General features: G+C 45.0%; 55 protein-coding genes and 12 tRNA genes (2 of these 67 cut by a window edge). 59 read left to right on the forward strand and 8 right to left on the reverse strand.

Annotated features, from left to right (window positions below):
- From HHK01_RS04080 to HHK01_RS04155, 16 genes are all read left to right on the forward strand, one after another.
- A tRNA-Met gene (locus HHK01_RS04080) sits at window positions 1–55 on the forward strand; it begins 22 nt to the left of the window's first position.
- Window positions 56–58: 3 nt separating this feature from the next.
- Window positions 59–135, forward strand: a tRNA-Asp gene (locus tag HHK01_RS04085).
- A 194-nt stretch (window positions 136–329) separates the two neighbouring features.
- Window positions 330–405, forward strand: a tRNA-Phe gene (locus HHK01_RS04090).
- A gap of 22 nt (window positions 406–427) precedes the next feature.
- Window positions 428–503 (forward strand) — tRNA-Thr (locus HHK01_RS04095).
- 17 nt (window positions 504–520) lie between these two features.
- Window positions 521–604, forward strand: a tRNA-Tyr gene (locus tag HHK01_RS04100).
- 6 nt (window positions 605–610) lie between these two features.
- A tRNA-Trp gene (locus HHK01_RS04105) sits at window positions 611–684 on the forward strand.
- Between the two features lie 12 nt (window positions 685–696).
- Window positions 697–772, forward strand: a tRNA-His gene (locus HHK01_RS04110).
- 46 nt (window positions 773–818) lie between these two features.
- Window positions 819–893 (forward strand) — tRNA-Gln (locus HHK01_RS04115).
- A 4-nt stretch (window positions 894–897) separates the two neighbouring features.
- Window positions 898–972, forward strand: a tRNA-Gly gene (locus tag HHK01_RS04120).
- Between the two features lie 10 nt (window positions 973–982).
- Window positions 983–1,057: transfer RNA gene (locus HHK01_RS04125), tRNA-Cys, on the forward strand.
- A 25-nt stretch (window positions 1,058–1,082) separates the two neighbouring features.
- Window positions 1,083–1,164: transfer RNA gene (locus HHK01_RS04130), tRNA-Leu, on the forward strand.
- A gap of 386 nt (window positions 1,165–1,550) precedes the next feature.
- Window positions 1,551–2,615 carry an amyloid fiber anchoring/assembly protein TapA gene (tapA, locus tag HHK01_RS04135; RefSeq protein WP_228027652.1) on the forward strand — a complete coding sequence of 355 codons (1,065 nt, stop codon included), beginning with the start codon at window positions 1,551–1,553 and terminating at the stop codon, window positions 2,613–2,615.
- A 119-nt stretch (window positions 2,616–2,734) separates the two neighbouring features.
- Window positions 2,735–3,316 (forward strand): signal peptidase I SipW, encoded by a 582-nt coding sequence (gene sipW / locus HHK01_RS04140; RefSeq protein WP_170006539.1) that lies wholly within the window; start codon window positions 2,735–2,737, stop codon window positions 3,314–3,316.
- A 75-nt stretch (window positions 3,317–3,391) separates the two neighbouring features.
- Window positions 3,392–4,099, forward strand: coding sequence for a TasA family protein (locus tag HHK01_RS04145; RefSeq protein WP_170006540.1), 708 nt, complete (start codon window positions 3,392–3,394; stop codon window positions 4,097–4,099).
- A 60-nt stretch (window positions 4,100–4,159) separates the two neighbouring features.
- The gene (locus tag HHK01_RS04150; protein ID WP_170006541.1) at window positions 4,160–4,969 is read left to right on the forward strand and encodes a TasA family protein; all 810 of its coding nucleotides are present in this window, start codon (window positions 4,160–4,162) and stop codon (window positions 4,967–4,969) included.
- 132 nt (window positions 4,970–5,101) lie between these two features.
- Complete coding sequence (locus tag HHK01_RS04155; protein WP_228027653.1) at window positions 5,102–6,112, forward strand: hypothetical protein; 1,011 nt, start codon at window positions 5,102–5,104, stop codon at window positions 6,110–6,112.
- Between the two features lie 165 nt (window positions 6,113–6,277).
- Here the strand turns inward: HHK01_RS04155 and HHK01_RS04160 are convergent, their stop codons facing one another.
- Window positions 6,278–6,607: a helix-turn-helix domain-containing protein gene (locus HHK01_RS04160; protein ID WP_170006543.1), complete on the reverse strand. Its 330-nt coding sequence runs from the start codon at window positions 6,605–6,607 to the stop codon at window positions 6,278–6,280.
- Window positions 6,608–6,789: 182 nt separating this feature from the next.
- Here HHK01_RS04160 and HHK01_RS04165 point away from each other — a divergent pair, with 182 nt between their 5' ends.
- A complete protein-coding gene (locus HHK01_RS04165) occupies window positions 6,790–7,509 on the forward strand; it encodes a sulfite exporter TauE/SafE family protein (protein ID WP_170006544.1) in 720 nt (239 codons plus the stop codon).
- 96 nt (window positions 7,510–7,605) lie between these two features.
- On the opposite strand, the gene HHK01_RS15740 is transcribed toward HHK01_RS04165, so the two are convergent.
- Both HHK01_RS15740 and HHK01_RS04170 read right to left on the reverse strand, forming a co-directional pair.
- Entirely contained in the window at window positions 7,606–7,734 is a 129-nt protein-coding gene (locus HHK01_RS15740; protein WP_265575555.1) for a hypothetical protein, read from the reverse strand.
- On the reverse strand, window positions 7,716–9,836 hold the full coding sequence (locus tag HHK01_RS04170) for a catalase (protein WP_170006545.1): 2,121 nt from the start codon (window positions 9,834–9,836) through the stop codon (window positions 7,716–7,718). Before HHK01_RS04170 ends, HHK01_RS15740 begins: the two co-directional genes overlap by 19 nt.
- A 124-nt stretch (window positions 9,837–9,960) precedes the next feature.
- Here HHK01_RS04170 and HHK01_RS04175 point away from each other — a divergent pair, with 124 nt between their 5' ends.
- Window positions 9,961–10,494: a histidine phosphatase family protein gene (locus HHK01_RS04175; protein ID WP_322619390.1), complete on the forward strand. Its 534-nt coding sequence runs from the start codon at window positions 9,961–9,963 to the stop codon at window positions 10,492–10,494.
- A 47-nt stretch (window positions 10,495–10,541) separates the two neighbouring features.
- Here HHK01_RS04175 and HHK01_RS04180 read toward each other — a convergent pair whose 3' ends face one another.
- Both HHK01_RS04180 and HHK01_RS04185 read right to left on the reverse strand, forming a co-directional pair.
- Window positions 10,542–11,519, reverse strand: a complete 978-nt coding sequence (locus HHK01_RS04180; protein WP_170006547.1) for an NAD(P)H-dependent flavin oxidoreductase — start codon at window positions 11,517–11,519, stop codon at window positions 10,542–10,544.
- Between the two features lie 134 nt (window positions 11,520–11,653).
- Entirely contained in the window at window positions 11,654–12,172 is a 519-nt protein-coding gene (locus HHK01_RS04185) for an acyl-CoA thioesterase (RefSeq protein ID WP_170006548.1), read from the reverse strand.
- A 162-nt stretch (window positions 12,173–12,334) separates the two neighbouring features.
- Here HHK01_RS04185 and HHK01_RS04190 point away from each other — a divergent pair.
- A tRNA-Gly gene (locus HHK01_RS04190) sits at window positions 12,335–12,408 on the forward strand.
- 458 nt (window positions 12,409–12,866) lie between these two features.
- Here the strand turns inward: HHK01_RS04190 and HHK01_RS04195 are convergent.
- Window positions 12,867–13,544 carry a B3/B4 domain-containing protein gene (locus HHK01_RS04195; RefSeq protein ID WP_170006549.1) on the reverse strand — a complete coding sequence of 226 codons (678 nt, stop codon included), beginning with the start codon at window positions 13,542–13,544 and terminating at the stop codon, window positions 12,867–12,869.
- Between the two features lie 77 nt (window positions 13,545–13,621).
- Here HHK01_RS04195 and queG point away from each other — a divergent pair, with 77 nt between their 5' ends.
- From queG to yhbH, 8 genes are all read left to right on the forward strand, one after another.
- A complete protein-coding gene (queG, locus tag HHK01_RS04200) occupies window positions 13,622–14,755 on the forward strand; it encodes a tRNA epoxyqueuosine(34) reductase QueG (protein ID WP_170008648.1) in 1,134 nt (377 codons plus the stop codon).
- A gap of 120 nt (window positions 14,756–14,875) precedes the next feature.
- Window positions 14,876–15,769 (forward strand): amidase domain-containing protein, encoded by an 894-nt coding sequence (locus HHK01_RS04205; RefSeq protein ID WP_170006550.1) that lies wholly within the window; start codon window positions 14,876–14,878, stop codon window positions 15,767–15,769.
- A gap of 19 nt (window positions 15,770–15,788) precedes the next feature.
- Window positions 15,789–16,262 (forward strand): tRNA (uridine(34)/cytosine(34)/5-carboxymethylaminomethyluridine(34)-2'-O)-methyltransferase TrmL, encoded by a 474-nt coding sequence (gene trmL / locus HHK01_RS04210; protein ID WP_170006551.1) that lies wholly within the window; start codon window positions 15,789–15,791, stop codon window positions 16,260–16,262.
- A 150-nt stretch (window positions 16,263–16,412) separates the two neighbouring features.
- A complete protein-coding gene (gene nfsA, locus HHK01_RS04215) occupies window positions 16,413–17,156 on the forward strand; it encodes an oxygen-insensitive NADPH nitroreductase (protein WP_170008649.1) in 744 nt (247 codons plus the stop codon).
- A gap of 359 nt (window positions 17,157–17,515) precedes the next feature.
- Window positions 17,516–19,273, forward strand: coding sequence for a phospho-sugar mutase (locus HHK01_RS04220; RefSeq protein ID WP_407646928.1), 1,758 nt, complete (start codon window positions 17,516–17,518; stop codon window positions 19,271–19,273).
- Window positions 19,274–19,498: 225 nt separating this feature from the next.
- On the forward strand, window positions 19,499–21,394 hold the full coding sequence (locus tag HHK01_RS04225; RefSeq protein ID WP_170006552.1) for a PrkA family serine protein kinase: 1,896 nt from the start codon (window positions 19,499–19,501) through the stop codon (window positions 21,392–21,394).
- Between the two features lie 174 nt (window positions 21,395–21,568).
- On the forward strand, window positions 21,569–22,402 hold the full coding sequence (locus HHK01_RS04230; RefSeq protein WP_170006553.1) for an N-acetylmuramoyl-L-alanine amidase family protein: 834 nt from the start codon (window positions 21,569–21,571) through the stop codon (window positions 22,400–22,402).
- A gap of 400 nt (window positions 22,403–22,802) precedes the next feature.
- The gene (gene yhbH / locus HHK01_RS04235; RefSeq protein ID WP_170006554.1) at window positions 22,803–23,969 is read left to right on the forward strand and encodes a sporulation protein YhbH; all 1,167 of its coding nucleotides are present in this window, start codon (window positions 22,803–22,805) and stop codon (window positions 23,967–23,969) included.
- A gap of 42 nt (window positions 23,970–24,011) precedes the next feature.
- Here yhbH and HHK01_RS04240 read toward each other — a convergent pair whose 3' ends face one another.
- Window positions 24,012–24,842, reverse strand: coding sequence for a hypothetical protein (locus tag HHK01_RS04240; protein ID WP_170006555.1), 831 nt, complete (start codon window positions 24,840–24,842; stop codon window positions 24,012–24,014).
- A 168-nt stretch (window positions 24,843–25,010) separates the two neighbouring features.
- Here HHK01_RS04240 and HHK01_RS04245 point away from each other — a divergent pair, with 168 nt between their 5' ends.
- From HHK01_RS04245 to plsY, 4 genes are all read left to right on the forward strand, one after another.
- The gene (locus tag HHK01_RS04245) at window positions 25,011–25,763 is read left to right on the forward strand and encodes a DeoR/GlpR family DNA-binding transcription regulator (protein ID WP_170006556.1); all 753 of its coding nucleotides are present in this window, start codon (window positions 25,011–25,013) and stop codon (window positions 25,761–25,763) included.
- Window positions 25,760–26,665 (forward strand): 1-phosphofructokinase, encoded by a 906-nt coding sequence (gene pfkB, locus HHK01_RS04250; RefSeq protein ID WP_170006557.1) that lies wholly within the window; start codon window positions 25,760–25,762, stop codon window positions 26,663–26,665. The genes HHK01_RS04245 and pfkB overlap by 4 nt, the downstream gene beginning before the upstream one ends.
- A 13-nt stretch (window positions 26,666–26,678) precedes the next feature.
- Window positions 26,679–28,541, forward strand: a complete 1,863-nt coding sequence (locus tag HHK01_RS04255; protein WP_170006558.1) for a PTS fructose transporter subunit IIABC — start codon at window positions 26,679–26,681, stop codon at window positions 28,539–28,541.
- Between the two features lie 852 nt (window positions 28,542–29,393).
- Window positions 29,394–29,990, forward strand: a complete 597-nt coding sequence (gene plsY / locus HHK01_RS04260; RefSeq protein ID WP_170006559.1) for a glycerol-3-phosphate 1-O-acyltransferase PlsY — start codon at window positions 29,394–29,396, stop codon at window positions 29,988–29,990.
- An 87-nt stretch (window positions 29,991–30,077) separates the two neighbouring features.
- On the opposite strand, the gene HHK01_RS04265 is transcribed toward plsY, so the two are convergent.
- Entirely contained in the window at window positions 30,078–30,794 is a 717-nt protein-coding gene (locus tag HHK01_RS04265; protein ID WP_170008651.1) for a spore coat protein, read from the reverse strand.
- A gap of 368 nt (window positions 30,795–31,162) precedes the next feature.
- Between HHK01_RS04265 and gnd the strand changes: the two genes are divergently transcribed.
- From gnd to HHK01_RS04405, 28 genes are all read left to right on the forward strand, one after another.
- Window positions 31,163–32,068: a phosphogluconate dehydrogenase (NAD(+)-dependent, decarboxylating) gene (gnd, locus tag HHK01_RS04270; RefSeq protein ID WP_170006560.1), complete on the forward strand. Its 906-nt coding sequence runs from the start codon at window positions 31,163–31,165 to the stop codon at window positions 32,066–32,068.
- A 434-nt stretch (window positions 32,069–32,502) separates the two neighbouring features.
- Window positions 32,503–32,826: a CHY zinc finger protein gene (locus HHK01_RS04275; protein ID WP_170006561.1), complete on the forward strand. Its 324-nt coding sequence runs from the start codon at window positions 32,503–32,505 to the stop codon at window positions 32,824–32,826.
- Between the two features lie 83 nt (window positions 32,827–32,909).
- Window positions 32,910–34,544, forward strand: a complete 1,635-nt coding sequence (locus HHK01_RS04280) for a M20/M25/M40 family metallo-hydrolase (RefSeq protein WP_170006562.1) — start codon at window positions 32,910–32,912, stop codon at window positions 34,542–34,544.
- 293 nt (window positions 34,545–34,837) lie between these two features.
- Window positions 34,838–36,136, forward strand: coding sequence for a phenylacetate--CoA ligase family protein (locus tag HHK01_RS04285; protein WP_170006563.1), 1,299 nt, complete (start codon window positions 34,838–34,840; stop codon window positions 36,134–36,136).
- A gap of 56 nt (window positions 36,137–36,192) precedes the next feature.
- On the forward strand, window positions 36,193–37,152 hold the full coding sequence (paaA, locus tag HHK01_RS04290) for a 1,2-phenylacetyl-CoA epoxidase subunit PaaA (protein WP_170006564.1): 960 nt from the start codon (window positions 36,193–36,195) through the stop codon (window positions 37,150–37,152).
- 12 nt (window positions 37,153–37,164) lie between these two features.
- The gene (gene paaB, locus HHK01_RS04295) at window positions 37,165–37,509 is read left to right on the forward strand and encodes a 1,2-phenylacetyl-CoA epoxidase subunit PaaB (protein ID WP_170006565.1); all 345 of its coding nucleotides are present in this window, start codon (window positions 37,165–37,167) and stop codon (window positions 37,507–37,509) included.
- Complete coding sequence (paaC, locus tag HHK01_RS04300) at window positions 37,506–38,333, forward strand: 1,2-phenylacetyl-CoA epoxidase subunit PaaC (RefSeq protein WP_170006566.1); 828 nt, start codon at window positions 37,506–37,508, stop codon at window positions 38,331–38,333. Before paaB ends, paaC begins: the two co-directional genes overlap by 4 nt.
- Before the next feature lie 26 nt (window positions 38,334–38,359).
- The gene (gene paaD / locus HHK01_RS04305) at window positions 38,360–38,836 is read left to right on the forward strand and encodes a 1,2-phenylacetyl-CoA epoxidase subunit PaaD (RefSeq protein WP_228027654.1); all 477 of its coding nucleotides are present in this window, start codon (window positions 38,360–38,362) and stop codon (window positions 38,834–38,836) included.
- 133 nt (window positions 38,837–38,969) lie between these two features.
- Complete coding sequence (locus HHK01_RS04310) at window positions 38,970–39,275, forward strand: EthD family reductase (protein WP_170006567.1); 306 nt, start codon at window positions 38,970–38,972, stop codon at window positions 39,273–39,275.
- Window positions 39,268–40,062, forward strand: a complete 795-nt coding sequence (locus HHK01_RS04315) for an enoyl-CoA hydratase/isomerase family protein (protein WP_170006568.1) — start codon at window positions 39,268–39,270, stop codon at window positions 40,060–40,062. The genes HHK01_RS04310 and HHK01_RS04315 overlap by 8 nt, the downstream gene beginning before the upstream one ends.
- A gap of 4 nt (window positions 40,063–40,066) precedes the next feature.
- The gene (locus HHK01_RS04320) at window positions 40,067–40,852 is read left to right on the forward strand and encodes an enoyl-CoA hydratase-related protein (RefSeq protein WP_170006569.1); all 786 of its coding nucleotides are present in this window, start codon (window positions 40,067–40,069) and stop codon (window positions 40,850–40,852) included.
- Window positions 40,853–40,870: 18 nt separating this feature from the next.
- Window positions 40,871–42,385, forward strand: coding sequence for an aldehyde dehydrogenase family protein (locus tag HHK01_RS04325; RefSeq protein ID WP_170006570.1), 1,515 nt, complete (start codon window positions 40,871–40,873; stop codon window positions 42,383–42,385).
- A gap of 60 nt (window positions 42,386–42,445) precedes the next feature.
- Complete coding sequence (locus HHK01_RS04330; RefSeq protein WP_170006571.1) at window positions 42,446–43,309, forward strand: 3-hydroxyacyl-CoA dehydrogenase; 864 nt, start codon at window positions 42,446–42,448, stop codon at window positions 43,307–43,309.
- On the forward strand, window positions 43,306–44,520 hold the full coding sequence (locus HHK01_RS04335) for a 3-oxoadipyl-CoA thiolase (RefSeq protein WP_170006572.1): 1,215 nt from the start codon (window positions 43,306–43,308) through the stop codon (window positions 44,518–44,520). Before HHK01_RS04330 ends, HHK01_RS04335 begins: the two co-directional genes overlap by 4 nt.
- Window positions 44,521–44,523: 3 nt before the next feature.
- On the forward strand, window positions 44,524–45,300 hold the full coding sequence (locus HHK01_RS04340) for an enoyl-CoA hydratase-related protein (protein ID WP_170006573.1): 777 nt from the start codon (window positions 44,524–44,526) through the stop codon (window positions 45,298–45,300).
- Window positions 45,301–45,348: 48 nt separating this feature from the next.
- Window positions 45,349–46,224, forward strand: a complete 876-nt coding sequence (gene paaX, locus HHK01_RS04345; RefSeq protein WP_170008653.1) for a phenylacetic acid degradation operon negative regulatory protein PaaX — start codon at window positions 45,349–45,351, stop codon at window positions 46,222–46,224.
- A gap of 39 nt (window positions 46,225–46,263) precedes the next feature.
- On the forward strand, window positions 46,264–47,217 hold the full coding sequence (locus HHK01_RS04350) for an NAD(P)H-dependent flavin oxidoreductase (RefSeq protein ID WP_170006574.1): 954 nt from the start codon (window positions 46,264–46,266) through the stop codon (window positions 47,215–47,217).
- Window positions 47,218–47,349: 132 nt separating this feature from the next.
- A complete protein-coding gene (locus HHK01_RS04355) occupies window positions 47,350–48,366 on the forward strand; it encodes an ABC transporter substrate-binding protein (protein WP_170006575.1) in 1,017 nt (338 codons plus the stop codon).
- 31 nt (window positions 48,367–48,397) lie between these two features.
- The gene (locus tag HHK01_RS04360) at window positions 48,398–49,429 is read left to right on the forward strand and encodes an ABC transporter permease (protein WP_170006576.1); all 1,032 of its coding nucleotides are present in this window, start codon (window positions 48,398–48,400) and stop codon (window positions 49,427–49,429) included.
- Window positions 49,392–50,198, forward strand: coding sequence for an ABC transporter ATP-binding protein (locus HHK01_RS04365; RefSeq protein WP_170006577.1), 807 nt, complete (start codon window positions 49,392–49,394; stop codon window positions 50,196–50,198). The genes HHK01_RS04360 and HHK01_RS04365 overlap by 38 nt, the downstream gene beginning before the upstream one ends.
- A 139-nt stretch (window positions 50,199–50,337) precedes the next feature.
- Entirely contained in the window at window positions 50,338–50,739 is a 402-nt protein-coding gene (locus tag HHK01_RS04370; RefSeq protein WP_170006578.1) for a thioesterase family protein, read from the forward strand.
- Between the two features lie 57 nt (window positions 50,740–50,796).
- Complete coding sequence (locus tag HHK01_RS04375) at window positions 50,797–51,900, forward strand: Glu/Leu/Phe/Val dehydrogenase (RefSeq protein WP_170006579.1); 1,104 nt, start codon at window positions 50,797–50,799, stop codon at window positions 51,898–51,900.
- A gap of 34 nt (window positions 51,901–51,934) precedes the next feature.
- Entirely contained in the window at window positions 51,935–53,005 is a 1,071-nt protein-coding gene (gene pdhA, locus HHK01_RS04380) for a pyruvate dehydrogenase (acetyl-transferring) E1 component subunit alpha (RefSeq protein WP_170006580.1), read from the forward strand.
- Window positions 53,002–54,003, forward strand: a complete 1,002-nt coding sequence (locus HHK01_RS04385) for an alpha-ketoacid dehydrogenase subunit beta (RefSeq protein ID WP_170006581.1) — start codon at window positions 53,002–53,004, stop codon at window positions 54,001–54,003. The genes pdhA and HHK01_RS04385 overlap by 4 nt, the downstream gene beginning before the upstream one ends.
- 43 nt (window positions 54,004–54,046) lie before the next feature.
- A complete protein-coding gene (locus tag HHK01_RS04390; RefSeq protein ID WP_170006582.1) occupies window positions 54,047–55,261 on the forward strand; it encodes a dihydrolipoamide acetyltransferase family protein in 1,215 nt (404 codons plus the stop codon).
- Window positions 55,262–56,683 (forward strand): dihydrolipoyl dehydrogenase family protein, encoded by a 1,422-nt coding sequence (locus tag HHK01_RS04395; RefSeq protein ID WP_170006583.1) that lies wholly within the window; start codon window positions 55,262–55,264, stop codon window positions 56,681–56,683.
- 120 nt (window positions 56,684–56,803) lie between these two features.
- The gene (mscL, locus tag HHK01_RS04400; protein WP_170006584.1) at window positions 56,804–57,271 is read left to right on the forward strand and encodes a large-conductance mechanosensitive channel protein MscL; all 468 of its coding nucleotides are present in this window, start codon (window positions 56,804–56,806) and stop codon (window positions 57,269–57,271) included.
- 92 nt (window positions 57,272–57,363) lie between these two features.
- Window positions 57,364–57,671, forward strand: partial view of a catalase gene (locus HHK01_RS04405; protein WP_170006585.1) — the 5' portion only. Its footprint extends 1,162 nt past the window's final position; the window shows 308 of its 1,470 coding nt (coding positions 1–308); its start codon is at window positions 57,364–57,366; its stop codon lies beyond the right edge, outside the window.

Raw genomic sequence — 57,671 nt, forward strand, 5'->3', positions numbered from 1 at the left:
GCTCGTCGGGCTCATAACCCGAAGGTCGTAGGTTCAAATCCTACCCCCGCAACCAAATGGTCCGGTAGTTCAGTTGGTTAGAATGCCTGCCTGTCACGCAGGAGGTCGCGGGTTCGAGTCCCGTCCGGACCGCCATTGTTTAAAAAGATAAAAGTTAGTGAGAGATTGTATAAATGCTTACAATAACTTGTTAATGATAATAGGGTTACGATAAGCAAGAAGATCGAGGAAGCGTCTGAAGGAACACCGGAGCGTATTTTAATACGTGAGGATGTGAGTGAAGAAGCTGACGAAGAGATTCGCCGCTTAGCGGAAGCCGAAAACTATTTGGCTCGGTAGCTCAGTCGGTAGAGCAATGGACTGAAAATCCATGTGTCGGCGGTTCGATTCCGTCCCGAGCCACCATTTTTATCTATTTGTAGTTAATGCCGGTGTAGCTCAACTGGTAGAGCAACTGACTTGTAATCAGTAGGTTGGGGGTTCAAGTCCTCTTGCCGGCACCACGTTCTTTTTTATATGTGGAGGGGTAGCGAAGTGGCTAAACGCGGCGGACTGTAAATCCGCTCCTTCGGGTTCGGCAGTTCGAATCTGCCCCCCTCCACCATTTGATAGGGGCATAGTTTAACGGTAGAACAGAGGTCTCCAAAACCTCCGGTGTGGGTTCGATTCCTACTGCCCCTGCCAAAATTACTCATGGCGGCTGTGGCGAAGTGGTTAACGCATCGGATTGTGGTTCCGACACTCGTGGGTTCGATTCCCATCAGTCGCCCCATGCACACATTTAAGCCGGTTTGCATATTGTATTCCGACCTACATAATGGGCTATAGCCAAGCGGTAAGGCAACGGATTTTGATTCCGTCATGCGTTGGTTCGAATCCAGCTAGCCCAGCCATTTTGCGGAAGTAGTTCAGTGGTAGAACATCACCTTGCCAAGGTGGGGGTCGCGGGTTCGAATCCCGTCTTCCGCTCCAATGCTTATTCGGCGGCATAGCCAAGTGGTAAGGCAAAGGTCTGCAAAACCTTTATTCACCGGTTCAAATCCGGTTGCCGCCTCCATAAAATTAATATTTCATTTTGATGTGCCAGTGTGGCGGAATTGGCAGACGCGCACGACTCAAAATCGTGTTCCCTCGGGAGTGCCGGTTCGACCCCGGCCACTGGTATCACTTTTTATTATTGTCAATTACAGAAGAATTCAGGAATATCAAGGACTTTAACGTCTATCTACAGTTTTGTAGGTAGGCGTTTTTTTGTGTTGTAAATGATGTCAATGATTGAAACTGAAATCCGTAGTGGGGGTTCACCTTGTTGGCGTCGTACACTATATAGAACGATTTTGTTCTGTATAAAATTGTGAAAAAGTAAGTAATCCAGAGATAAATCGAGGAAATGAACGAAAACCATTCTTTATAACGAATAAACGGCTATATTTCGACTTTTTCAATCTGTTCTATATGTCATATACTCAGTTTGTGGATTCGTTAAAACGAACAACGATAAACAAATAAAAGTGCAACAAACTAATGAATTAACTAACTCGTTGTACATAATGTTCACTGTTAAGAACGAGAACGAGTGGAAGGGAGGAGTCATTATTAGATACTTACGAAGTCGTAAATTCAGAAAGAAACAGAAAGGTTTGTTTTTTGGAATACAGGCTCTTTTGATTTGGTACGCTGCAGTGATCTCTTCTATCTCCCTTGTTGGTTATACAGGAGCTGCCTTTAATGACATTGAATCACTCGATAGTTCTTTACATGTGAAATGGGATGTTCCAGACCTTGATCTTCCAGACAATGATGAATGGGATAAAAGTTCATTAGACTTTGACGGTTCTCAAGCGGGTGGCAGTTGTAGCAGGATCTATACAACAATTTTTAATGCTGGTGATAAAGCAAATGCAACCTCAACTTGGAGATTTTATGTATACAACGTTTCTGATATGAATACGCCGATTGACACAGGTATTGTTCCTGTAATCGAGTCAATGAGTTGGGGAGAAATTAGCTCAGATCAAGTTTCCGAAAATGGTACTTACAAATTTACGATTCGAAGACCACTAGGACACCCTGCTAAAAACAAACCTGATGAAAATGGATACACGTACATTGGGTGGAGCGAAGAGATTATTGTAGATGACTGTAATCCAGATAGTGTTGATGATGGTAATTCAGGTGATGATGGAACTGCAGACGGCGAAGAAAATGCAGAAGACAGCGAATCAGGAAATGACAAAGAAAACGACGAAGACAGCGAATCAGGAAATGACAAAGAAAACGAGGAAGACAGCGAATCAAGGAATGACAAAGAAAATGACGAAGACAAAGAATCAGGAAATGACAAAGAAAACGAGGAAGACAGCGAATCAAGGAATGACAAAGAAAACGACGAAGACAAAGAATCAGGAAATGACAAAGAAAACGACGAAGGCAGCAAATCAGGTAATGACAAAGAAAATGCAGAAGACAGCAATTCAGGGAATGACAAGGAAAATGAAGAAGGCAGCGAATCAGGGAATGACAAGGATGATGAGGGAGACAACAATAACGACGACGAGAGAGGTCCTTCTCATGGAAAGCCAGGCCCACCACCTGGAAAAGGTCCTGATAGATAGGGATTAGGTTTAGTCATTTTAATCAAGCGTGATGATAAGTGAATTTGCTAGGGAAATATGTATAGGGCAGATATCAAATGAAGAAGCATCCTTATAGCTTATGAAAGCAGGTGTATAAATTGAAAAAAACTATAAAGATCGCAAGTAATTGCTTGTATGCGGTTGCTATCACTTTGTTACTAGTCATGATCTTCATGGTTTTCTCATCTAGAGCGTCAGGCGGAGAACCTGAACTATTTGGCTATCAATTCAAGGTCGTTTTGTCAGGGTCGATGGAACCGACGTTTAATACTGGCTCTATCATTCTTGTAGAAAAGTTAAACGATACAAAGAATCTTACGGAAAATGACGTAATCAGTTTCAAACAAGGTGAAAATGAGATCGTCACCCACAGAATTATTGAGGTTGTCAACAATGAGGATAGCGTCTACTACCGTACAAAAGGGGACGCTAATGAGGACCCTGATATGAATGCGGTCGTGGCAGAGAATGTTGTAGCAAAGTACTCTGGCATCACCATTCCACTTGTTGGATACTTTCTGAACTTTGCTAGCTCACCATTAGGTACAGGGCTGCTACTTATTATACCAGGCATTCTACTAATCGCTTATTCTGTTATCACCATACGCAAAGCCATTAGAGAGATTGAAGAAAAAACCAACAGCGTTACCAGAACAGATCCGTCAGAAAAATCAGCTTAATTCGGTTGCAACTCTATCAGAGTTCAATATACATACCCTATTTGGGTGGAAAATTAATTGGGGAGGAATTTTACAATGAGTTTGAAAAAGAAAATGAGCTTGGGCATCCTATCAGGTGCACTAGGGGTTTCACTTATCGGAGGAGGAACATGGGCAGCGTTTAATGATGTGGAAACGGTACAAAATACACTGGCTTCTGGGACGTTGGATCTAGTTGTTGGTGAAGATACTACAATGGACTTTCAGGTAAGTAACTTAAAGCCTGGTGACTATTTCACAGAATCATTAGTACTAGAAAATAACGGTTCTTTGGACATCAACCAGATTTTGGTTCACGCTACGAAACAAGAGGGGTGGACTGACAAGGATGAGCTAGGTCTTGCCGGAAAGCTAGGTGTGGAGGCTGCTGGTGAAAACACTGAAGACGATTTCCTTTCACAATTTAAAGTTGTCATCACGAAAAAGGGTGATGACGCGACTCCAGATGTAGACGTTTTTGATGGTTATCTAAATGAGTTGGCTGCTGGTACTGGGGTTGACGAACTCACTAACACAGATGAAAACACGGTTGGTTTAGCAGCAGGTAATTCGTCAATTACTTACGATGTGTACGTTGAGTTTGAAAGTGACAATACTTATTTTTCAAATAGCCGTCTTCAGGTCCAAAACAAATACCAAGGTGAAATGTCTAATCTCGAGTTCGTCTTTGAAGCAACGCAAATGCCTGGTGAGTCAAGAGACAATGACGTAGAAGAAGTAATAGTAGAAGTAGTAGAAGAGTAATTTCCTCAAGCATAAATGCAAGCTTCAAAAATCGATAGATTCTTATTAATAGGAGGAACAATGAAAATGACTTTAAAAAAGAAATTAGCAATGGGTGCACTATCTGCCACACTTGGTATGTCCTTAGTAGGAGCTGGAACATGGGCGGCGTTTAATGATATTGAAGAGGTGAGTGCTAGTGTAGCTGCAGGAACTCTTGATCTTGTAGTGGATGAGTACGATGGGCCGGTTAACTTTAACGTATCCAATCTAAAACCTGGGGATACGATGACGAGATATATCAAGCTTGACAACGCTGGTTCTTTAGCAATCAAAGATGTTCTATTATCTATTGATAGCATAGACTTTACTGATTATCTTCCAGAAGGTGGAGACCCGGATACTTATGGGCAAAACTCTGCAGAAGAATATCTATCTCAGTTTAAAGTAACTCTATTAAAAACTGGAATTGAAGGTGCAAAAGAGGAGATCATCAGTTCAAGCGAAGAGATAACTTTGGCGGATATTTACAAGGCAACAAATCCTAGTATTAAAGACGAAGGTGCGATTACTAAATTATCTGGAGCGGTTGCAGGTTATTGGGTGGAAGGTCGTGTGAATCTTGCCTCTATGGCTCAAAATCAATATACAGGCTTACCTGTAGACCCAGACGACTTTGATGCAGTTGAACTATCCATTGAGTTTGTCGAATACAGCGAAAGAGACGATCGTGGTGTTGAGGAGCAAAATAAATATCAAGGTGACACTGTAGATGTAACCTTCACTCTTGAAGCTCGCCAATGGGATGGTCAAGAAGTAACAGATCGTGATATGGACGAAAGTGGTTATGTTGAAACAAATGAAGAAGCGAACAATGGTGATGGATTCTAAAAGAAAGTCATGAAAAACAAAAGGTGGGTGTTCACCCACCTTTTGTTTAATCAAACTATTTTAAGTGCCGAAACTTAAAATATGTGAGGTTTTGAGATGAGATTATTGAGAATATTATTTATATGTGTTTCTGTGCTATCTCTAATAAGCTTCGTGCCTGCAGCAAAGAGTTATGCAGCCCCAAATCTAGATCTTGATACAATACCAGATAGCTATTTATTCAAGATCTCTAACATGAAGCCAGGTGACTATGCTACTCGGACACTTACCATCTTAAATCCTGGGAAGAGAAGTTTTACGTATCAATCACGGGCGGAATTCACTGGTGGAACTGAGAATGCGGATGAAGATTTAAAAGATGGTGTAGATTTGTACAATGAGTTTTTGCTCAAGGTTTGGTCTTTAGATAAAGATGATAACTCTAAAGCGGAACTGCTATATGGAGGAAAACTAAAAGATTTTGAGGGTCTAGATCCTAGATATTTACCTTCTAATTCTGCCGAAGATCTACGGTTTAGAGTAGATTTTCCTTATGAACTGGGGAACGAGTATCAAGGTCTTGCCTTTAATTTTGAGCTACTATTTGGTGTAGAGGCCCGAGATCCAGACCCTGATCCAGATCCAGAAAACCCAGATGATCCAGAAACAGAGGACCCAGATCCTGAAGACCCGGATGATCCAGAAACAGAGGACCCGGGCCCAGAAAACCCAGATGATCCAGAAACAGAAGACCCAGATGATCCAGAGACAGAGGGGCCAGATCCAGAAGACCCAGGTGATCCAGATCCAGAAGACCCAGAAACAGAGGAGCCAGATCCAGAAAACCCAGATGATCCAGAAACAGAGGAGCCAGGCCCAGAAAACCCAGATGATCCAGAAACAGAGGGACCAGATCCAGAAGACCCAGATTCAACCTCAGATGAAAATGAAGAAGACGAAATCAATCCAGTTCGTCCGATTGATGAGGATGACTTAAATTCTCCTCCAAGTGATGGTCAGATTTTGCCGGATACTTCTACGGATTTGTTCAATTACTTACTCGCCGGTGTTGTATTCACAGCTACGGGACTTACGCTGTTTATGTTCCAGAGAAGAATGAAGCGCGATGTTCGCCTAAAGAGAACTAGACTCATGAGACCTTGATCTGATCGTCCATAATCAATCAAGGTCTTTTTCATTGTAAATTTTGGCATGTAGTAAAATGGTTATGCCGAACTCAGAAGGACTCTTGTAACACAAAAAAGCGTCCTGATGATTTGTGTCACCTACACGCCTTTCCTCCTATTTCGATCCTATTCTAAGGTCCCGTTATTGATTGTTCAATTTCCACCTATTAAATTCAAGGAATTCCTTAAATTGTTCTTTTGAGATTCCGGAGCTCATGGCTTCTCGAACGAGTGTTGTCCATTCCGAATCCAACTCTTTGCCTTCCTCTTCACTCGGTTCATCATGCAGCAAAATGTTGACAGTGACACCTAGCTCGGCAGATATTTTTTCTAAAAATTGAATAGAAGGGTTAGATTGGAGGTTTCGTTCAATCGAGCTCAAGTATGATTTTGCCACTCCAGCACTTTCTGCCAGTTCAGATAATGACATCTCTTTTTGTAGGCGGTATTTTTTTATTCGTTCACCAATCATTTCAAAATATCACCTGCCCTTGTCAACATTATAGCATATAGCGAAAGGTTTGTTCCATATGAAGAACGGAAAGTGAGGTGGAAATATGATTGAATAAGTCATTGCTATAGAAGTTGTAAGTGTTAAGATGGGTATAAATCTAACTGTCTGTTGATTTAATTAAGTATTAAGGTGTGTTTGTGTTGGATACAGTCGTCGTTTTTATCATAATTATTCTTTTCGCCTCCGTCTTACAAACTAGTACCGGATTCGGTTTTTCCATCATGGCTACTCCGTTTCTGCTTCTTTTATTTGAACCAAGAGAAGCGGTGCAAATAAATCTGGTATTGTCACTTGTGATTTCGCTTGCGCTTATTTCAAGAATTAGAAAAGAGATCGATTTTGGAATAATGAAGAGATTTATTATCGGTAGCCTTATTGGAGTACCGGTAGGAATTTTTATCTTTTTGTCTGTGGATGCTGACGTGTTAAAACTGGGTGTCAGTGTGTTGATTTTGTTTTTGACGGTACTGTTAATTCTAAATTTCCGAGTGAAGCAAACTTATTTTGGGGATCGTGTTGTGGGTGTTTTGTCTGGCGTTCTCACTACTAGTATAGGGATGCCCGGGCCACCACTATTGCTTTATTTTGCAGTGACGGATACAAAAAAAGAGGTGTTGAGGGCAACGACGTTAGCTTTCTATCTATTTATTTATGCAGTTAGTCTAGTCACGCAGCTGGTCTTTAGTGGGACAAGCGGTACAGTTTGGGTGTCGAGCGGTCTAGCGTTACCGATTGTTGTGGTTGGTCTGATGTTAGGGCAAAATTTGTATAAGCGGATTAACCAGCGGATGTTTCGTCTGTTTACGTATGTCATCTTACTCTTTACTGGGGTGTATTTATTGATTGAAAGTGTAGGGTAGTTGGTGAAGGAACAAAAAGAGTGTGGAATGAGTTAACATTTTCCACACTCTTCATCCCATCAAACAACTAAAATTTTATCGATCAAATCATATGGGTTATCCATCAAACGACTTGAGTTTGTCCATCAAACCACCGGAGTTCTCCATCAAATCACTGAATTTGTCCATCAAATCATCTAAATTATCCATCAAACCTTTTGGTGGGGTTAAACCTGCCGCTCCCAATGGCGATGCTGTGCGACGGCGTTCGTAAATCCTTCACTAAAGGACTTCATGTCTTTCATGTTACGCATGGTGACTATTCCTTTGTCTGAAAATAATTCTGCCGTATTGTCAGATCCCGCTGTTTTAACGCCTTGAATTTCTGTTGAGGCAAGTAGGTCGATTCCTTCGTTCGTGGCACCGATTGTTTTGGCGTGTTTGAAGGCATCGTTAATGAAGTGTAAGGCGTCTTTTTGCCCCATTAAATTCTCCACGCTTTTTTTGCCTCCGGTGACGTAAACGGCATCGTACATAATAGATCCTGTTGTTAGGAAAGTTTTGGTCACTTCTAGTTGCTGGTCGTCTGCACAGGTGATCATTCCTAAGTTTTTGCTAATGATGTCCGTGTGTATTCCTGCTCTATGTACTCCTTCCATAAACTTGGTCACTTCAGGGTAGTTAAAGCCGTTTTCAGCTAGGATGGCGACTTTTCTCGTTCCGGCGTCTTTGACTGTGCCTACTTGGCTTACGGCCGGTGACGTATCCGTAACACCTGATCCACCTGGAGTTTTAGGTGCGTCTACGCCTACACCTGCAGCAATTTGGATAGCTAGCTGTCCGTCGACGTTGTTGAACATGTCCACTACACGTTGTTTAATTTGTTTATCTTTGACCTTGCCGATTTCAAAATGAAAGGCATCAATAATATGTTGTTTTTCTGGATCAGACATACTGTTCCAGAAGAGAGTGGTTTGTTTGAAATGATCTTTGAAGCTATCGCTACGTTTACGAATTTTTTTGCCTTCCACTTTCTCAACGTGGTGCACGTAACCATTCTCAGCTTCTGATGCGGGTTCCGGCGAATTCCCTTGCATGGTATTCGGTGAATAGCTCACTTTTCCCTGATCGATCGTCATACGGTGGTACCCATCCCGTTGGTTGTTGTTTACAGGAGCGACCGGGCGATTAATCGGTATCTCGTGAAAGTTCGGACCACCTAAACGGATGAGCTGGGTATCTGTATAGGAAAAGAGTCGTCCTTGTAATAAAGGATCGTTACTAAAGTCGATTCCAGCTACTACGTTGCCAGGGTGAAACGCTACTTGTTCCGTTTCCGCAAAAAAGTTATCTTGGTTCTTATTCAAAGTCATTTTACCAATGATTTTGACTGGAACCACTTCCTCAGGCCAAAACTTCGTTGCATCGAGGATATCAAAGTCAAAGCTAAACTCATCCTCTTCCTCTATGAGTTGAATCCCAAGTTCGTATTCAGGGTATTCGCCCATGTTAATAGCATCCCATAAGTCTCGTCGCAAGTAATCGGGATCTTTACCGGCTAACTTTTGAGCCTCGTCCCAAACGAGAGAGTGAACACCGAGTTTAGGTTTCCAGTGGAATCTGACAAAGCGTGCTTTCCCTTGCTCATTGATGAGCCTGAACGTATTGATACTGAAGCCTTCCATCATGCGAAGGCTTCGAGTGATTCCTCTGTCAGAGAGAAGCCATAGGGTATTGTGAGCAGTTTCTGGTGTGCTGACGACAAAGTCCCAAAAAGTATCATGGGCCGAAGAGGCTTGAGGTATTTCATTATCAGGCTCTGGTTTAATCGCGTGGATCAAATCAGGAAATTTCATACCGTCTTGAATGAAGAAGACTGGTGTATTATTCCCGACCAAATCGTAGTTGCCATCCTCTGTATAAAACTTCGTTGCAAAACCTCTTATATCGCGTACAGTGTCTGCTGAACCCCTTGAACCGACCACATTAGAGAAACGAACAAACACAGGTGTCTTCACGGATGGATCTTGTAGAAATTTGGCCTTCGTAAATTCAGCCATGGGCTCGTACACTTGAAAGTAGCCGTGCGCAGCGGAACCTCTAGCGTGGACAACGCGTTCTGGAATACGCTCGTGATCGAAGTGGGTCATCTTTTCACGGAAATGGAAATCTTCCATTAAAGTCGGACCTCGGTCGCCAGCTTTGAGGGAATCGTCAGTATTGGAAACACGTACCCCTTGATCTGTTGTTAGCTTCTCGCCACCGTGGTTCGAGCGGAAATTTTCGAGTTGTTCATCTTTACTGTTCTTTTGTGGAGTAGATTTATTTTGTTGCTTGCCGTTGTCCATTTTTCATCCCTTCCCATCTGTGTGGCGTGTAACTTTTGAGGTGGAATTTACCACACTACTATTATCTCTTCCCCTTTATGTTTTATACTTAAATTTGGAAAGGAGAGGACGGAATTTGGGCCATATGTATCTCGTTAGACATTGTCAGGCGGAGGGTCAAGCGCCTGAGGCAATACTTACTAAAAAGGGTAGAGAACAGGCGGAAGAGCTAGCTGATTATCTCGGTGAACTAAAAATTGAACGAATCATCTCTAGTCCGTATGTGAGAGCCTTGCAATCTATTGAACCTTTGGCAAATAGTGTAGGGATAGGCATAGAAGAAGATGAACGTCTATCTGAAAGGGTACTTGCTCCGGAACCGCATCCAGACTGGCTGATGCTGTTGCAAAAGTCATTTGATGATCTTGACTTTTGTGTGGACGGTGGTGAGTCTAGTAGGGAAGCTATGGAAAGAGCCGTTGCCGTGTTACAGGACGCTAAAGAGTTGAGTAAAGGAAATGTAGTGATGGTGACGCATGGGAATCTATTATCACTATTACTCAAATATTTTAATGAGGATGTTGGATTTAACGAATGGGAGAGGTTGAGCAATCCTGATTTGTATTCTGTCTCTTTCTCGGGTGAAGGTACGTGTAAGGTTGTGCACATTGATTTGTAACAAGAGAGTAGGGGGCTTGCGTTGCGGCCCCCTACTAAATTGGTATTTTAGCTAGTAATCGTTTCTCCGAAAATCTCATCCATCCGTTTGCGACCAACTCTAACCTCACTCGTCATCTCGTCGAATAGCTCTTGAACGGTAGGCACATGGTTGATGAGCCCCGCTACTTGGCCTGCCCAACCAAAGCCTGCTGCTTCGTTTCCGTCGTAAATATATTTGCAGTTTGCCATTCCGCTAATCATCTCTTTTAAATCCTCGTAAGTGGCGCCTGCTTGCTCGCGGGCGATAATTCCTTCGGTGAAGTCGGTTTTTAATACGCGTCCTGGTGAGCCTAACGTTTTCTTAATAATCACGGTGTCTGTTTCCTTTGCAGAGATAACAGCTTGTTTGTAAGCCTCACTAGCGTGAACACATTCCTGAGTAGCGATAAACCTGGTCCCCATTTCTATTCCTTCTGCACCGAGTGAAAGGGCTGCTAGCAACCCGCTACCTGTGCCGATGCCTCCACTCGCTAGTACGGGTATCGATACGGACTCAACGACACGGGGGATGAGCACCATCGTGCCAATATCGTCGCGGCCGAGGTGTCCGCCGCCTTCCTGACCTACAGCCATGACGGCATCTGCACCAAGCTCTTCTGCCTTTTGCGCGTGTCTGACCCCTGACACTAGGACGAGTGTACGAATATTTTCTCCTTCTAATCTCTCAAAAATAGGCTTGGGATTGGCGCCAGTGATCGAGATGGCGGGAACCTGCTCGGCAATCGCCGCTTCGAGTAGTTCTTTATACTGCCCATCATGCCTTCCGATGGCAAAATTCACTCCAAAAGGTTTGTCGGTGAGCGTTCGTACTTTGCGGATTTCCTCTCGTAGTCTATCAGGGGTACGTAGCGTCATTGCCGTAATTTGTCCGAGGCCACCTGAATTGGAAACAGCAGCTGCTAGTTCAGCGTAAGCTAAGTACGCGAGCCCACCTTGTACGATCGGATAGGTAATGCCAAATAGGTCTGTTACACGTGTTTTCATCTTCCCTCTCCCTTCCTTCTTCTGGTTGCGTTTCCTTATTCGCCTTGTAAGTGGGGAATTCCTGTTTCGAATTTGCGTTAAAACAGACCAGCCCTTGTGCACCCTTCTTAAAAGGGCTGAAAACAGCTTCCACGTCACATTTTTTCCCAAGACTTTTGTAATGAAATAAACGCGGCGAGCTCATTGCTTTCTTTTCTTCTGTTTTTACGAATCGTAGCTCGATCTACTCCTGTTTCAAAAAGTTTCTTTTCCTCTTCTGTTTCTGGCATAACGGTCGGTACAGCAGTCGGATTCCCTTGTTCGTCGAGTGAGACAAAGGTAAGAAAAGCCGTTGTCGCGATTTTTCGCTCGCCTGACATTAGATTTTCCTTAATGACTTTGACAAAGATCTCCATCGATGTTCTCCCTGTATAAGTGACAAATGCTTCAATAGAGACAGCATCCGTCGGCTCAATCGCATGTAAAAAGTCAACGGAATCTGTGGAGGCTGTGACGACTTCTGTACGGCAATGTCTCCTGGCGGCAATGGAAGCGACAGCATCAATCCGTTTCATTAACACACCACCGAATAAAGTGTGGTGGTTGTTCGTGTCGTTGGGGAGTACTAAGTCTGTTTGCACGACTCTAGACTCTTTGCAATATTTTTCTGCCATGATGTCAGCACCTTTTCTATAGTTTATTCTTCTGTTAGTTCAATCTATATCCATTGGAAGCTGTCGGAATACACTTTTGTTTTTTTGCAGAGTTTCATAAAAAAAGGATTGACTTGGTGGCGATCACAATATATAATAGAATGTGTTCCTTAGAAAATATATGCGGGTGTAGTTTAGTGGTAAAACCTCAGCCTTCCAAGCTGATGATGTGAGTTCGATTCTCATCACCCGCTCCATATGATCTTTCACGTTTGTGCTCAAGAAGGGCAGCAAGCGTTTTTTTGTGCCTGTTTTTACCCTGTGAGTTAGAGAGATAAGAGCGTTAATCCGGGTTTAAGAGCGTTAATCCCGAGATAAGAGCGTTAATCTAGGTTTAAGAGCGTTAATCCCGAGATAAGAGCGTTAATCTAGGTTTAAGAGCGTTAATCCCGAGATAAGAGCGTTAATCTGGGTTTAAGAGCGTTAATCCCGAGATAAGAGCGTTAATCTAGGTTTAAGAGCGTTAATCCCGAGATAAGAGCGTTAATCTAGGTTTAAGAGCGTTAATCCGGGTTTAAGAGCGTTAATCCCGAGATAAGAGCGTTAATCTGGGTTTAAGAGCGTTAATCCCGAAATAAGAGCGTTAATCTGGGTTTTAAGAGCGTTAATCCCGAGATAAGAGCGTTAATCCGGGTTTAAGAGCGTTAATCCCGGTTCAATGTACATTAACTTTGTAAGCTGTGTGAGTGGCTTGTCCACCGTGTACTTGGGTGAACATGTTTGCCCACGATTCAAGTAGTCTGTCTGCTTGTTCTTGAGAAAAACTTGGCGGGAGAAAGCCTATTTGCAAAGCGCTAGTCGTTTTTTCAGTAACGGCTGTTCTTTGTGAGTCGACATATGGACTGCCAAAAGGGCCACGATCGTCTGCAAGAATTGGCCATCCTGTAAGGGTAACCTCTCTTCCATTTAAGGCTGGCATGCTGTCTTCTTCTGTTCCCAGTCGTATAGTGACGTTGCCAACTGTTTTGGCGCGATCGTAGCATCCTACAGGAAGACCGTATTGCATCGAAAATAAATTGTTCACGTCTACAGCGGAATGTGGTCCCGAAAGCTGGGCTTCTTTCTTTACTCTGCGCAACAAACTCTCAGCGGAATGTCTGTATCGACTAACGGAAACGCTGTTTTGTTTCAACAAGTCACGCCACTCTTGGACAGCGCCTCTAGTTGTCACTTCCTGCTCCTGTAATTCTGTATGTGTCGTCTCCAGAAAGAAGTGAAGCCGCCCCTTCAGCATGGACGGTGTTTCTCCTACAGTAATGCCTTCATAAAAAATTGCCCCAAACAAACAACCTGGATAAGATTTTTGTAAGGATGGGTGCACGGTCAGTTCCATAAGTTTCCCTCCCCATTTTACTTACAAGTAGTTTATCATAGATGACAAACAGACGTTAGGAAAGGAGGTTTGGTGTGATGGATTTTGCAGCTTTGAAAGAAGAGGTCATTGCGTATAGTCGTTCGATCGGAATCGATAAGATTGGCTTTGCTGAAACAAAACCGTTTGATGAGTTGAAGAACCACTTGCTACGTCAGCAAGAGCTGGACTATGCGTCAGGCTTTGAGGAGCCGGACATTGAGAAGCGGGTTGACCCAGAGAAGACGTTTCAGCAGCCGCGTTCTATCATTGCGATCGCGCTAGCTTATCCTTCCAAATTAGAAGGGGCACCGCAAAGTAAACGCGGGGAGCGACGAGGGTTATTTTGTCGTGCATCGTGGGGAGAGGATTACCATCACGTACTACGACGAAAATTAAAACAGTTGGAAACGTATTTGGCTGAGCGCGTTCCACATGCAAGGTTTCGGTCAATGGTCGACACAGGAGAGCTTTCTGATCGGGCTGTAGCTGAGCGAGCGGGAATTGGGTGGAGTGCGAAAAACTGCGCGATTATTACGGAAGAATTCGGTTCCTACGTATACTTAGGCGAAATGATTACGAACCTTCCGTTTGCGCCGGATGAACCGATGGAAGATCAATGCGGAGATTGTACGATTTGTATTGACGCTTGTCCGACTGGAGCGCTTATCGAAGGTGGACAACTGAATGCAAAACGCTGTATCGCTTATTTAACGCAAACGAAGGATTTTCTCCCAGACGAGTTTAGAAGTAAGCTCGGAAATCGTTTGTACGGCTGTGACACGTGTCAGCTCGTTTGCCCGAAGAACAAAGGAAAGCATACCGCACACCAAATCGACTTTCTGCCAGATCCGGAAAAGGTGAAGCCACTGTTGGAGCCGCTACTGACGATGTCCAACAGAGATTTCCGCGATACGTACGGAACGATGGCTGGTTCTTGGCGTGGGAAAAAGCCGATTCAACGTAACGCGATTTTAGCTCTTGCACATTACAAAGCTGAAGAAGCAGAGGGTACTTTAGTACAAGTCATGCAAGAGGATCCACGACCGGTGATTCGCGGAACGGCGGCTTGGGCACTTGGAAAGATCGGAACCGAGACGGGCAAAGAGGAGATTCTTTTTGCGAAAGGGAGAGAAACCGACTCGAGCGTACTTGCAGAGATGGATAAGGGACTTGCGTTTTACTCTAAATAACAAAATTTAAAGTGGACAACGTCGAAGCGCCCACCTCTGACATATAGATAAAGGATGAAGGGCTAAAAACGCTAACGCCTTTCTAACCCACATCGTGTGGGTCCGATGGGGAGGGGTTCGATGAAAGAACAGCTGCAAGCCTTTATCACACATTATGTCGAGCAGGCGGTGTCCAATGAGCCGTCTGAACGTTACGGTCTGTATCACTTGGAGACGTTGGAGCGCAAGAAATGGTCTTTACAAGAACGAAACGCTGAAATTGTGAAAGCGAGGGCAAAAGGTGCCATTGACCGGATTGATGAGCAGGACGAAGTGCAGGAAGTGTATTATTGGTTGCACCATCATTGGTTGATTCGTCAAAAAGATCATTTCTACGTAGAAGAAGCTTTGGAGAAACGGAAAGCAGAATTTTACCGCGAACAGCTGATGGACGATGCGATTCTTCCATTGGCTGAATCAGCTCCTGAGGATCCCGCATCGACAACACTCGATGAGTTAGATGTAACCGATCCAGTCATACGTGCTCCTTTTACGTACGATAGAAGAAAGGCTGTTCAATATGCAGAACGCTGGTGGAACAGCTATAACCCGAAGTACGAACAGTTTGAAAACGACTGTACCAATTTCATCTCTCAGTGCTTACACGAGGGAGGCGCCCCGATGCGTGGGTATCCGAATCGGGGCTCGGGCTGGTGGATGCAAAATAATAACTGGAGCTACAGCTGGTCTGTTGCCCACAGTTTGAAAAATTACTTAGCAAATTCCACGACCGGATTGCGTGCAAAAGAAGTGTCGAGTGCAAGAGAGCTAAAACTTGGGGACGTCATATGTTATGATTTTGAAGGGGACGGCAGGTACAATCACAATACGATTGTGACCGCAAAGGATGCAAACGGAGAACCATTAGTGAACGCGCACACGTACAACAGTCGCAATCGCTATTGGGCGTACGAAGATTCTACAGCCTATACCCCAAACATACGTTACACATTTTTTACCATTGTAGACGATTGAGAAAGAGGAGATAGTAGTTATGGCATTACACGTTGTTATGTATCAACCAGAAATCCCAGCTAATACAGGAAACATTGCCCGTACTTGTGCAGCAACAAACACCGACTTACACTTAATTCGTCCACTTGGCTTTTCCACAGACGACCGCATGCTAAAGCGTGCCGGTCTAGATTATTGGCAATACGTGAACGTCTCTTATTATGATGCTGTAGAAGAGTTATTTGAGCGATTTCCAGATGGCGAGTTTTATTTAGTAACAAAATTCGGTCAACAATACTACAGTGACTTCACATACGATTTTGGGAACAAAGACGTATTCTTCGTGTTTGGCCGTGAAACGAACGGTTTGCCGCCGGAATTGATCGAAGCACATAAAGAACGGGCATTGCGTTTACCGATGACAGATCAAGTGCGCGCACTCAATGTGTCGAACACGGCAGCCATTTTAATTTATGAGGCCCTTCGTCAACAAGGATTTCCGGGGATGAAGTGAGAAGAACAGTGTAGTGAGGGGAACCTGGCTACGCTGTTTTTCATTTTTGGTAGCAGTTATTTTGATGGATCTTCTATCGGAAAAGAGTAGGTTTCTTGCTTTCTAAGTGAAGAGTTGTAAAGATAGACGTAGAGGAGTGTGAGAGTCATGATCAACGACACGATAAAAACGATAATAGCGCATCGCTCTGTGCGCAAATTTAAATCAGAGCCACTAACAGAAGAAACGATACACACGTTAGTTCAAAGCGCACAAGCAGCATCTACTTCTAGTTACATACAAGCGTATTCGATTATTGGCGTGACCGATCCGGATAAGAAGAAGCAGTTTTCCCAGTTCGCCGGGAGTCAAGAGTACGTGGCGGAGAACGGACATTTCTTCGTGTTTTGCGCAGATTTACACAGACATGACTGGATGGCAAAGAGAGCGGGAGAAGACATTAGCGAGATGCTAGACAGTACAGAGAAATTTATGGTGGCGTGCATTGATGCCGCACTGGCTGCACAAAATATGGCAATTGCAGCGGAGTCGATGGGATTAGGTCTTTGTTATATCGGGGGCATTCGCAACAATTTAGAAGAGGTTACAAAGATACTGGAAACACCAGATCGTGTACTGCCCCTGTTTGGCATGGCAATTGGAGTGCCTGCGAAAGAAACGTCTCAAAAGCCACGACTTCCGAGAGCTCACGTGTACCATGAAAATACATACAAAGACGAGCATTACGAAGAGACGCTACAGGAGTACGATGACATCATTCAGTCGTACTATACGGAACGCACGAAGGGGAAGAGGACAGATACGTGGAGCGAGCAAATGGTGCGAATGCTCTCAAACCCTACGCGGATGTATATGAAGGAGTTTGTGGAGAAGAAGGGGTTTAACAAACGATAAAAAGAAACCTGCTGATTTTAGGTCAGCAGGTTTCTTATCGCTAATTTATTTACGGTTTGAACCTGGTTTGTCTTCGTAGCCTGCAGTGAAAATGGCCACTAGGAACGTAACGGTTACACCTAGAATAAGAACTGTTCCCATCACCGTTTCCTCCTTTAGAAGCCCAGGACGGTCAAAATATGCCTGAACTTATTAATTATGTAATCAAATTGCCCATACTTTGTTATGATTAGTATACCTCAAAGGTTTGCGAAAAGAAACATGAGCGGTGGATCTTTCGACTGTCTAGTTTTGTCATATTATGCATACTACCTGAATTTTAACAGGAGTTTGCTTGTCTGATCACGAATTTATTTTTCGTGCAAACGGCTGATGATATACATAAGAAAGGGTGGAATAGCGTGCTGACAATAGATACGTATCAATATTGGTTAGCTCATAACAAAGTAGACGAGCAAGACAAACAGCTATTAAGGAAGATGACTGAACGCGAGAGGGAAGATGCGTTCTATCGTACTCTGGAATTCGGTACCGGGGGCATGCGCGGAGAACTTGGACCAGGGACAAACCGAATGAACGTCTATACGGTGCGAAAAGCGAGTGAAGGTTTAGCCCAGTTTCTAGTAGACAAAGGAGCAGATGCCGCGAAAAAAGGAGTGGCCATTGCTTACGATTCGAGACACCAGTCTGATGTATTTGCGCGTGTCGTTGCGGAGACGGTGGGTACTCATGGTATTCCTGTCTATCTGTTCCCAACCCCACACTCCACACCAGAGCTTTCCTTTGCGGTGAGAAAATTAGGTGCAGCCGCTGGTATCGTGATCACAGCGAGCCACAATCCTCCTGAGTACAACGGATTGAAGGTGTATGGAGACGACGGGGCTCAGCTACCTCCTGATCCGGCAGAAGAATTAATTACATATGTAAATGCTGTAGAAGATGAACTGTCACTGCAACCTAAGCTCTTTGCGGAATTGCAGGAAAGCGGACTGATTCGCATGCTGGACAGTGCTATAGATCAAGCTTATTTGCAAATGGTTCAGAATGTAGAGCAATGTCAAGCTAATGAGCGGGATAGTGAACTACAAATTGTGTTCACCCCACTTCATGGGACTGCCGGGAGACCTGTGACTAAGTTGCTCGCCAACTGTGGGTATGAGAATGTCACAACCGTAGCTGAACAGATGCAACCAGATCCTAACTTCTCTACAGTAGATCTTCCCAATCCTGAGGAACCCGCTGCTTTCAAGTTAGCTATAGACTACGGTGAGCGAGTAAATGCAGATATTTTGTTAGCGACAGATCCCGATGCAGATCGAATGGGAGTGTGTGTTCGAAATGATAAAGGCAAGTTCACCGTGCTCACTGGTAACCAGACGGGTGCGCTTGTACTCTATTACTTGCTATCACAAAAAAAAGCAAACGGCACTCTTCCCGAAAACGGGATTCTGTATAAAACTATCGTTACGTCGCCTTTCGGGGAAACGATCGCAAATCAATTCGGTGTTTCGGTAGAGGATACGTTGACAGGCTTTAAATTTATTGCAGAAAACATTAAGCGATCTGAACAAAGTGGTCAGCACACGTTCTTATTCGGGTATGAAGAAAGCTATGGCTATTTGATCGATCCGGCAGTACGTGATAAGGATGCGATTCAGGCGGTACTATTAGCAGTGGAGGCAGCCGCTTATTACAAAAAACAAGGCAAGACTTTGTACGATGTTCTCCAAGATCTGTACGCAACGTATGGACACTTCCGCGAAACTTTGCATTCGATTACGCGGAAAGGAAAAGAGGGGGCGGAGGAAATCGCTCAGATTCTGCGCTCATTAAGAGAGAATCCACCGACAGTTATTGCTGGACGGGAAGTACTCTTTGCAGAGGATTACAACCAAGGAACGCGAACTGAAATCGCTACGGGTGAAGTGACCGCACTTACCTTGCCCGCTTCAAATGTGTTAAAGTTTTATCTGGCTGGAGGAGCATGGTGCTGTGTGAGACCGTCCGGAACAGAGCCGAAGTGTAAGTTTTACTTCGGAGTATGCGAAGAATCTTCAGAAGAGAGTGATTCTGCTTTGGCGAGGATGACGGAGCACTTTATGAGGATTGTACAATAGTGGAGAAATGAAAGATCATACTGAATTTGCTGGAGTGTAGAAAAACACTCATTAAAATATTGCTAGAGCCATCCACCTATTAGGTAGGTGGCTTTTTAGTGTGCAGAACGTCTTTCCAAACTTAACGACCGAAACTTAAATCCTGTTTTACAATCCTCACTCATGCCTGGCAGAGGGCTTGCATAGTGTAGTAATAGTCTCGACTACGCTGGGGGAGGTCCAACAATGGATATCTTAAAAAGAATCGAAGAACATCGAGAAGAAGAAGAAAAAGTTAAGTGGGAAGGGACGTTCAGTGAGTATTTGGATATTGTGAAGGAGAACCCATGGGTGGCTCAATCTGCACACTCTCGGGTCTACAATATGATCAAAGATGCCGGCATCGAAGAAGTGGATGGCCAAAGACAGTACTCTTTCTTTTCTGGGGAAATGTTTGGACTTGAAGAAGCTCTAGAACGACTTGTAGAAGAGTACTTTCATCCTGCAGCCAGACGACTAGACGTCAGAAAGCGAATTCTTTTATTAATGGGCCCGGTAAGTGGAGGAAAATCGACACTTGTTACTTTGCTAAAGCGAGGGATGGAACGGTATTCTCGAACAGATCGAGGTGCCATTTACGCCATTAAAGGGTGCCCAATGCACGAAAATCCTTTGAACTTGATTCCGTCGCACTTACGTGATGAATTTTACGATGAATACGGAATACGCATTGAGGGGAATTTGTCTCCATTGAATGTGATGCGTTTAGAGCAAGAATATGGTGGGCGTATTGAAGATGTCCGTGTGGAGAGAATTTTTCTATCTGAGGACAAACGGGTAGGAATCGGAACGTTTTCACCATCCGATCCGAAGTCACAAGATATTGCCGATCTTACGGGAAGCATCGATTTTTCGACCATTGCTGAGTACGGTTCTGAGTCTGATCCACGCGCGTATCGTTTTGATGGAGAGCTTAACAAAGCGAACCGGGGAATTATGGAGTTTCAGGAGATGCTGAAATGTGACGAGAAATTTTTGTGGCATCTGCTTTCCCTCACACAAGAAGGAAATTTCAAAGCAGGAAGATTTGCACTTATTTCAGCTGATGAAATGATTATCGCTCATACAAATGAAACAGAATATCGCTCGTTCATCGCAAATAAAAAGAACGAAGCGTTACACTCTCGAATTATCGTCATGCCGGTTCCGTATAATTTGAAAGTGTCAGAGGAAGAGAGAATTTATGAGAAAATGATTCGTGAGAGCGATGTAAGTGACGTGCACATTGCGCCTCATACGTTAAAAGTGGCGGCGATGTTCTCAATTTTGACTCGTCTTCAAGAACCGAAAAAGGGTGATATCGACCTTGTCAAAAAGCTACGTTTGTATGATGGGCAAAGTGTGGAAGGCTTCAATCAAGCGGACGTTGATGAGTTAAAGAAGGAGTATCCTGAAGAAGGGATGAGTGGGATCGACCCACGTTACGTCATTAACCGTATTTCCTCCACGATTATTCGTAAGGAGATACCATCGATTAATGCACTCGATGTGTTGCGCTCATTAAAAGAAGGTCTTGATCATCATTCTTCGATTTCGAAGGAGCAGAAGGAAACATATTTAAATTACATTTCGCTTGCCCGCAAGGAATACGACGACATTGCGAAGAAAGAAGTACAGAAGGCGTTTGTTTATTCGTATGAGGAATCTGCTAAAACGCTCATGGATAACTATTTGGACAACGTGGAAGCGTACTGCAACAAGGCTAAATTACGTGATCCACTCACCGGTGAAGAAATTAATCCAGATGAGAAGCTTATGCGCTCGATTGAAGAGCAGATCGGTATTTCTGAAAACGCAAAAAAAGCATTCCGTGAAGAAATTCTTATTCGCATCTCGGCATATGCGCGTAAAGGAAAGCGATTTGACTATAAATCACATGATCGACTCCGTGAAGCGATTCAAAAGAAATTGTTTGCTGATCTAAAAGACGTGGTGAAAATCACGACGTCGACGAAAACGCCAGATGAACAGCAGTTGAAAAAGATCAATGAAGTTGTGGCACGTCTCGTAGATGAACATGGTTACAATATTTCCAGTGCAAATGAGCTTCTCAGATACGTAGGTAGTTTGTTGAATAGGTAAGAACGTAGGAGCTGTCTCTCATTACGAGAGGCAGCGTTGTTGTTTAATGGGTGTCACTTTTTCGAGATTTAGTCTACTTAACAGACGAAAGGTCTACTAATTGAACACGAACTTAGACCTAGAACTGTTCTATTTAGAGGTGAATACAATGTATGTACAAGCGAGGTGAAGAAAATGAAGATTATGCACGATGCTGGGCACGGTGCCAATACGCCTGGAAAACGTGCTCCTGACGGTTCTTTGCGAGAGTTTGAGTTTACTAGTGCCGTTGTAGAATACACGGTTGAAGAAATGAGAAGAACATACACGGGAGTCGAACACCTTCTTGCACACGACCCAACAGGACGCGTCGATGTTCCTTTACAAGAGCGGACAGATAAGGCGAACCGTGAACAGGTGGATGTGTACGTTTCGTATCATGCAAATGCATATGGTAGTGATTGGAACAGCGTGCGCGGTACAGAAACATACGTATACACGACGCGTACTCGAGAAGAAGTCGAATTAGCAGAACTTGTTCAAAGAAATTTGATCAGCGATTTAGGGACGGTCAATCGAGGTGTGAAATCGGCTAACTTCCACGTATTACGCGAAACGAATATGCCTTCTATCTTGATGGAGTTTGAGTTCATGACAAATCGAGAAGCACTTGCCCTCCTGAAAAGTGAGGAATTCCGGAGAGCGTGCGCACGATCAGTCTCCGGATCATTAGGAGAATTTTATGAATTAACAGCGCGGACAACAGGAGGCGAAGAGGAAATGGAAACTGACACAACGCGCTATCGGTTAGTGACTGGAACGTTCCCCAATGCACAAGCCTTTGCCGATGCTCTAGAACGTTTCGAGGCGCGTTTTTCCTGGTTGAAATATGAAAGGGCCGATTCTACAAACTTTGATCCGACGTACCGCATCGTAACAGGCACATTCACTGGAAGAGAGAGTGCAGAACGAGCGGCCGAGCAAATAAGGGAAGCCTTCGGTTGGATTGTGTATGTGGAAGAAGCATAGAAAAAGGATCGCAAAAAAACAGTGGGGCTACACGGGCCACCGCTGTTTTTTAGTAGTACAGGGAGTGGGTGATGGTTTCATAATGCAATTTTTCATGCGGGACAAATCTATTTTTGCCAATGAGCTTGTGTACTGACACTTTTTCTCCGGGCTTAATTATTTCAAACCATTTCATCTCGAAAGCAAGTACCATCAAAATGAAAAATAGACAAGTGGCCATTTGTCGAAATTGTTTGTCAATGTTTCTCCTTCCTTGCATAAGATAGAGTAATTCCCGACTTTGTATCTACTACTGTAGTTGAAAAGAGTGTAGAGAGTGGGCAGTGTATGTAAACGTCAAGGTTATCGTATGCAGCCATGAGGGAATGTGTGACGCGCAAAAGAAGAAGGAGGGAGACAGATGACAGCGTCAGAACGTCGTCAGTTTGTGGTGTCAAAGGAAGATTGGGCCCTCCACCGAAAAGGACATGATGATCAGAAGCGACATCAAGAAAAGGTGAAGGAAGCCATTCAGCAAAATTTGCCGGATTTAATCACGGAAGAAAATATTATCATGTCAAATGGCCGAGACGTTGTAAAAATTCCTATCCGGTCACTGGATGAGTATAAGATTCGTTACAATTACAATAAGAACAAACATGTCGGGCAAGGTGACGGCGAAAGCCAAGTAGGGGATGTGATCGCACGAGACGGTACCCCGCAAAAAGGTCCTGGTCAAGGGCAAGGAGCAGGAGATCAAGCTGGGGAAGATTACTATGAGGCGGAAGTATCTATTTTAGAAGTGGAAGAAGCGTTATTCAGCCAACTGGAATTGCCGAACTTAAAGCGAAAAGAGTTTGACGAAGAATGGGTTTCAAAAGTAGAGTTTAACGACATTCGCAAAAACGGCCTCATGGGGAACATTGATAAAAAACGAACGATGTTGACTGCCTTCAAGCGCAATGCGATGCAAGGAGAAAAGGGTTTTTATCCGATTTATCCTGAAGATCTAAAATTCAAAACGTGGAATGAAGTCAAGAAGCCAGATTCAAAAGCAGTCGTACTCGCGATGATGGATACGAGTGGTAGTATGGGCATGTGGGAAAAGTACATGGCCCGAAGTTTTTTCTTTTGGATGACAAGGTTTTTGCGCACGAAATACGAAACGGTTGATATTGAATTCATTGCCCACCATACCGAAGCGAAAGTTGTCAGCGAAGAGGACTTTTTCTCAAAAGGAGAGAGTGGTGGAACGATTTGTTCTTCCGCTTACCGAAAAGCATTAGAATTAATTGATACGAAATACCCCGCAAGTAAGTACAACATTTACCCTTTCCATTTTTCCGACGGTGACAATTTGACATCAGATAACGCGCGGTGTGTGAAGTATATTGAGGAAATACTGCAGCACGCTAACATGTTTAGCTACGGAGAAGTCAATCAATACCAAAGGAACTCGACGCTCATGTCCGCATTTAAAAACATTCGCAACGAAAAATTCCGCTACTACATCTTAAAGCAAAAACCAGACGTTTTCCGAGCCATGACATCGTTTTTTCAAAAAGAAAAAGAAGAGCAAGTTGGTTGAACCTACACGATCATGTGTAGGGTTTTTTTTGTGGGAATTTGCTTAAATCATCTCTGACCGCGGATAAATCGGGCTGATCGCGGATAAATCGGGCTGATCGCGGATAAATCGCGCTGATCGCGGATAAATCGCGCTGATCGCGGATAAATCGCGCTGATCGCGGATAAATCGCGCTGATCGCGGATAAATCGCGCTGATCGCGGATAAATCGCGGTGATCGCGGATAAATCGCGGTGATCGCGGATAAATCGTGCTGACCGCGGATAAATCGTGCTGATCGCGGATAAATCGTGCTGATCGCGGATAAATCGGGCTGATCGCGGATAAATCGCGCTGATCGCGGATAAACCGTGGTGATCGCGGATAAACCGTGGTGATCGCGGATAAACCGTGGTGATCGCGGATAAACCGTGGTGATCGCGGATAAATCGAGGTGATCGCGGATAAATCGAGGTGATCGCGGATAAATCGAGGTGATCGCGGATAAACCGTGGTGATCGCGGATAAACCGTGCTGATCGCGGATAAATCGCGGTGATCGCGGATAAATCGAGGTGATCGCGGATAAATCGAGGTGATCGCGGATAAATCGAGGTGATCGCGGATAAACCGTGGTGATCGCGGATAAACCGTGGTGATCGCGGATAAACCGTGGTGATCGCGGATAAACCGTGGTGATCGCGGATAAATCGAGGTGATCGCGGATAAATCGCGGTGATCGCGGATAAATCGAGGTGATCGCGGATAAATCGCGGTGATCGCGGATAAATCGAGGTGATCGCGGATAAATCGCGGTGATCGCGGATAAATCGAGGTGATCGCGGATAAACCGTGGTGATCGCGGATAAATCGTGGTGATCGCGGTTATAGACAAAATTTTTCTTACTAGCGAAACTGCACTTGAATGAAATTGATCGCTCGAAAAGACATATTTTGATTGTTTATGATTGTTATTGGTTGTTTTTTAGCGGAGCCTGTCATACACTATGTTCATAGAACGCTTTCATTCATCTCATACTTATTCGTGCAGAGGGGGGACAACATGCTAACGCCGGAACGTCATGCGCGTATTCTAGAACTTTTGCAAGCAAACGAAGTCGTTCGTTTGCAACAATTTGTCGATGCTACTACATCTTCTGAATCGACTATTCGCCGTGATCTCGCACAATTAGAGGAAGAACGCAAGCTCAAACGTGTACACGGAGGTGCTGCGCTACTCAAGGGCAAGCGCGATGAACAAACAGTAGCTCAAAAATCAACCAAAAACCTTCAAGAAAAACGTAAAATCGCGCAACTGGCCGCTCAATCGGTACAGCCTGGTGATTGTTTATATTTAGACGCGGGAACGACGACTTACGAAATGATTCCATTTTTAACAGTAGAGGATTTGGTCGTTGTGACAAATGGGATCTCGCTTGTGAATACACTTCTCGAGCAAGGAGTGCAGACGTATTTGCTCGGAGGAGCTGTTAAACCGAATACACATGCACTAATCGGCAGAGGTGCCCTAACTAGTATGCAGTCGTATCGCTTTGACAAAGCATTTTTAGGGACAAACGGGATTCACCTGCAGCATGGCTGTACGACTCCAGACCCCGAAGAAGCCATGATAAAAGAGCAGGCGATTGCACTTGCTGGAGAGGCTTACGTACTCGCAGACCCTTCTAAGTTTCATGAAGTCTCATTTGCCCGTTTTGCTTCATTAGAGGAAGTTCGCATCATCACGTGTGAAGAAAAAGAAATAGATTTGTCCAGTTTCCAACAACATTCCAAACTAGAGGTTGTGACATCATGATTGTAACGGTAACGTGTAATCCTTCTGTCGACTATGTGATGCGCATGGAAGACGTAACCCTCGGGGGACTGAACCGAGCAAAAGAAATCTACGCTTATCCAGGAGGCAAAGGGATTAACGTCGCACGCGTGTGTACGACGCTCGGTGCCAAAACGAAAGCATTAGGGTTCGTTGGAGGCTTTACTGGGGCATACATTCGCGATTGGGTAAAGAAAGAGGGCATTCAAGAAGAGTTTCTTGGTGTTGAGGAAATGACGCGGATCAATGTCAAAGTGAAGCACATGGAAGAAACGGAATTGAACGGTACGAGTGGAACGATTCCAGAAGAAACAGTGGCCAATTTACAAAAGCAGCTAGCTGAAGTTTCAGCTGAAGATATAGTCGTGTTTGCCGGGAGCTTACCGGACGATATGAAAGAAAAAGGCTATAAGCGGTTTGTTAAACAAGTGGCTACCAAGAAAGCAAAGTGGGTACTCGACACGAACGGTCCTGAATTGATTGAGTTATTACCTTATCAACCATTGCTAATTAAGCCAAATCACCATGAACTGGCGGAGGCCTTCGGAGTTGACATTGCTAGCATAGACGAAGCAATACCTTATGCAAAAGAGCTTGTAGACAAAGGAGCTCAGCACGTCATTGTGTCATTTGCAGGACAAGGAGCACTTTGTGTGACAGAAGACAAAATTTTGCGGGCAACCGCTCCTAAAGGGACTGTGAAAAATTCAGTTGGAGCTGGGGATTCGCTAGTGGCTGGATTTTTGACGGCGTACCAACGCGGTGATTCCCTTAAAGAAGCATTTCGACAAGGCGTTGCAGCAGGCAGTGCGACAGCGTTCTCTAATGGATTTTGTACGAAAGAGCACGTAGCACAATTAAAAAGAGAAATTGTACTTACTTGAGGAGGGGAAACTTTTGAATATTACGGATTTGTTAGCAAAAGAATGTATGATTCTCGATGTCCAAGCACAGTCAAAAGAAGCTGTACTTGAAGAGATGGCGACGAAGCTAGAGAAGACAGGACGCCTCAATGATCGAAAGCAATTCTTGGAGGCCATTCATGCAAGAGAAAGCCAAAGCACGACAGGTGTAGGTGACGGCATTGCGATTCCGCATGCCAAAACGGCTGCTGTAAAAACGCCAACGATTGTTTTTGCTAGATCTAAGCATGGAATAGACTACGATTCACTAGATGGTCAGCCTGCCCACTTATTCTTTATGATCGCAGCCACAGATGGTGCAAATGACGATCATTTAGCCGCTTTGTCATCATTGTCTTCCTATTTAATGGATGGGGAAAACCGCCGGAAGTTAATGGAAGCGGATACAAAATCTGAAGTGACAGCAATCTTTTCTATGTCAAAGGAATCTGATGAAGATACATCTAAAACAGAAGGGCTCGTCCTAGCTGTAACTGCTTGTCCAACAGGCATCGCGCACACGTACATGGCGGCAGATGCCCTCAAAGCGAAAGCAAAGGAATTAGGGATTGGCGTGAAAGTCGAAACAAATGGTTCTGACGGTGTGAGAAATGAGTTAACCGAAGAAGACATCGCACAAGCATCTGCTATCATCGTTGCTGCGGATAAACAAGTGGACATGGCACGCTTCCACGGTCGAAAGGTTATTGAGGTCCCTGTGGCAAAAGCAATTCGTGAGCCAGAGCAGTTATTAACAAAGGCTGCAAAAGGAGACGCACCAGTTTACAGCTCTGGAGATTTGCAAGGGGACGTAGCGACTCACAAGTCAAAAGAAAAGAGGGGTCGTGTCGGCTTTTACAAGCATTTGATGAATGGGGTTTCCAATATGCTTCCTTTTGTAGTTGGAGGCGGACTCCTTATTGCGATCTCATTTATTTGGGGAATTAACTCAGCTAATCCTGACTCTGCTGAATACAACGAATTTGCAGCCCTTTTAAATTCTATTGGTGGTGAGTATGCGCTCGGGCTCATGGTCGTCGTTCTTTCCGGATTCATCGCCCAAAGTATTGCAGACAGACCCGGACTCGCACCTGGGATGGTCGGTGGATTAATGGCGGCCACTGGGGGTGCAGGATTTCTCGGTGGAATTATTTCTGGTTTTCTTGCTGGTTACCTCATTGTCTTTCTAAAGTACGCTTTCCGTTCTTTGCCAAAGGTATTGGAGGGTCTCAAACCAGTGTTGCTATACCCGTTTTTTGGCATTCTTTTAACAGGTCTTATCATGTCGCTATTAGTAGGCCCATTGAGTAGCATAACATCAGGCTTAGAAAACTTCTTAAGTGGTCTAGGGACAGGAAACTTGATTCTTCTAGGTGTTATCTTAGGTGCGATGATGGCATTTGACATGGGTGGCCCGCTAAACAAGACAGCCTTCGCCTTCGGTATTGCGCTCATTGATGCCGGAAACTATGCACCCCACGCAGCGGTTATGGCTGGAGGAATGGTGCCACCAATTGGACTTGCGTTAGCAACGACACTCTTTAAAAGTAAATTCACTTCACAAGAAAGAAAAGCCGGAGTCACTGCCTATTTCTTAGGAGCCTCGTTTATTACGGAAGGTGCGATTCCATTCGCAGTGGCGGACCCAGGTCGTGTGATTCCGTCTATCGTTACTGGATCTGCTGTAGCGGGTGGGCTCGCTATGGCCTTTGGTAACGGTTTACAAGCACCACATGGAGGGCTATTTGTGATCCCGTTTGTGCAAGGGAATCCGTTACTGTATATTCTTGCTATTTTGATCGGCTCGCTAGTCACGGCTATCATGGTAGGTCTTTTGAAGAAAAAAGTTCCTCAATAACGTGTTAAGAAGCTCTAGGTTTGACCCGGAGCTTCTTATTTTTTGGCTCTTTTCGTATCCTTTGTTGTTTTATTCAACAGTTATCCCATGATGCGACGTAATGAAGAAACTGCTAGAATACGCTGCGGAAATACACTTCGCTTTCCGCGGGCTCGAGCTGAACCTCCTCGTTCGCAAAGTACGCTCTCTGCGGGGTCTCACCATCTTCGCTTTCCCGCAGGAGTCTACGTGTATTTCCTCCGCTGGTTTTATACATCGCATGAAGTAGATACTGAGTGCATTTCAAAAGTGCACATACATTTCCTTGTTTAGTACTGAACTCACCACTTAATAAGGGAATTTTGTAAACCACTATCTGTTCGTTGATTGGAGCGGAGGCCCACAGGACGTGGCGCCTTTAGCCTTTCTTCCTTGTCCTGCGGGATCAGCCGGACAGGTGAGACGTGTCTAGCTGCAGCGGTCTGCTCCCGTCTGAAAATAACCTTCATCTTTTGAGGCAAAAAACGCCTCTAAAGCCAAAGAACATCTTTCAGAGGGAGCAAAACGGACCGCTTCCGCATTTCATTTCGCAAGAGCGCAGCGATGAGGAGGCTCACCGCCCGCCCCGCGGAAAGCGTCCGCCTGCAGCGGAAATCAACATAGCAGTACGTCACATCATATAGCTACTGTGTAATGAGATTTCATTAATAAAGCAACAATCTTTTAGAAAACAGCCTATTTTTTGTGCGTGTGACTGCGCCAACAATTGTTGGTTAGAAGCGTTCATGCTGATTAGATGCCGGGCCCATAAACGAAAAAACACTGGAGCTTTCTATAAGACCGCCCGTATACTAGTGGTAGGGAGGTGTGAGAATGGAAATAGTGGGAGTCATCATTGTTAGTTATTTACTCGGATCCATTTCCTTTGCCCTACTTATTGGAAGGGTTTTCTATGGGGTCGATCTTCGTGAGCATGGAAGCAAAAATCTTGGGGCCACGAACGCGGTATCTTGTCTTGGGTGGAAGGCAGGGGTTGCAGTCCTACTAGGGGATGCTGGGAAAGGGGTGGCCGCTGTATGGATCGCTACAATCTCCGATACGGGGATTTCGCCATTGCTCGCTGGAATGATTGCTGTAGTAGGTCACTGTTTTCCAGTTTTCGCACGATTTAAAGGGGGAAAGGCGGTCGCGACAACAGCGGGAGTACTTATTTTAGTAGCACCATTCAAGCTAGTGCTCGGACTACTTATTTTCTTCGGATTAATATGGGTGACAAAGTATGTTGTAATTGGCTCACTCGGCGGTGTGTTGTCATTAGTTGTGTTCTCATTTTATCCTTATCAACTTGAACATGTGCTCACGTTCGCAGCACTGTTCCTCGTCATGATTTACTTGCACCGTTCAAACTTACGTAATTTAATCAATAAACAAGAGCCGACCATTTACGACGGAAAACGGATTGCCTCATAACGAAAAGGAGCGACTCGCAATAGAGCGCTCCTTTTTGCCTTAGGACGCGGGTACAAGGCGTGCGACCGCGTTTTAGTGTGGTTCCTTTTAGTGCATCATTTGTCTTTGTTGCTGTGCCTGAACAGGGGTGGCGGCAGCTGAAATATTCACACCAGTCGAGGGTGCATAAGCCTTTAACAACGTATTCATATCTTGATCGGCAAGCTGTGGCACCTGATAGTATTGGTTTTTGTTTTGGTATAGAAAGATTTCGTACGCCATCTCCACAAAGTTTGGAATGCTATCCGCCATCACGCGACGCAATACTGGGTTGGTTACCTCTAGACTTGTCATGCTCAACATGGAAACAGTAGCTTTCACTGTTGCCAGCATATTAGAAGAGATACACATATCTGTGACTTCGTTTAAGTTTTGAACCGGTTTTTTTGGCTGTGATGGCTGAATTCCATACACCACATCGTGCGAATCCTTCATGTTGTACACATGGAACTGGGTAGAAGGTTTTTGTCCAGTAGAATACGCACCCACTGCCCGGTTGTATTGATCGGTTAAATAATTGTATTGGCGATCAAGTATATCCATTAAAACTGGATCTTTGACGTACGGACGAGACATCATATATTGATCCAATACCGTAATAAGCCCCGTAATTGCCTCCTGCCCATCAAACACTTCATGACCTCCATGGTTTTGCTGGGGACCACGTTGATCTGATGTCTGAAACTGACCAGTTGGAATAGCACTGTTAACAGTTTGTTGCTGTGGTTGTTGTCCGATTGGCTGTTGGGTTTGTTGCGTGTTCATTTTCGGCTGCTGATTCACCGTATTTCCTTGAGACATCTTTTGTAAAATGTTCAATGTAATAACCCCCTCAGACAAATGGTAGGTAATGAACTACCCAACAAATAGTGTGGGGGAGTGGAGAAATTCCATACGTGCAGAACACTGGGGATAGTGGTAGAACATGTCTTCCATCTGGGACCTTTTGGGAATCGAGGTATTCGTGGGAAAACATGATGATTTCGTTGTAAGAGCCATTTCGTAAATGAAGAGGTGGTCTCGAGCCACCTCCTTTTAATCCGTTCATCATCTTTTTTGCGAATTTGTGGTAACGAGGGTACAATAGGTACTGGAAATAGACAAGGATACATAGCATCTAGGAGGAATATTAAATGAAACTAGGTTTAATTGGGCTTGGTAAAATGGGGTATAACCTTGCTTTAAATATGCACGATTCAGGTCATGACGTCATCGCGACAGATTTGAATAAAGAAGCCGTAGAGAATATCTCAAAAGAAGGCGTATCAGTAGCGCGGGATACAGCATCGTTACTAGCAGAGCTACCTTCACCTAAAGTAGTTTGGTTGATGGTGCCAGCAGGAGACATAACGGAAAAGGTCATCGCAGAAGTAGCAGGCCATATGTCAGAAGGAGACATCCTCATTGACGGTGGAAACTCCAATTTTAACGATACACTTCGTCGCGGCAAAGAGCTGAAAGAAAAAGGCATTTACTTTGTCGACTGTGGGACGAGCGGCGGAACAGACGGAGCGCGCGAAGGTGTTTGTGCGATGATCGGTGCTGAGGATGAGTCGTGGAAGCACATCGAAGGACTTTTCCAAGATATCGCGATTGAAAACGGCTACCTCCATACAGGCAAGCCGGGTAGTGGACATTTCTTAAAAATGGTGCACAACGGTATTGAATACGGCATGATGCAAGCGATCGCAGAAGGATACGAGCTTCTTGAGAAAAGCGAATTCGACTACGACTACAAAGAAGTATCGCGCGTTTGGAACAACGGCTCAGTCATTCGCTCTTGGCTTATCGAATTAATGGAGAACGCGTTTAGCAAAGACGCGAAGCTTGACAGTATCCGTGGTGTCATGAATTCATCCGGTGAAGGACAATGGACGGTCGAAACCGCACTAGACTTAAAAGTTGCTGCCCCTGTTATCGCGATGAGTCAATTCATGCGCTACCGCTCACTAGAGAACGATACGTTTAGCGGCAAAGTAGTTGCGGCACTGCGTAATGAGTTCGGTGGACATGCTGTCGTATCTAGTGACGATAAATAAGACAAAAAACTGACTCCGTAATGGGGTCAGTTTTTTGTCTATGGGGGAGATGCGCAGACTCTAGGGGAGATGCGCAGACTCTAGGGGAGATGCGCAGACTCTAGGGGAAATGCGCAGACTCTAGGGGAAATGCGCAGACTCTAGGGGAGATACGCAGACTCTAGGGGAAATGCGCAGACTCTAGGGGAGATGCGCAGACTCTAGGGGAAATGCGCAGACTCTAGGGGAAATGCGCAGACTCTAGGGGAAATGCGCAGACTCTAGGGGAGATACGCAGACTCTAGAGGAGATACGCAGACTCTAGGGGAGATACGCAGACTCTAGAGGAGATACGCAGACTCTAGAAGAGATACATATGGTGGTATTTTATGGAAGTTTCTTTTTTGATTTAGCCCATTCATGATATCCTTAATGCTATACAAGGAGGGAAATTCATGCGTTTACTCGGAGTCCAAATGGATAAGGAAACACGCTGCAAGCATTATCATGCGGAGATCGACCGGATTGCAATTCGCTTTCCTTGCTGTAATACGTACTATCCTTGTTACGAATGTCACGAAGAGCTCGCGGATCATCCAGCGACGCCGATTCTAAAAGAAGAGTGGGATCTCCCAGGGATACTTTGCGGGAGCTGTCTTCATACGTTGACCGTGCATGAATATATGGCATGTGACTCGAAGTGTCCGTCGTGCCAGGCTGCTTTTAACCCCGGTTGCAAGTTACATGCTCCTATTTATTTTGAAACGGAGAGGGCTTGATCACTTAGATCGAGTCTTTTTTGCTAGCGGATGTGGCTTTTTGAAGAAGAATTTTGTAAGATGATGGCACGAGGAGGGGTATTATGCAGTACGATCAGCTTCATACCTTGTCAGACGAGGAACGGGCGGAGCTTCTGACAAAAACGCTTGTGAGTCAACAAAGCTATAACGGGACAGAGGGAGAACGTGCAAAGGCACAATGGTTGTATGATTTCTTACAGTCCGTTCCGTATTTTCGACAGCATCCTGATCAACTTTGGCTGCAAGACATTCGCGAAGACCCGTTCTTCCGACAAAATGTATGGGTCTACGTTCCGGCCACAAGTCCTACAAAGAAAACGGTCCTGTTTCATGCCCATATAGACACGGTAGGAACAGAGGACTACGGAGCTATCCAACAAATTGCACATCAACCTGACAAACTGTTACCGTACTTCCAGGAAAAAATACCTGAGGGTGAAATACGGACAGAAGCTCTTTCCGGGGACTGGCTATTTGGCAGAGGCTCACTAGACATGCAAAGTGGAATCGCAGTGCACTTAGTTAACTTGCTTCATTATATAGAACTAGAAGAGCGTCCTTGTAATTTGCTGTGGCTGTTCAATCCTGATGAAGAAGCAGAGCACGCGGGGATTAAGGCGGCCGGAGAAGAACTTTTACGTTTGCAAGAAGGCTTTGGATTGGACTACTCGCTTGCCGTGAATGATGATTTCATTACTTCTTTGTACGAGGGAGACACATCCAAAATCATTTACACGGGTACAGCAGGAAAAGTGTTTCCTTCCTTTTTTATTGCGGGAAGAGAGGCTCACGTTGGCGATGCTTTTACAGCGATTGATCCAACGATGATTTCTTCGTGGTTAAATGTGAAACTAAATATGCACCCCGATCATCAAGAGGAAGTAGACGGAGAGTATGTAATTCCACCTACTGTTTTATTTCAACGAGATACGAAAGAACAATACAATGTGCAAACCCCCTTATCTGCCGGGATTTCTTTGAATGTGTTTTTGTATGAACAACAAATCGGGCGAGTTGTAGAGCATTTGAAGCGAGTAGCGATCGAGGTTGTGGCAGATGTAGAGCAAACGTTAAGGAGTCGATACCGTGCCGATTGCGATAAAAAGGGATTCCCAGCGAGGGATTTGTCGTGGAAACTGAAGGTGCAGACGTACGAGGAATTTGAACGTGAGTTAACGTCACGAGGAGTTCCTGTTCAGCAAATTATTGAAGACGTTTTGCAATCCAAAACCCCAGAAGAAGATTCGCGTAAAGTGAGCTTCAGAATCGTTCAAACGTTGCAGCATCATGACCCGAATACAGAACCGAGGGTCGTGCTCTATTTTGCGCCACCGTATTTGCCGAATCATGAAATACATGATGAAAGTACACTGGAAGCTATCGGACGCGCGTTAGACACCTTTGGTAGCGAGGAAATATTTAAAGTGAAACGGTTCTTCCCATTCCTTTCTGACAGTAGCTTTTTAGCCTTTCATGGAAATGAAGAGGATGTGGAACGGTTAACAAAGAACTTTCCTGCTATGGATACGTTATTTCCCCTTCCGATCAAAGCGATGTCAGCGCTCGCGATTCCGAGTATCAACGTTGGTGTTTACGGGAAGGACGGTCATAAGTGGACGGAGCGAGTGTATAAGCCGTACTCGTTTGGGGTAGTTCCAAAATTGATAAGACATATTGTGAGTCGTGTGGTGAAATAAGATTCAATTTGAAGAGGAGTGAGAAGAAAGTTTTCTCGCCCCTCTTTTTTGTTGGTGTGGTTCATGAAGGTGTCAAGAGTTGATCTCATTCAGTTGGAAATCCAATATGTTTAGCTATAGGGCAAACAAAAGTGAAATGATTGTTTTTAAATGTTCAGAAAACAATTGACAGAAAAACAAATATTCGTTACGTTATATATAACATCATTTCGTCAATCGGTTCATAAGTGTTATGTAAGGTTTTTTTTATTCCGTTTTACTGCAAACGCTTACAAATAAGGAGAGGTGAAGAGATGCAAATAGATCCTCAAGAACTATACGGGCGTACAGAGCGAGAAAGAGATCAGTTACAGAAGCTAAAAGAAACGGTGAACAGAGTCAGTGAGCGGGTGCCTTTTTATCGAGAGAAGCTCCAGCAGCAGAACGTTAGGATGACATCGCTTCAAGATGTGCGGAACCTTCCGTTTACGATTAAACAAGATTTACGCGATTCCTATCCGTTCGGCATGTTTGCAGTTGGGCGAGAAGAAGTGGCACGTATTCATGCATCTAGTGGTACGAGTGGGAAATCGACTGTTGTCGGGTACACGAAACAGGATTTATCCCACTGGGGGCAAATGGTGAGTCGTGCGATTAGATTAGCCGGTGGAAAAACAGGTGATCTTCTACATAATGCATACGGCTACGGACTGTTCACAGGCGGGTTAGGCTTGCATGCGGGTGGGGAAGCTCTCGGAGTCACGGTAGTTCCGGCCTCCGGTGGGCAAACTGACAGACAAATTCAGCTCATACAAGATTTCGGACCGACGATTTTGTGCAGTACGCCGTCTTACGCTTTGCACTTAGGAGAACGGATGAAGCAGCTTGGACTTGCACCAGAGAATAGTAGTTTGCAGATTGGTATTTTTGGTGCGGAACCTTGGACAGAAGAGATGCGAGCCTATTTAGAAGAACTGTTTGGTATAAAGGCTTGTGATATTTATGGTTTAAGTGAGGTGGTAGGACCTGGAGTAGCAATGGAATGCCATGAAGCTCAAAACGGTCTACACATCGCAGAAGATCACTTTTTAGTAGAGGTGATTGATCCGCTTACTTTAGAGCCAGTTCCAGAAGGTGAGGAAGGGGAGCTTGTGTTCACGAGTTTAACAAAAGAAGCCTTTCCGATACTTCGTTACCGTACCGGGGATATTGCTTCGGTCACGAGAGAGCCTTGCCAGTGCGGACGTACGACGGCTCGAATGTCCCGTGTTAAAGGGCGGATAGACGACATGCTCGTTATTCGTGGGGTCAATGTGTATCCATCTGAAATCGAGCACCAGCTCTTACAAGTGGACGGTATCGAGCCTCATTACCAAGTGAAGTTAACGACAAAAGATACGATGACGTATTGCACTTTGTTTGTGGAGCGTAGTAGGGAAAGGGAAAACATCAATTCGGTTTGGTTGCAGGAAGTCATTAAAGAACGGATGAAAACTTTTTGTCTCATCACAATGGATGTAGAGGTAGTTGAGCCGTTTACGTTGCCGAGATCGCTTGGGAAAGCCAGTCGTATTGTAGACGAAAGAAAGGTCACAAAAGTAAATCAAACATAGAATGTAACAATATTCAATTAACTCGTATAAAAAGTGTTAGTAAAGGAGAGATTCGCATGGATACAACTGTTTCTGCCCTTTCCTATGAAGAAAAGCAGTCGCGATTTATGGAACGAATCGAGGCGGGAGAGAAAATTGAAGCGGGTGACTGGATGCCAGATGAGTATCGAAAGGCGCTCATTAAGCTCATTTCAATGCATGGAATTAGCGAGATTATGGGCGCGCTCCCTGAAAAGGAGTGGGTACCAAAAGCGCCCACACTTAGAAGGAAGCTAGGAATTATGGCCAAGGTTCAAGACGAGATGGGGCACGGTCAATTGCTATTAAGAGTAGTAGAGGATTTAATGCAACCACTCGAAAAAGGGCGTCAAGATCTCATTGAGGATTTACTAAATGGAGATTTGAAGTTTCATAACGTTTTCCATATGCCTTCTCCTACTTGGGGTGATGCAGGGTTAATTGGCTGGCTTGTGGATGGTGCCGCCATTATTACGCAAACAAACATGTTGAAATCCTCCTATGGTCCATATGCCCGCGCTTTGCAGCGAATTTGTGCGGAAGAGGTGTTTCATGCACAGCACGGGGAGGCGATTATTTTAGCTCTTGCGGAAGGCACGCCAGATCAAAAGGCGATGATTCAAGACGCTATTGACCGGTGGTGGCCATCACTACTCATGTTTTTCGGTCCGGCATCCGCCACTACAACTGGCTCTTCTAAACAGGACGTTACGATTAAGTACAAAATCCGTACGAAAACGAATGAGCAACTGCGTCAAGACTTCTTTGATAAGTATATTCCGAGAATGCTCGCACTCGGACTGAGGCTACCAGACGATACGATGCATTATGACAAAGAAGTAAAAAAGTGGATCTATCAAGACCCAGACTGGAGCGATTTCAAAAAAATCATCCGGAATGAAGGACCGAAGTCACAGGAACGCTTACAGCTTCGACGAAATGCATACGAGGATCACCGTTGGGTTCGCGAAGCTTTAGCCGGGGCTGCTGCCGATTAAGGAGGACTGTGAATGAGCACTGAGAAGGATTTTTACCAAGTGTACGAGGTGTTTAGTAAGCGCACGTACAAAGCTGATCTTCAATATCAATTCAGTTTACTCGCTCCGAATGAGGAAATGGCTTTTGCAATGGCTCAGGAAAACTTCATGCGTCGTGAGCCAGTCGTAGACATTTGGGTGGTTAAGCGCGAGAACGTGAGAAAGCTACAAGAAGACGAGCGGGATAGTTTACAACGACTCGATAATAAAGACTATCGTACAGCAAAGGGTTACGGCTACTTGAAAAAGAAGTGGCGTGAATACGAGCAAGGTATGTTAGATGAAAAAGAGATTCTGTCTTGGGGGGATGACAAATGAGCCAAGTGTTTGAAACAGCAGAAGCAGCGCTGGAGAGCCCCTCTTATACAGAAGCATTACATGAGCTCTTATTTCGCCTGGCAGATGACGATTTCTTACTCGCTTACCGAGGATCAGAATGGCTCGGATTGGCACCGCACATTGAGGAAGATGTTGCCTTTTCCTCGATTAGTCAGGACACGATGGGGCACGCAGCGATGTACTATGAATTACTGGAAGAACTTCGGGCAGGAAGAGCTGATGACCTTGCCCACCTTCGTCCTGCGTCAGAGAGGAAGAATAGTTGTTTAGTAGAGCTTGCAAATGGCACGGGGACGTACTTAGAAAATCCTCATTATGACTGGGCGTTTGCGGTCGTACGTCACTTTTTCTACGACCTGTACAAAATGGAACTTTGCAAGGTATTACAGAAAACGAGCTACACTCCGCTTCAGCAAGTAGCTAGAAAAGTAGCTTCAGAGCAAGTATTCCATCTTATGCACTGGCGTGTGTGGTTTCGTCCGCTAATGAAGGCTGATGGAGAGGCGAAAACAAGAATGACTGCAGCACTTCAACGCTTTTGGAGTTACTCTGATGAATTAGTATCGTATGGTTCGCAAGAGGTTGAACTTGTAACGCACGGGCTCCTACCAGCGCAAGAAGAGTTTAAAAGGAGAGTGTTGGCTGTTTGGGAAAGCGAGTTAACAGCGGTCCCACAAGTGAGCTTAGAAGAAGTTCAAAAGGTTACTTTAGACGGCAGAAGGGGGCAGCACACCGAAGATTTGGAGAGTGCTCTATGTACGCTTCGAAGTGTATATGAAACCGACCCACAAACCGTTTGGTAGAGATAAAGGAGAAAGGAGTGGGAACCTTGGACGAGCAAATTTGGGAAACCCTTTCTCACGTAGCAGACCCAGAAATGAAAGAAGTCAGTGTAGTTGATCTCGGTATGATCGAAAAAGTGGACGTTCAGGGGTCGCGAGTGGTCGTTTGCGCGCTACCGACCTTCATGGGGTGTCCAGCACTCGAGATTATTGAAAGAGACATTACAAAAGCCATCTCTTCCTTAACAGGAGTAGACGCGGTATCTGTGAAATTTTTGCGCGATCCTGCTTGGACAACAAATAGAATTACAGACAAAGGTAGAGAAGCGTTAAAACGAATGGGTATCGCGCCACCGCCAGTTTTTGAAGAAGAAGCTGGCATGTGGCAAGTGAATTGCCCGTACTGTGAGTCACCATTTACTACGATGGAGAATCTATTCGGACCGACAGCCTGCCGCAGTATTTTGTATTGTAAGGCGTGTCGGAATCCATTTGAAGCGATGAAACCTGTCTCAACTTTGTAAAGAAGTTGAGGTAGATTCCATAGAATTATAGAGAGTGTTTGAGGCTGTGTTAAAAGTCATTGTTGATTTTATAACTGGAGCAAAAATCCACAGGCAAGTTTAACAGAGCCAATTAAAAAAGGAGGCTATGCCCATGTTTAAGATGGTTGCATTGTTCAAAAAACCAAGTGATGTAGAGAAATTTGATGAGTATTACTACGGAACCCATTTGCCGATCACGAAAAAGATTCCAGGTTTGCAAGAAGTACGCGTGACGAAAATTTCTGGTAGTCCTATGGGTGAAAGTCCTTTCTATTTAATGTGTGAAATGCTGTATGAAACAAAAGAGGACTTTAAAACAGCTAGTCGTACAGAGGAATCAAAAGCATCTGCGAAAGATGTGATGAGCTTTGCCGGTGATTTAGTGACGTTCTATTTCGGAGAGGAAACGAATGTCTAAAGATGTTTTGGAAACAGCTTTCAAAACGATAGAAGTAGCTCGTGAGGATCGGATCGGGATTGTCACACTGAATCGTCCGAACCAGTTGAATGCCATCTCTCGGGGCATGATTAGAGAAATTGTAACGGCATTTGAGGCGTTCGACGAAGATCCTTCTGTTCGCATCATCCTCTTGAAAGGGAACGGTAGAGCATTTGCAGCAGGCGCTGATATTCACGAGATGGCGAACGAAGGGGCTGTTGATTTTGAATTAAAAAATCAGTTTGCCGATTGGGATCGACTCTTAGCTGTGAAAACACCAGTAGTGGCAGCCGTACACGGGTTTGTGCTTGGAGGCGGTTTTGAACTAGCACTAACGGCAGATATGATTGTTGCTGCAGAGAGTACCCAATTTGGCTTTCCTGAAGTGAAATTGGGTGTGATGCCGGGTGCAGGTGGAACACAGCGTATCACAAAACAGTTGGGACGCTCCAAGGCTTTTCGTTGGTTATGGACTGGGGATTCCTTCTCAGCAACACAAGCTGAACGGGACGGACTCATTTCGGTCGTTGTCCCTGATGAATTAGTTGTAGAAGAAGCATTTACTTGGGCTAATCGTTTGGCTGGAGGTGCCCCGATTGCGCTCCGCCTCATTAAAGAGGCAGTGAATGCAGGAGTAGACCTCTCGATTGCAGAAGGAATGTTTGCAGAGAGAAAGAACTTTTCGCTTCTATTTGCAACAGAAGATCAAAAAGAGGGTATGCGTGCGTTCCAAGAAAAGCGTTCTCCTCGATTTCAAGGGAGGTAACTGAATGTCAACGGCTACATATGAAACAATTGTCACATCAGTTGAGCAAGGTGTTCTGACCATTACGATGAACAGACCTGATCAGTTAAATGCTTGTACCACTCAAATGCTACAAGAGCTAACGAATGCATTTCGTTCCGCTCAAAAAAATGACGAGGTACGTGCTGTCGTACTAACAGGAGCGGGACGTGCGTTTTCAGCAGGGCAAGACTTACAAGACGTGAAAGACGGAGTGGACTACGGTGAGCATTTGCAAACGACGTACAATCCGCTCGTCAAAGCTGTTACTTCATTAGAAAAGCCAGTCGTTGCAGCTGTAAACGGTGTTGCGGCAGGAGCCGGGGCAAGTTTGGCATTTGCGTGTGACTTTCGAATTGCACACGAATCGGCGAGCTTTTTACAGGCATTTGTTCATATTGGGCTCGTTCCAGATTCGGGAGCTACTTATTTCTTACCTCGACTTGTTGGGACAGCCAAAGCGCTTGAGCTCGCAGTGTTAGGTAACAAGGTCAAAGCCGATGAGGCAGCACAGCTTGGGCTCGTCACCGAAGTCGTTTCAAAAGAAGACTTCGAGAAGCGAGTGTTAGAGTTCGCCACTCATTTAGCACAGCTTCCGACGAAAGCAGTTGGCTGGATGAAAAAGGCGATGCACGGTTCGTTTGATAGAACATTAGAGGAATCTCTCGATCAAGAGGCATTCGGACAAACGATTGCCGGCAGAACGATGGATCATCAAGAAGGAGTGCAAGCATTCCTAGAGAAACGAACACCGAACTTTACTGGAAAATAATGTGAGGAGGATTTTTTTATGACAACCGCACAAAAGAAAACATTTGAGGTTCTACCTGTTAAACGAGATCACTACGCCATGATCATCGGTGGTGAGCGACTGGAAGGAACGAACGTAGCGACAACATACAATCCAGCGACAGGTAATCCAGTGGCGACGTATGCAAAAGCAACAAAGGAAGAAGCTGAACTTGCTATTCAAGCGGCGCGAAAGGCTTTTGACTTTGGGAAGTGGAAGAAGTTCCCGGTCGGAAAGCGTGCTCGTACGCTGAACAAAATAGCGGGTATTATGAGAAGTCGTTTTCAGGAGCTTGTTGAGCTGGAGGTCTTAGATAGTGGGAAAACCGTTTCTGCTGCTCAAGGTCAAGTGATGCAAGCGATTGAAGACTTTGAATTTTATGCAGGAGCAATTATTAGCCATCGTGGGCACGTAAACAACATTCCAGGTCCGTTTACGAACACGACACAGAAAGAGCCGGTGGGCGTATGTGCACAAATTATTCCTTGGAATTATCCGATGATGATGGCGGCATGGAAAGTTGCACCAGCCTTAGCAGCAGGGTGTTCTATCGTGTTAAAGCCAGCGTCCCCTACACCTTTGACCGCAATTGTGCTAACTGAAATTTGCCATGAAGCTGGTGTTCCAGAAGGAGTAGTGAATATCGTACCAGGGTCGGGTTCAGAGGTTGGAAACTACTTAGTAGAGCATAAGCAAGTAGACAAAGTGGCATTTACTGGCTCTACGCCAATCGGAAAAGACATTATGGCACGTGCTTCAGATACATTGAAACGAGTGACGTTAGAACTCGGTGGAAAGTCTCCAAGTTTGATCTTTGACGACGCAGATCTTGATGCAGCTGTATACGGATCGCTCTGGGGCATTTTTTACAATACAGGTCAATCGTGCGAGGCTCGTTCGCGTATTTACGTACAACGCGGCATCTATGACGAGTTCCTAGAAAAATTTGTTGCGAAAACAAAGAAACTCACTCTTGGGGACACGATGGAAGCTGGCACACACATCGGCGCTATTATTGATGAAAAACAACTGCAAGTGATTGATGGATTTGTGCAAAGTGCCAAGGAGCAAGGTGCGACTATCTTAACGGGTGGCAAACGTGCACAGGTGCATGGATTTGAAAGTGGTACTTGGTATGAACCAACAATCATTACAGACGTAACGCAGGACATGGATGTCGTACAACAGGAAATCTTCGGTCCAGTCGTTGTCGTCATGCCATTTGATGATGAAAAAGAAGCAATCCGACTGGCAAATGATACGGTATACGGTTTGGGCTCCGCTGTCTGGACAACTAACCATGGCCGGGCAAATCGTGTAGCAAGCGCAATTCAAGCAGGTATTGTGATGGTGAACTCACCACTTTCTGCATTCCCAGGTACTCCGTTTGGTGGATACAAACAATCTGGATTTGGTAGAGAGTTGTGTGTTGAAACACTTGATCTGTATACAGAGACGAAGAGTATTGTCAGCTACATTGGAGAAAAGCCGTTGAACTTGTTTGGGATAGAGTAAAATGATGGGCAGCATGCAAGTGTTTGCTGCCCTCTTTTTTCAATGAAGGAGGGACCTCTTTTGAAGAAGATGACTGTGATCGGTGGGGGTGTCATGGGAACAGGAATAGCCTATACAGCCGCCATGTGTGGCTTTTCCGTCTCCCTTGTCGAACCTTTTCCACAAGCTCGCGCAAAAACAGCGCAAACGATAGAGCAATACATACAAAAGGGAAGAAAAAAAGGGAAGCTCTCTGAAGAAGAAGCAGAGCGAGTCAAGGCTTCACTGCACATCGTAGCTTCTCTTCAAGAGTCTGATGCAAACTGCGACGTAGTGATCGAAGCAGTCCCAGAGCAACTCGACTTAAAGAAGAAAATTTTCGAGGAAATAGATGCTTATGTTAGTGAGCATACTTTGCTCGCAACGAATACGTCGACGATGAGCCCAACTGAAATTGGCGCATTTACAAAAAGACCTCATCAAGTCATTGCTATGCATTTTTTCAACCCGGTTCCGAGCATGCCGCTTATTGAAATAATTAAAGGGCTCGAAACGTCAGATGCAACAGTTGAAAAGGCAAAAATGGTGGCAGAAATGATGAAAAAAGAAACGGTCGTCGTCAACGAGTTCCCGGGATTCATCACAAGTCGTATTTCTGCTTTAGTTGGCAATGAGGCATTTCGTATGTTGCAAGAAGGTGTTGGGACTCCAGAAGAAATTGATAAAGCGATCAAATTTGGTCTCCATTATCCGATGGGACCGTTTGAACTCGGAGATCTTGTCGGATTGGACACGCGCTTGAACAACCTACGCTACTTACATGAAACACTCGGAGAAACGTACAGACCGGCACCCCTTCTTGTGAAATATGTAAAGGCAGGAAGACTCGGTAGAAAAGCTGGCAAAGGTGTTTACTCTTACGATGAGGAAGGTAAGCGGCTATGAGGGAGGTTGTCATTGTAGACGCTGTCCGCAGTCCAATTGGGCGTTATGGTGGTGCGCTTCGATCCATCAGACCAGATGATCTTGCGGCTCAAGTCCTTCAGCAATTGCTTAAAAGAAATCCAAATCTTCCCCAGCAACAAATTGAACAAGTCATACTTGGTTGTGCAAACCAGGCAGGAGAGGATAATCGAAACGTGGCGCGAATGGCGACGCTACTAGCCGGGCTCCCAGTAACTGTGGCAGCGACAACGATTAATCGATTATGCGGCTCCGGGATGGACGCGGTTCAGTATGCGGCCCGTACGATTTTAGCTGGTGAGGAAGAAGTCATCATTGCAGGTGGGGTTGAGAGTATGACACGCGCCCCTTTTGTCATGGCGAAGTCTGAGCACGCGTTTGCCCGCGGGAATCAAGCGTTGTATGACACGACGATCGGCTGGCGATTCACAAATCCTACTTTGGAATCGAAATACGGAGCCCATTCTATGCCTGAAACAGCAGAAAACGTTGCAATGGAATACGGCATTTCACGCGCTGAGCAAGATGAGTTTGCTTACGAGAGTCAACAGCGCACTTCCCTTGCTATGAAAGAGGGGCGCTTTAATGAAGAAATTGTACCCATTTCTGTTCCACAACGAAAGGGAGAAACCGTCAAAGTGACCGTAGATGAACACCCAAGACCAGAGACGACGGTAGAAAAATTACAAAAGCTGCGACCATTATTTGATGGTGGTACGGTGACCGCCGGAAACGCGTCAGGTGTTAATGATGGGGCGTCCGTTCTCCTACTCATGTCTCGGGAGAAAGCAGAAGCCTACGGACTGCAACCGTTAGTCACCTATCGTATGGGGGCAGCTGCTGGGGTTGAGCCACGCATCATGGGGATTGGGCCCATTGAAGCGACAAAAAAATGCTGCGAACGAGCAGGAGTCTCCTTGCAGGATGTGGAACGAATAGAGTTGAATGAAGCCTTTGCATCGCAGTCAATTGCTTGTATACGTTCATTAGGGCTAGATTCTAGCAGAGTAAACGTAAATGGTGGCGCGATTGCACTAGGTCATCCATTAGGGGCTAGTGGTGCTCGCATATTGACAACGCTGCTGTATGAAATGAAGCGATCTCATAGTCGGTATGGGCTTGCGACGATGTGTATTGGCGTTGGGCAAGGGATTGCAACGTTAGTTGAACGTGAAGAGCAAGGGAGAGAGTAATTTATGTCATCGATTTTAGTCAACAAACAAGACGGGGTTGCGTGGGTAACCATAAACCGCCCTGAGCAAATGAACTGTTTTCAATATGAAACGTTATGTACGTTAGAAGAAGAAGTAAATAGTCTCGCCGCAGATGCTTCGGTGCATGTTGTTTGTTTTACCGGTGCTGGAGATAAAGCGTTTAGCACGGGCGCTGATTTAAAGGAGCGACGTACGTTGACTGAGGATCAAGTACGTCGAAATGTGCGCACCATTTCTCGCGTATTCCAACGTGTGGCTGAGCTTCCGCAAGTGACGATTGCGATGGTGAATGGGTATGCTTTTGGTGGTGGATTTGAACTCATGTTGGCATGCGATTTCCGCTTTGCAGCAGAAGAAGCGACGATGGGTTTGACGGAAGTAGGCTGGGGGATCATTCCTGGGGCAGGTGGAACGCAGCGGTTACCAAGATTGATTGGAGAAGCAAAAGCGAAGGAACTTATCTTTACGGCGAAGCGTATGGAAGCACAGGAAGCAAAGCAGTTAGGCATTGTAGAACACGTGTGCAAAAGAGCGCAACTTTGCGAAGAAACAGAGGCTTTTGTTGAGCGATTACTTCAGCAGGCACCGGTAGCGCTCAAACAAGCGAAGCACGCCATCCAGGAAGGCCTCAATAGTGATTTACGAACAGGCTTAGCGATCGAACAGAAAGCGTATGAAGTGACCATCCCTACTAAAGATCGCATTGAGGCTTTAGATGCATTCCGGGAAAAAAGGAAACCAGCTTTCAAAGGATGTTAAACTAGTTGTAACTATAGATAAGAAGGAAGTTTGTAAATGGAACAAACAGTGAACACGCGCTCAATGATTTTTACGTTGTATGGAGACTACATTCGCCATTACGGTAGCGAAATATGGATCGGAAGTTTGATTCGCCTTTTAAAAGAATTTGGACACCATGAACAGTCTGTGCGGGTATCTATTTCGCGCATGATGAAGCAAGGCTGGGTTCAAGTGCGGAAGGAAGGGAACAGAAGCTATTATTCGTTAACAGAACGTGGCGTAGAGCGAATTGACGAAGCTGCTCATCGTATTTTTAAGTTTAAACCGGATGAGTGGGATGGAAAATGGCGGATGCTTATATATACGATCCCAGAAGAAAAAAGAAACCTTCGCGACGAGCTCCGCAAAGAACTTGTTTGGAGTGGGTTTGGCACGATAACGAACAGTTGTTGGGTGTCCCCGAATGATTTAACGAGGCAAGTGTTTGCCTTAATGGACGCTTACGATATACGTCCTTATGTTCATTATTTTGAAACTGAATACAAAGGGCCAGCAAAAAGTGAAGAGCTCGTGCACACTGGTTGGGACATTGAAGCAATCAATGAGAAATACGATAAATTCATTCAAAAATATAGCAAAAAGTATGTGCTCGATAAATCAGATATCCAAAGCGGGAAGAAGTCTGACGCTGTCTGTTTTGTTGAGCGAACAAATTTAGTGCATGAATATCGAAAGTTTTTGTTCTCCGACCCAGGACTACCTGAAGAGCTTTTGCCAGAAAAATGGCTTGGAACGCATGCAGCCACGTTATTTGCTGATTATTACAGATTGTTAGCAAAACCGGCAAGTCGCTTTTTTGAATCCGTGTTCGTAGAGGACGATCAAGTACTCGAACGTCGAGCTAACTATGACGTTATGCACCACCCGCTCATGACGGACTGACTTTCGGTGACCGTAGCTGGACACGATGGAGGTTTTCTGATGAAAGACTTACTACAAAAGTTAGGAATTTCTATACCCATACTTCAAGGAGGTATGGGCAATATTAGCCACGCCGAATTGACAGCAGCAGTCTCCAATGCTGGAGGTTTAGGAACGTTAGGTGTCGGTACACTTCCTATTGAAGAAGTTCGCTCTCGTGTAAAAAAAACAAAATCCCTGACGAGTTGCCCGTTTGCCCTTAATATTCCTTTGTCTGTTCATCCTGATCCAAAAGGATGCTTGAAAATAGCTGTTGAAGAGGGCGTCCGAGCTGTCGTTTGTTCTGCTGGGAACCCAGCACCATACGTGGAGAAGTTGCATGCTAATGGCATCACAGTGCTTGCTGTTGTAGGTTCTCTTTACCATGCACAAAAGGCTGAACAGGCTGGTGTAGATGCGGTCATTGTAGAAGGAGTAGAGGCAGCTGGTATTAACGCAACTGATGAATTGACTACGCTTGTATTGGCCCAGCAAGTTCTCGAACATGTACATATTCCCGTAGTCGTTGCGGGTGGAATTGGTACTGGTCGGGCGCTTGCTGCTATGCTTGCCCTTGGAGCTTCCGGAGTGCAAATCGGTACGCGCCTCATTGTCACGAAAGACGCTAAGGTTTCTTCCTCATACAAGGAGGCAGTGTGTGCTGCAGACCAACGCTCTACTACTATAATAGGAAGATCTGTCGGTCAGGTGCGGCGTGTGTTGCAAGGAGAATACGTAGGTAAATTACTGGATCGTGAAAAAGAGAACATGACGATGGAATATTGGAAGGCACTCACAGACGAGCGCTATCACATTGAAGGGGCCATGAATGGAAACACAAAAGAAGGATTTCAAAACGGGGGGCAAATCTCCGCTCTTATTCGTGATGAACCGACTGTCAACGAATTATTCACACAATGGATGGAAGAAGCAGAACGATGTTTGAGCAGCGCACAGAAGTCATTTATTGAATGAAGAAAGAAAAGTCCGATAAAATTTGTTTGACTTTTCTGAATGGTCACATGTAACATGACGGTATATTCACGGTGAGGTAATTTTTGTTAGATATACTAATGAAAGCGATTACAAAACCAAGGGGGATTCGAGATGAAAAAGAAGCAATTGTTACTACCTTTTGTTATGGCTACGACGGTATTGTTGGCGGCATGTGGGAGTAATGCGACCTCTGAGCCAACAGAGGACGACAACTCTAATTCCACAACAGAGGAAACCTATGCAATTGGAATGTCGCAAATTGTTGAGCACGCCTCGTTAGATGATGCTAGAACGGGGTTTCAAGATGCATTAGCTGACAATGGTCTCGTTGAAGGGAAAAATGTTACATACGACTACCAAAACGCCCAAAATGATCCTTCGACAAATACGACAATTGCTCAGAACCTCGTTTCAGCAAGTCCAGATCTCATCTTTGCGAATTCAACTCCGAGTGCTCAAGCATTATTAAGCGCTACTTCAGAGATACCGATTATCTTTACTTCCGTGACAGACCCTGTGGGCTCACAACTCGTACCATCTTTAGATGAACCTGATGCCAACATTACGGGGACGATGGACGCACACCCAGACGCAATTCCAAACACACTTTCCTTTATTAAAGACGAGCTTGGTGGCACAAACATTGGTTTACTCTACAATGCCGGGGAACAAAACTCGGTTGCTCAAGTTAATAATGTGGAAACCATTATGGAAGAGCTTGGACTCACTGCAGTTAAGGCGACGGTATCTAGCTCTGCTGACGTAAAGCAAGCAGCGGAATCGCTCGTAGGACAAATTGATGCTTTTTACATTGTGACAGATAACACGGTCGTGTCTGCGATTGAAACAGTAGTAGATGTAGCCAACACAGCAGACATTCCGCTCCTCACAGCAGAGCTCGATTCTATCGGTCGTGGGGCATTCGCTGCATATGGATTTAATTATTACGACATCGGATACGAAGCTGGACAAATAGCTGCTGAGATCCTCTTAGAGGGAAAACAGCCGTCTGATTTTCCTGTTCAATATCCACAAAATTTAAAACTCGTCATCAATAAAACAGCAGCAGAGGAAATGGGGGTTGAACTAAAGGATAGTTGGGACGACATCGCGGAGTACGTAGAGTAATAGGGGAACTTACAAGTAGGGGGCGGTTTTTGTGTTTGCCAGTTTATTTGGCTCGGTGGAACTCGGTTTAATTTACGGATTAATGGCACTCGGGGTGTATCTTTCTTTCCGGGTGCTAGATTTTCCGGACCTCACAGTTGATGGAAGTTTCGTGACAGGGGCTGCAGTTGCAGCAACGATGATTACGATAGGGTACTCCCCTTTGTTGGCTACTATTGTGTCGATTTTTGCCGGCTTCTTTGCAGGGTGTTTAACAGGGCTGTTACATACAAAGGGAAAAATTAACTCGTTATTAGCGGGTATTTTAATGATGATTGCCCTGTATTCTATTAACTTAAGAATTATGGGAGCGACATTACCAGATACGGTAGGGAGACCGAATATACCCCTACTAAATACAGAAACTCTTTTTACACCGATTGAAAGAGTGGCTGAGGGGATGTCGACTATACTAAATGGTTGGGTCTCTTCTCTCGGTCTTGGGGAAAGTAATTCAACGTGGGGAATTTTTTTTACGATGCTTCTTATTGTGTGCATAGTGAAGCTTCTTGTTGATGTATTTTTGAAGACAGAAGTAGGTCTTGCGCTTCGAGCAACAGGGGATAACGAGCGGATGATTCGCAGTTTATCCGCCAATACCGATCTGCTGAAAATTGTAGGTTTAGGTTTGTCTAATGCGCTTGTGGCTTTCTCTGGGGCACTTGTTGCTCAATACTCTAGCTTTGCAGATATCGGGATGGGTGTCGGGATGATTATTATCGGGCTGGCGTCAGTTATTATTGGAGAAGCACTTTTTGGAACTAAGTCGATTGTACGCACGACTTTTGCCGTTATTGGAGGGGCGATCATTTATCGGAGTGTTATTGGTTTAGCGCTTCGTTACAACGTTTTAGATGCAGCTGACACGAAACTAATCACAGCTGGATTGGTTATCGTCGCGCTCATTGCTCCTGGAATGATTGACAAGCGGAGGCAGAAGAGGCGAAAACAGCGTTATTATGCACAAAGAGAGGAGGAGCAGACTGTTGTTACAACTCCAGCAAATCAACGTCACTTTTCATGAAGGAACGCCAAATGAAAAAATTGCCCTACGCGACATTCATCTCACGTTACAACCAGGGGATTTCGTCACGATAATCGGAAGCAACGGGGCAGGAAAATCTACGTTGATGAATGTCGTTTCTGGTGTGCTCAGCCCAGATACAGGAAGCATTTTGTTAAATGGAATAGATATGACGAACTTGACTGAGCAAAAAAGAGCCCGTTCGATTGGCAGAGTATTTCAAGATCCTTTGGCGGGGACTGCGCCACATATGACGATTGAAGAAAATCTTGTGATGGGGCTTGGGCGAAGTGTGAAACGATCATTAAAGCCTGGTGTTACAAAGAGGAGGCAGAACCAGTTTCGTGAAGTGCTCGCATCACTTTCCCTCGGTTTAGAGGATCGATTATCAGCCAAAGTAGGCATGCTTTCTGGGGGTGAACGCCAAGCGCTATCCTTGCTAATGGCCACATTTACGAATCCGTCCCTCTTGCTTCTCGATGAGCACACGGCTGCTTTGGATCCGGCTAGAGCCCAGTTAATCACAGAACTTACGAAAGAAATAGTGCAATCTACTAAATTGACAACGATGATGGTAACTCATAATATGCAGCAAGCGATCGACCTAGGAAATCGACTCATCATGATGGACAAAGGGCAAATTATTTTCCATGCAGATGAGGAAGAGAAGAAGAAATTAACTGTCTCTGATTTGTTGGAAGCGTTCCGTTCTATTCGTGGCGAAGCGTTGTCCTCAGATCGAACGATGTTATCGAGTGTAAGCAGGTGATCTAAAGTCCCTGCTTTCGACTGTTTTCTGTATGTAAAGTTTTGAATCTTCTTTCGTCTCGTTGACCATTAATATAACATCATGTTAATATAACGTTATATAATTGTTATAAATGTTTGTGAGTTTAGGAGGAAATGAGATGAAGGCAGGTTGTGTTGTTGGATACAGTGAGGAGCTACACATCACCGTATCGGAGGATCATTATCCAGTGTTCTCTTCCAAGGTGATTCATCCAGTCTACTCAACAGCCTCACTTGTTTCTGACATGGAGTGGGTTTCACGAAAATGTATTTTACCTTTTTTAGAAGAGCATGAGGAAGGCATGGGTGGAGCCGTAACCGTTCGCCATGTCGCGCCTTGCACTAAGGGTACGATCGTAACACTGGAGGCCGTCGTAACAGAGGTTACACCACAAAAAGTGGTCACTTTAGTAGAAGCCTCAACAAAGAATGAGCTCATTGGAAAAGGTACAGTCACACAACTAATCGTTTCTAAAGAAAAAATTCAGCAACTGCTTCAGCAAGCAACATTAAGAAGATAAACTTTTAAAGTTGGAAATGAAAGCGTTTTCTAACCGTGACGATAGGAGGCAGAAAAAATGGATGTGTTTACACAAATGACTTCGCATGAACAGGTTGTATTTTGTCATGATCCGGATACAGACCTTCGTGCCATCATCGCTATTCATGACACAACACTTGGGCCGGCGTTGGGTGGATGCCGGATGCGAATGTATCGAACGGTGGAGGAAGGACTAGAAGATGTTCTTCGCTTATCAAGAGGTATGACGTATAAATGTGCTGCTGCCGATGTTGACTTTGGTGGGGGGAAATCGGTCATTATCGGTGATCCTCAAAAGAAAACACCTGAAATGTTTCGCGCGTTTGGGCAGTTTGTTGAAAGCTTAAACGGTCGGTTTTACACAGGGACAGATATGGGGACGACACCAGAAGATTTCGTACACGCTTTGAAGGAAACTTCATGTATAGTTGGCGTTCCGAAAGCTTACGGTGGCAGTGGGGATTCTTCCATTCCGACAGCAAAAGGGGTTTTGTATGGGCTGGAGGCAACGAGCGAAGTATTGTTTGGTACGAAAAGTGTAACAGGAAAAACGCTTTCCATTCAGGGGCTAGGAAAAGTAGGAATGAAGGTAGCGGAATCTTTGCTACAACAAGGGGCGCATCTACTCGTTCAAGATATCAACCAAACGGCTCTTGATGCGATCTTGTCAAAGGCAAAGGAAACAGAGGGAACCGTCCGAGTTGTAACAGAGGATGAGCTGTTTGAGGCAGAAGCAGACTTTTTTGTTCCGTGTGCGCTCGGAGGTATTTTAAACGATGACACGATTCCTACTTTAAACGTAAGAGCAGTTGTTGGCTCTGCGAATAACCAATTGCTAGAAAGCTGGCATGGAGATGCGTTACGGGAAAAAGGAATTTTGTATGCGCCTGATTATATTGTGAATGCAGGTGGTCTTATTCAAGTAGCAGATGAGCTGTACGGACCTAACGATGAACGGGTGTTGCAAAAAACGCGAACGATCTACGACACTCTCCTTAACGTCTATCGACATGCGGAAGCAGAAAATGTTTCTACTCATATTGCGGCAGATTTGTATTGTGAAAAAAGAATTGAGCAAAGAAGAAAACGAAGCAGCTTTTTCTCACATCAAAAGCGCCCAAAATGGACGATTCGTAATTAGTACGATGTGTAAATAGGAAGGGGAGCGATGGGTGATGGAAGAAAAATTTCCTATACAACAATGGGTAAGCAACGAAGGAACGTTACGTGATGACTCGCTAAAAGACTCGATTACAAAGTCGTTTATGCAAACCGCATACACACATTTACAACGAGTGAGGGCTTTTGACCAAAAGGCCATTCGACTTCAACGTCAAGGAAGGCTCGGCACCTATGCTCCGTTTGAGGGGCAAGAGGCTGCTCAAGTCGGTAGTGCTCTTGCTTTAGGTGAAGGAGATTGGTTGTTTCCTACATATAGAGATCATGCTGCGACGCTTACATTCGGCCACTCCATGCCCCACGTATTTCTTTATTGGAATGGACGTGTAGAAGGGTGCGTTCCTCCAAAAGGGAAACATATTATGCCCCCGGCTGTACCTATAGCTACTCAAATTCCCCATGCAACAGGAGCCGCGATGGCCGAGCAACGAAAAGGAACCGATCGATTAGCTCTCGTCTACTTTGGAGACGGGGCTACGAGTGAAGGTGACTTTCATGAAGGGTTGAACTTCGCGAGTGTCTTTCAAGCACCTGTCGTGTTTTTTAACCAAAATAACGGCTATGCGATTTCAGTTCCGATTGAGAAACAGATGCGTACGAAAACAATCGCGCAAAAAGGACTCGCTTACGATATTCCAAGTGTGCGCGTCGACGGAAGTGACGTGCTGGCCGTCTATGCAGAGACGAAAAAAGCGGTAGAGAGAGCTCGTTCAGGTGGAGGTCCTACTCTCATTGAAGCAGTGACATGGCGTTTTGGAGCACATACAACTGCGGATGACCCGACAAAATATCGAAATCAAGAGGAAAGCTTAGCAAAAAGAGAAGCCGTTGACCCGATTGTGCGCTTTGAAAAGTTTATGAAAAACTATGATTTTTGGGATGAGTCTCTAGCGAAACAGATTGTGGAAGAGGCGGAGGAGGAAGTAAATCGTGCCGTAGAGGAAATGGAATCGTTCCCGAAAGCTAGTCTTCCAGATTTGTTCGACCATGTGTATGCAAATCCCCCTGCAGCTATCGAAAAGCAAAAGAGGTACGCACTCGGGACTTCAGGAGGTGAGATAGTATGACGACACAAGCAAAAACAGCAACGCGGAAGCTGCCACTCGTTGGCGGTGTGAACGATGGTCTGCGCACAGCTCTCAAGCAAGATGACTCAGTGTTCCTTATGGGTGAGGATATTGGCGTGAACGGGGGCGTTTTTCGTGCTACAGATGGGTTAGTGCAGGAATTCGGTGAAGAGAGGGTAATCGACACACCGCTTAGTGAAGCAGGAATTGTGGGCGTTTCAGTCGGCATGGCTCTGGCAGGGTTCAAACCAGTCATCGAGATGCAATTTCTTGGGTTTATTTATCCGGCTTTTGAACAAATCATGACCCACGTGACTCGCTATCGAATGAGAACAATGGGGGCATACGGAGTGCCTATGGTGATTCGAGCTCCTTATGGGGCTGGCATCCGTGCACCAGAGATCCATTCCGACTCGACCGAGGCTTTATTTACTCACATGCCAGGTTTAAAAGTGGTTTGTCCATCTAATGCTTACGATGCCAAAGGTCTTTTACTTGCGAGCATAGCCGATCCGGATCCAGTGCTTTTCTTGGAATCTATGAGAACATATCGTGCTCAAAAGGTAGATGTGCCTGAAGAGGCATACACTGTGCCAATCGGTAAAGCAGCTGTTTTGAAGGAAGGTACCGACATCTCCATTTTTGCCTGGGGTGCCATGATCTCTGTTAGTTTAGACGCAGCAAGAAAATTAGAAGGAAGCGGCATTTCTTGTGAGGTCATCGACTTGCGTACTTTATCTCCTCTAGATGAGGAAACGATCATTGCTTCTGTGCAAAAAACAGGCCGGGTATGCGTCGTACAAGAAGGACACCAAACGGGTGGGGTCGCTCATGACGTGTTTGCGGTTATTAATGACGGTGCATTTCTTTCCTTACGCGCTCCTCTTGCGAAGGTAGCTGGATATGACGTACCTGTTCCTTTATTTGCGCTAGAGGATCACTACATCCCCACGGTTCAACGAGTAATGGATCAGATCCAACAGACTGTTACGTTTTAAAAGAGCAATAGTTGATGCTATGTGAGTGGAGGGAGGCATTTGTATGGAAGTGAAGTTGCACGATATCGGAGAGGGCATGACAGAAGGGGAAATTTTGCACTATTTTGTAAAAGAGGGCGATTTCGTGAAAATGGACGCTCCTCTATTAGAGGTGCAAACTGATAAAGTGACTGCAGAGATCACGGCACCAGTACAAGGGACCGTTGAAAGAATATACGTGGAAACAGGTACGACAGCAACTGTTGGAACCGTTCTTTTGTCTATTCAAACGACAGTGCAGGGACAAACCGAAGAGACAGTACCTATAAAACATAAGGAAACTTTTGAACCTGTTGTAGCATCTGCATCTGCATCTATAGCACAGACGTCTACTAAACAAGCAGTCACAGCGCTACCTTTAGCCACACCTTACACAAGAAAGCTAGCAAGAGAACGTGGAATCCGTTTAGAAGAGATTGTGCCGACAGGGGTTGGCGGTCGGATTTTGGATGGAGATGTTTTGCAACATACAGAGAACAGAACAGTACCATCAGAAAATTCTACTAGCCCAGAAAATGAAGTGAAGGAAGCTAAACGGATACCTATTCGTGGAAGAAGAAAGCAAATTGCGACGAAAATGACGCAAGCCGCACAGGCAATCCCTCACGTTACTCATTTTGAAGAAATTGATCTGACTCGGCTACTTGCCTTACGAGCGGAGACAAAGGAGGCGACCGGTGTTTCTTATTCGCTTGCTGCCTACTTCGTGAAGGCAATTGAAAAAGCACTAGGCAACTTTCCTGTTTTCAATGGAGCGTTTCAACCACCGTACGAAGAAGTCGTAGTCGCAGATGCCGTACATATCGGATTGGCGACGGATACGGAGGAAGGGCTGATCGTGCCTGTGATTCGTCATGTGCAGAGGAAAAATATTGCCACGATCGATAAGGAAATGAAAGAAGTAAACACGGCCGCTCGAGAAAATCGTCTCACATCGCAACAGTTAGGTGGGAGCACATTTACGATGAGCAACGTCGGCCCACTAGGAAGTACAGGGGCTACTCCGATTCTAAACGCTCCCGAAACAGGGCTGCTCGCCTTCCACAAAACAAAGGAAAGACCTGTTGTTCGAAACGGAGAAATCGTCATCGGACAGGTGATGAACGTATCCATGAGCTTTGATCATCGGGTAGTAGACGGAGGAACGGCGGTAGCGTTTACGAACAAGGTTAAACGATATTTAGAGTTTCCTATCCTTCTATGTTCGGAGCTGATGTAAATGGTCGTCGGAGAATTAACACAGGATTGTGAACTCGTTGTGGTGGGTGGTGGCCCTGCAGGATATACTGCGGCCATTCGGGCTGCACAGCTCGGTAAAACAGTAACACTTATTGAACGGAGGGCACTCGGGGGAGTTTGTTTACATGAGGGATGCATGCCGTCCAAAGTATGGGCTCATGCTGCGGCTGAATGGTCCAAAAGCAAACATCGCACCCAGCTTGGTATTCCTCAAGCAAAAGGAGAAGATTTTCAGTTTCAAAAGCTAGCTTCCTATCAAAAACGAGTACTCCGCACGTTAGAAAAGGGAGTTCAGCACTTACTGAATTCCTTGCAAATAGATGTGCTTGAAGGAGATGCTTCTTTCCTTGATGAACATCGTTTGTTTGTTCAAGGAGAGCGGGAGAGCACGACGGTAAAATTCGAACAATGTATCATCGCAACAGGAACCGTTTTACAGCCACTAGATTCTATCAAGGTAGACGGAAGAGTGGTTCGCACGATGAGACAGCTTTATGATGCAGGTCAAATTCCTGAAGAATTGACCATAGTAGGACATGAGCCGTGGTGTGTAGAAGCGGCATGTACTCTAGCTACTTTGGGAGTTCCTGTTACTTGGTATCAGACAGCCGAATGGGAATGGGACGCCACACTCGTGTCGCATTTGGAGAAGGACTTAAAGGGAAGATCAGTCACTCATCATCGCGTAAGGCAAGTAACCTTTGAGAATGAGGAAGAACGTGTAAGTGGAGAGGCTTGTTTGTTAGACGGAACTACGCTTTCATTTGAAACGGCCTGTTTAGCGGTTTCTTTACGTGCTGTAGTCCCTGCTGAGGAACTTGGATTGCTGAAAGCAGGAATCGATATTCAAGAAAACGTCATCAACGTTGACGAGCAAGGTAGAACGAGCACGCCTCATATTTTCGCCGTCGGAAGTGTAACAGGGACAGTGTGGGCGAATGATTCTATTGCTGCGGCAAAACGTGTGGCAGCTACCGTTTGTGGACAAGAGGAGGATACGTTTTCATATGGGGCACCGCGTGTGCTATATACGAATCCGGGCATTGCTTCTATTGGTTTGACAGAGGAAGAGGCTCGCCATCAATTTGAACAAGTATCTACTGGAACCTTCTCTCTATCGGGAAATGGCTGGGCTACGGTAACTGGAGCCCGCGCCGGTTTTGTGAAATGGGTAGTAGATGAAAGCACCGATCGCGTCGTGGGGGTTCACATTGTGGCGGATCAAGCCCAAGAGTTAATCGCCAGCGGTACGCTAGCCTTTCACCTGCTCGCGCGCAAAGAAGATATTTTACAAGCTTACCAACCACATCCTGGAGTAGGTGAAGCCTTGACAGAAGCGATGGAAGCTTTGCAAGGGCAAGCGATTCATCAAGTTAACCTTTCCAAGCAAGTTGTCTACTAGAACGATAGCATGCTGACCTCAGTGATCTGTACTGAGGTCTTTGGTGTGGGGAAAGGTTCTGTATTTTGTCATGACTGGCTCTCATCATTCATAAAGTAGACGTGATGGGAGGGTTTGTTCGTGTGGAAAGAGTTTAAGAAGTTTGCGATGAAGGGAAACGTCATGGATATGGCCATAGCAGTTGTAATTGGAACTGCGTTCGGAAAGATGGTCGACTCCATGGTGAACGATTTGATTATGCCTTTTTTTGGAGTGCTTGTTGGAGGAATCAATCTTTCGACTAAGAGTATAACGATTGGACAAGTAGTTGTGAAATACGGGGCCTTTCTACAGACGATGATTGACTTCTTTATTATTGCTTTCTCTATATTCCTCGCAATAAGGGTAGTCAATCGTATACGCGGGGACGAGGAGGAAGAAGCCCCATCTCAAAAGGAAAAGCCACCGGTTAAAGATGACCTGATTAGAGAGATTCGCGACGTCCTGCATGAGCGTTTGCCTCGAAACATAGAGACGAAAACAAACGGTATTGTCGTTCATTTTCAAGACAAGCAAAAAACAACTGATCGAGAGAAGCAAATTCGTTGACGGACGATAGAATAGTCTGTACTATTGATAATGTATTACCTAATAATAATTACAAAGAGAAAATGATTATTTAAACCCAAGGAGGAGACAGTATGACAAAACGGTTAACAACAAACCAAGGTGTACCGATTGGGGACAATCAAAATTCCAGAACGGCTGGCGCGAACGGTCCTACTTTAATTGAAGACTATCAACTTATTGAAAAGCTTGCTCACTTTGACCGAGAGCGAATTCCAGAGCGCGTAGTTCACGCACGTGGATCAGGTGCGCATGGCGTTTTCATTACAAAACAATCTATGAAAAAATATACAAAAGCAAATTTCTTGCAAACTCCTGGAACAGAAACGCCGTTGTTCGTTCGTTTCTCCACGGTAATTCACGGTCAACACTCTCCTGAAAC

The organism is Bacillus fonticola (assembly GCF_012955605.1).
GTDB lineage: Bacteria > Bacillota > Bacilli > Bacillales > JC228 > Bacillus_CG > Bacillus_CG fonticola.

Excerpts from the sequence above, each read along its gene's own strand:
- HHK01_RS04275 (WP_170006561.1), top strand. The coding sequence starts at position 32,503 with ATGCGTTTACTCGGAGTCCAAATGGATAAGGAAACACGCTGCAAGCAT.
- HHK01_RS04310 (WP_170006567.1), top strand. The coding sequence starts at position 38,970 with ATGTTTAAGATGGTTGCATTGTTCAAAAAACCAAGTGATGTAGAGAAA.
- HHK01_RS04195 (WP_170006549.1), bottom strand. The coding sequence starts at position 13,544 with ATGGAACTGACCGTGCACCCATCCTTACAAAAATCTTATCCAGGTTGT.
- HHK01_RS04245 (WP_170006556.1), top strand. The coding sequence starts at position 25,011 with ATGCTAACGCCGGAACGTCATGCGCGTATTCTAGAACTTTTGCAAGCA.
- HHK01_RS04375 (WP_170006579.1), top strand. The coding sequence starts at position 50,797 with ATGGATGTGTTTACACAAATGACTTCGCATGAACAGGTTGTATTTTGT.
- HHK01_RS04180 (WP_170006547.1), bottom strand. The coding sequence starts at position 11,519 with ATGAAAACACGTGTAACAGACCTATTTGGCATTACCTATCCGATCGTA.
- HHK01_RS04395 (WP_170006583.1), top strand. The coding sequence starts at position 55,262 with ATGGTCGTCGGAGAATTAACACAGGATTGTGAACTCGTTGTGGTGGGT.
- HHK01_RS04175 (WP_322619390.1), top strand. The coding sequence starts at position 9,961 with ATGTATCTCGTTAGACATTGTCAGGCGGAGGGTCAAGCGCCTGAGGCA.
- HHK01_RS04145 (WP_170006540.1), top strand. The coding sequence starts at position 3,392 with ATGAGTTTGAAAAAGAAAATGAGCTTGGGCATCCTATCAGGTGCACTA.
- HHK01_RS04350 (WP_170006574.1), top strand. The coding sequence starts at position 46,264 with ATGAAAGACTTACTACAAAAGTTAGGAATTTCTATACCCATACTTCAA.
- paaC (WP_170006566.1), top strand. The coding sequence starts at position 37,506 with ATGAGCCAAGTGTTTGAAACAGCAGAAGCAGCGCTGGAGAGCCCCTCT.
- HHK01_RS04150 (WP_170006541.1), top strand. The coding sequence starts at position 4,160 with ATGAAAATGACTTTAAAAAAGAAATTAGCAATGGGTGCACTATCTGCC.
- HHK01_RS04325 (WP_170006570.1), top strand. The coding sequence starts at position 40,871 with ATGACAACCGCACAAAAGAAAACATTTGAGGTTCTACCTGTTAAACGA.
- HHK01_RS04280 (WP_170006562.1), top strand. The coding sequence starts at position 32,910 with ATGCAGTACGATCAGCTTCATACCTTGTCAGACGAGGAACGGGCGGAG.
- plsY (WP_170006559.1), top strand. The coding sequence starts at position 29,394 with ATGGAAATAGTGGGAGTCATCATTGTTAGTTATTTACTCGGATCCATT.
- HHK01_RS04335 (WP_170006572.1), top strand. The coding sequence starts at position 43,306 with ATGAGGGAGGTTGTCATTGTAGACGCTGTCCGCAGTCCAATTGGGCGT.
- tapA (WP_228027652.1), top strand. The coding sequence starts at position 1,551 with ATGTTCACTGTTAAGAACGAGAACGAGTGGAAGGGAGGAGTCATTATT.
- HHK01_RS04355 (WP_170006575.1), top strand. The coding sequence starts at position 47,350 with ATGAAAAAGAAGCAATTGTTACTACCTTTTGTTATGGCTACGACGGTA.
- HHK01_RS04205 (WP_170006550.1), top strand. The coding sequence starts at position 14,876 with ATGAAAGAACAGCTGCAAGCCTTTATCACACATTATGTCGAGCAGGCG.
- HHK01_RS04315 (WP_170006568.1), top strand. The coding sequence starts at position 39,268 with ATGTCTAAAGATGTTTTGGAAACAGCTTTCAAAACGATAGAAGTAGCT.
- paaB (WP_170006565.1), top strand. The coding sequence starts at position 37,165 with ATGAGCACTGAGAAGGATTTTTACCAAGTGTACGAGGTGTTTAGTAAG.
- HHK01_RS04185 (WP_170006548.1), bottom strand. The coding sequence starts at position 12,172 with ATGGCAGAAAAATATTGCAAAGAGTCTAGAGTCGTGCAAACAGACTTA.
- HHK01_RS04340 (WP_170006573.1), top strand. The coding sequence starts at position 44,524 with ATGTCATCGATTTTAGTCAACAAACAAGACGGGGTTGCGTGGGTAACC.
- HHK01_RS04170 (WP_170006545.1), bottom strand. The coding sequence starts at position 9,836 with ATGGACAACGGCAAGCAACAAAATAAATCTACTCCACAAAAGAACAGT.
- gnd (WP_170006560.1), top strand. The coding sequence starts at position 31,163 with ATGAAACTAGGTTTAATTGGGCTTGGTAAAATGGGGTATAACCTTGCT.
- HHK01_RS04225 (WP_170006552.1), top strand. The coding sequence starts at position 19,499 with ATGGATATCTTAAAAAGAATCGAAGAACATCGAGAAGAAGAAGAAAAA.
- HHK01_RS04370 (WP_170006578.1), top strand. The coding sequence starts at position 50,338 with ATGAAGGCAGGTTGTGTTGTTGGATACAGTGAGGAGCTACACATCACC.
- HHK01_RS04265 (WP_170008651.1), bottom strand. The coding sequence starts at position 30,794 with ATGAACACGCAACAAACCCAACAGCCAATCGGACAACAACCACAGCAA.
- yhbH (WP_170006554.1), top strand. The coding sequence starts at position 22,803 with ATGACAGCGTCAGAACGTCGTCAGTTTGTGGTGTCAAAGGAAGATTGG.
- HHK01_RS04320 (WP_170006569.1), top strand. The coding sequence starts at position 40,067 with ATGTCAACGGCTACATATGAAACAATTGTCACATCAGTTGAGCAAGGT.
- HHK01_RS04390 (WP_170006582.1), top strand. The coding sequence starts at position 54,047 with ATGGAAGTGAAGTTGCACGATATCGGAGAGGGCATGACAGAAGGGGAA.
- pdhA (WP_170006580.1), top strand. The coding sequence starts at position 51,935 with ATGGAAGAAAAATTTCCTATACAACAATGGGTAAGCAACGAAGGAACG.
- paaA (WP_170006564.1), top strand. The coding sequence starts at position 36,193 with ATGGATACAACTGTTTCTGCCCTTTCCTATGAAGAAAAGCAGTCGCGA.
- HHK01_RS04160 (WP_170006543.1), bottom strand. The coding sequence starts at position 6,607 with ATGATTGGTGAACGAATAAAAAAATACCGCCTACAAAAAGAGATGTCA.
- HHK01_RS04385 (WP_170006581.1), top strand. The coding sequence starts at position 53,002 with ATGACGACACAAGCAAAAACAGCAACGCGGAAGCTGCCACTCGTTGGC.
- HHK01_RS04230 (WP_170006553.1), top strand. The coding sequence starts at position 21,569 with ATGAAGATTATGCACGATGCTGGGCACGGTGCCAATACGCCTGGAAAA.
- queG (WP_170008648.1), top strand. The coding sequence starts at position 13,622 with ATGGATTTTGCAGCTTTGAAAGAAGAGGTCATTGCGTATAGTCGTTCG.
- HHK01_RS04285 (WP_170006563.1), top strand. The coding sequence starts at position 34,838 with ATGCAAATAGATCCTCAAGAACTATACGGGCGTACAGAGCGAGAAAGA.
- trmL (WP_170006551.1), top strand. The coding sequence starts at position 15,789 with ATGGCATTACACGTTGTTATGTATCAACCAGAAATCCCAGCTAATACA.
- pfkB (WP_170006557.1), top strand. The coding sequence starts at position 25,760 with ATGATTGTAACGGTAACGTGTAATCCTTCTGTCGACTATGTGATGCGC.